The sequence below is a fragment of the Pseudomonas sp. B10 genome, from assembly GCF_900156235.1.
Taxonomy (GTDB): domain Bacteria; phylum Pseudomonadota; class Gammaproteobacteria; order Pseudomonadales; family Pseudomonadaceae; genus Aquipseudomonas; species Aquipseudomonas siliginis.
This window is the reverse complement of the sequence record NZ_LT707063.1, coordinates 573,312-630,982: the sequence shown is the minus strand read 5'-3', so window position 1 is coordinate 630,982 and position 57,671 is coordinate 573,312. Positions and strand designations below refer to the sequence as shown.

General features: G+C 60.5%; 47 protein-coding genes (2 of these 47 cut by a window edge). 26 read left to right on the top strand and 21 right to left on the bottom strand.

Annotation, left to right across the window (positions count from 1 at the left end; translation table 11 throughout):
• From BXA01_RS02755 to BXA01_RS02745, 3 genes are all read right to left on the bottom strand, one after another.
• A protein-coding gene (locus tag BXA01_RS02755; protein WP_076563134.1) for an HlyD family secretion protein crosses the window boundary here: on the bottom strand, positions 1 to 385 show its start. 575 nt of this gene lie to the left of the window's left edge; the window shows 385 of its 960 coding nt (coding positions 1-385); it begins with the start codon at positions 383 to 385; its stop codon lies off the left edge, out of view.
• Between the two features lie 2 nt (positions 386 to 387).
• The gene (locus tag BXA01_RS02750; RefSeq protein ID WP_016774599.1) at positions 388 to 744 is read right to left on the bottom strand and encodes a DUF3302 domain-containing protein; all 357 of its coding nucleotides are present in this window, start codon (positions 742 to 744) and stop codon (positions 388 to 390) included.
• Positions 745 to 846: 102 nt separating this feature from the next.
• The gene (locus tag BXA01_RS02745; RefSeq protein WP_076563132.1) at positions 847 to 2,472 is read right to left on the bottom strand and encodes an NADP-dependent glyceraldehyde-3-phosphate dehydrogenase; all 1,626 of its coding nucleotides are present in this window, start codon (positions 2,470 to 2,472) and stop codon (positions 847 to 849) included.
• A 605-nt stretch (positions 2,473 to 3,077) separates the two neighbouring features.
• On the opposite strand from BXA01_RS02745, the gene BXA01_RS02740 reads away from it, so the two are divergent.
• From BXA01_RS02740 to BXA01_RS02690, 11 genes are all read left to right on the top strand, one after another.
• Positions 3,078 to 3,509 (top strand): hypothetical protein, encoded by a 432-nt coding sequence (locus BXA01_RS02740; RefSeq protein WP_076563130.1) that lies wholly within the window; start codon positions 3,078 to 3,080, stop codon positions 3,507 to 3,509.
• 255 nt (positions 3,510 to 3,764) lie between these two features.
• Entirely contained in the window at positions 3,765 to 4,376 is a 612-nt protein-coding gene (locus BXA01_RS27535; protein ID WP_076563128.1) for a transposase, read from the top strand.
• A 54-nt stretch (positions 4,377 to 4,430) separates the two neighbouring features.
• Positions 4,431 to 6,029 (top strand): ShlB/FhaC/HecB family hemolysin secretion/activation protein, encoded by a 1,599-nt coding sequence (locus BXA01_RS02730; RefSeq protein ID WP_076563126.1) that lies wholly within the window; start codon positions 4,431 to 4,433, stop codon positions 6,027 to 6,029.
• A gap of 12 nt (positions 6,030 to 6,041) precedes the next feature.
• Positions 6,042 to 7,841 carry a DUF2341 domain-containing protein gene (locus BXA01_RS02725; RefSeq protein WP_076563124.1) on the top strand — a complete coding sequence of 600 codons (1,800 nt, stop codon included), beginning with the start codon at positions 6,042 to 6,044 and terminating at the stop codon, positions 7,839 to 7,841.
• Positions 7,842 to 7,852: 11 nt separating this feature from the next.
• Positions 7,853 to 8,278 carry an ExbD/TolR family protein gene (locus BXA01_RS02720; RefSeq protein ID WP_047228946.1) on the top strand — a complete coding sequence of 142 codons (426 nt, stop codon included), beginning with the start codon at positions 7,853 to 7,855 and terminating at the stop codon, positions 8,276 to 8,278.
• Positions 8,279 to 8,281: 3 nt separating this feature from the next.
• Positions 8,282 to 8,986, top strand: a complete 705-nt coding sequence (locus BXA01_RS02715; RefSeq protein WP_024012851.1) for an energy transducer TonB family protein — start codon at positions 8,282 to 8,284, stop codon at positions 8,984 to 8,986.
• Positions 8,987 to 9,025: 39 nt separating this feature from the next.
• On the top strand, positions 9,026 to 10,723 hold the full coding sequence (locus BXA01_RS02710; protein ID WP_024012852.1) for a putative porin: 1,698 nt from the start codon (positions 9,026 to 9,028) through the stop codon (positions 10,721 to 10,723).
• A gap of 17 nt (positions 10,724 to 10,740) precedes the next feature.
• The gene (locus BXA01_RS02705) at positions 10,741 to 11,370 is read left to right on the top strand and encodes a DNA repair protein (protein ID WP_076563122.1); all 630 of its coding nucleotides are present in this window, start codon (positions 10,741 to 10,743) and stop codon (positions 11,368 to 11,370) included.
• A gap of 17 nt (positions 11,371 to 11,387) precedes the next feature.
• Positions 11,388 to 11,858 (top strand): YbjN domain-containing protein, encoded by a 471-nt coding sequence (locus BXA01_RS02700; RefSeq protein ID WP_076563120.1) that lies wholly within the window; start codon positions 11,388 to 11,390, stop codon positions 11,856 to 11,858.
• The gene (locus BXA01_RS02695) at positions 11,855 to 12,802 is read left to right on the top strand and encodes a peptidylprolyl isomerase (RefSeq protein ID WP_076563119.1); all 948 of its coding nucleotides are present in this window, start codon (positions 11,855 to 11,857) and stop codon (positions 12,800 to 12,802) included. Before BXA01_RS02700 ends, BXA01_RS02695 begins: the two co-directional genes overlap by 4 nt.
• A gap of 166 nt (positions 12,803 to 12,968) precedes the next feature.
• Positions 12,969 to 13,949 (top strand): LysR family transcriptional regulator, encoded by a 981-nt coding sequence (locus BXA01_RS02690; protein WP_076563117.1) that lies wholly within the window; start codon positions 12,969 to 12,971, stop codon positions 13,947 to 13,949.
• 203 nt (positions 13,950 to 14,152) lie between these two features.
• Here the strand turns inward: BXA01_RS02690 and BXA01_RS02685 are convergent, their stop codons facing one another.
• Together BXA01_RS02685 and BXA01_RS02680 are read right to left on the bottom strand one after the other, a co-directional pair.
• Entirely contained in the window at positions 14,153 to 15,100 is a 948-nt protein-coding gene (locus tag BXA01_RS02685) for a cytochrome D1 domain-containing protein (RefSeq protein WP_076563115.1), read from the bottom strand.
• A 213-nt stretch (positions 15,101 to 15,313) separates the two neighbouring features.
• Complete coding sequence (locus tag BXA01_RS02680; RefSeq protein WP_076563113.1) at positions 15,314 to 15,673, bottom strand: DUF6124 family protein; 360 nt, start codon at positions 15,671 to 15,673, stop codon at positions 15,314 to 15,316.
• Positions 15,674 to 16,298: 625 nt separating this feature from the next.
• On the opposite strand from BXA01_RS02680, the gene BXA01_RS02675 reads away from it, so the two are divergent.
• Positions 16,299 to 16,817 carry a GNAT family N-acetyltransferase gene (locus tag BXA01_RS02675; protein ID WP_076563111.1) on the top strand — a complete coding sequence of 173 codons (519 nt, stop codon included), beginning with the start codon at positions 16,299 to 16,301 and terminating at the stop codon, positions 16,815 to 16,817.
• Between the two features lies 1 nt (position 16,818).
• On the opposite strand, the gene BXA01_RS02670 is transcribed toward BXA01_RS02675, so the two are convergent.
• Entirely contained in the window at positions 16,819 to 17,511 is a 693-nt protein-coding gene (locus BXA01_RS02670) for an aspartate/glutamate racemase family protein (RefSeq protein ID WP_076563109.1), read from the bottom strand.
• 116 nt (positions 17,512 to 17,627) lie between these two features.
• Positions 17,628 to 18,083, bottom strand: a complete 456-nt coding sequence (locus tag BXA01_RS02665) for a DUF2599 domain-containing protein (protein WP_076563107.1) — start codon at positions 18,081 to 18,083, stop codon at positions 17,628 to 17,630.
• Positions 18,084 to 18,497: 414 nt separating this feature from the next.
• Between BXA01_RS02665 and BXA01_RS02660 the strand changes: the two genes are divergently transcribed.
• From BXA01_RS02660 to BXA01_RS02615, 10 genes are all read left to right on the top strand, one after another.
• Positions 18,498 to 18,989: a hypothetical protein gene (locus BXA01_RS02660; protein ID WP_076563105.1), complete on the top strand. Its 492-nt coding sequence runs from the start codon at positions 18,498 to 18,500 to the stop codon at positions 18,987 to 18,989.
• A 232-nt stretch (positions 18,990 to 19,221) separates the two neighbouring features.
• The gene (locus BXA01_RS02655) at positions 19,222 to 20,196 is read left to right on the top strand and encodes a hypothetical protein (RefSeq protein WP_076563103.1); all 975 of its coding nucleotides are present in this window, start codon (positions 19,222 to 19,224) and stop codon (positions 20,194 to 20,196) included.
• Positions 20,197 to 20,325: 129 nt separating this feature from the next.
• Entirely contained in the window at positions 20,326 to 21,003 is a 678-nt protein-coding gene (locus tag BXA01_RS02650; RefSeq protein WP_076563101.1) for a DUF3313 domain-containing protein, read from the top strand.
• A gap of 288 nt (positions 21,004 to 21,291) precedes the next feature.
• Positions 21,292 to 21,792: a thiol peroxidase gene (gene tpx / locus BXA01_RS02645; RefSeq protein ID WP_076563099.1), complete on the top strand. Its 501-nt coding sequence runs from the start codon at positions 21,292 to 21,294 to the stop codon at positions 21,790 to 21,792.
• A gap of 174 nt (positions 21,793 to 21,966) precedes the next feature.
• Positions 21,967 to 23,271, top strand: coding sequence for an MdtA/MuxA family multidrug efflux RND transporter periplasmic adaptor subunit (locus tag BXA01_RS02640; protein WP_041481001.1), 1,305 nt, complete (start codon positions 21,967 to 21,969; stop codon positions 23,269 to 23,271).
• The gene (locus BXA01_RS02635) at positions 23,268 to 26,369 is read left to right on the top strand and encodes an MdtB/MuxB family multidrug efflux RND transporter permease subunit (RefSeq protein WP_076563097.1); all 3,102 of its coding nucleotides are present in this window, start codon (positions 23,268 to 23,270) and stop codon (positions 26,367 to 26,369) included. Before BXA01_RS02640 ends, BXA01_RS02635 begins: the two co-directional genes overlap by 4 nt.
• A 139-nt stretch (positions 26,370 to 26,508) precedes the next feature.
• Complete coding sequence (locus tag BXA01_RS02630; RefSeq protein WP_071172349.1) at positions 26,509 to 29,616, top strand: efflux RND transporter permease subunit; 3,108 nt, start codon at positions 26,509 to 26,511, stop codon at positions 29,614 to 29,616.
• A complete protein-coding gene (locus tag BXA01_RS02625) occupies positions 29,613 to 31,082 on the top strand; it encodes an efflux transporter outer membrane subunit (protein ID WP_076563095.1) in 1,470 nt (489 codons plus the stop codon). Before BXA01_RS02630 ends, BXA01_RS02625 begins: the two co-directional genes overlap by 4 nt.
• Before the next feature lie 301 nt (positions 31,083 to 31,383).
• Positions 31,384 to 33,465 (top strand): putative bifunctional diguanylate cyclase/phosphodiesterase, encoded by a 2,082-nt coding sequence (locus BXA01_RS02620; protein WP_076563093.1) that lies wholly within the window; start codon positions 31,384 to 31,386, stop codon positions 33,463 to 33,465.
• A 138-nt stretch (positions 33,466 to 33,603) separates the two neighbouring features.
• The gene (locus tag BXA01_RS02615; protein WP_041480996.1) at positions 33,604 to 34,350 is read left to right on the top strand and encodes an SDR family oxidoreductase; all 747 of its coding nucleotides are present in this window, start codon (positions 33,604 to 33,606) and stop codon (positions 34,348 to 34,350) included.
• A gap of 150 nt (positions 34,351 to 34,500) precedes the next feature.
• Here BXA01_RS02615 and mapR read toward each other — a convergent pair whose 3' ends face one another.
• From mapR to BXA01_RS02600, 3 genes are all read right to left on the bottom strand, one after another.
• Positions 34,501 to 35,910 (bottom strand): GntR family transcriptional regulator MpaR, encoded by a 1,410-nt coding sequence (gene mapR, locus BXA01_RS02610; RefSeq protein ID WP_076563091.1) that lies wholly within the window; start codon positions 35,908 to 35,910, stop codon positions 34,501 to 34,503.
• A gap of 130 nt (positions 35,911 to 36,040) precedes the next feature.
• The gene (gene ccoG, locus BXA01_RS02605) at positions 36,041 to 37,471 is read right to left on the bottom strand and encodes a cytochrome c oxidase accessory protein CcoG (protein WP_076563089.1); all 1,431 of its coding nucleotides are present in this window, start codon (positions 37,469 to 37,471) and stop codon (positions 36,041 to 36,043) included.
• A gap of 195 nt (positions 37,472 to 37,666) precedes the next feature.
• Positions 37,667 to 37,915 (bottom strand): DUF3203 family protein, encoded by a 249-nt coding sequence (locus tag BXA01_RS02600; protein ID WP_076563087.1) that lies wholly within the window; start codon positions 37,913 to 37,915, stop codon positions 37,667 to 37,669.
• A gap of 123 nt (positions 37,916 to 38,038) precedes the next feature.
• On the opposite strand from BXA01_RS02600, the gene BXA01_RS02595 reads away from it, so the two are divergent.
• A complete protein-coding gene (locus BXA01_RS02595) occupies positions 38,039 to 38,551 on the top strand; it encodes an MgtC/SapB family protein (protein ID WP_041480993.1) in 513 nt (170 codons plus the stop codon).
• 60 nt (positions 38,552 to 38,611) lie between these two features.
• Here BXA01_RS02595 and BXA01_RS27060 read toward each other — a convergent pair whose 3' ends face one another.
• A complete protein-coding gene (locus BXA01_RS27060; protein WP_162999838.1) occupies positions 38,612 to 38,770 on the bottom strand; it encodes a hypothetical protein in 159 nt (52 codons plus the stop codon).
• Positions 38,771 to 38,987: 217 nt separating this feature from the next.
• On the opposite strand from BXA01_RS27060, the gene BXA01_RS02590 reads away from it, so the two are divergent.
• The 3 genes from BXA01_RS02590 (at position 38,988) to glgB (ending at position 46,747) form a co-directional block, all read left to right on the top strand.
• Positions 38,988 to 40,985: an alpha-1,4-glucan--maltose-1-phosphate maltosyltransferase gene (locus BXA01_RS02590; protein WP_076563085.1), complete on the top strand. Its 1,998-nt coding sequence runs from the start codon at positions 38,988 to 38,990 to the stop codon at positions 40,983 to 40,985.
• A 186-nt stretch (positions 40,986 to 41,171) separates the two neighbouring features.
• Positions 41,172 to 44,513, top strand: a complete 3,342-nt coding sequence (gene treS / locus BXA01_RS02585; RefSeq protein ID WP_076563083.1) for a maltose alpha-D-glucosyltransferase — start codon at positions 41,172 to 41,174, stop codon at positions 44,511 to 44,513.
• A 2-nt stretch (positions 44,514 to 44,515) separates the two neighbouring features.
• Positions 44,516 to 46,747 (top strand): 1,4-alpha-glucan branching protein GlgB, encoded by a 2,232-nt coding sequence (gene glgB, locus BXA01_RS02580; RefSeq protein ID WP_076563082.1) that lies wholly within the window; start codon positions 44,516 to 44,518, stop codon positions 46,745 to 46,747.
• 128 nt (positions 46,748 to 46,875) lie between these two features.
• On the opposite strand, the gene BXA01_RS02575 is transcribed toward glgB, so the two are convergent.
• From BXA01_RS02575 to BXA01_RS02530, 10 genes are all read right to left on the bottom strand, one after another.
• Positions 46,876 to 47,928: an autotransporter outer membrane beta-barrel domain-containing protein gene (locus BXA01_RS02575; protein ID WP_076563080.1), complete on the bottom strand. Its 1,053-nt coding sequence runs from the start codon at positions 47,926 to 47,928 to the stop codon at positions 46,876 to 46,878.
• A gap of 379 nt (positions 47,929 to 48,307) precedes the next feature.
• On the bottom strand, positions 48,308 to 49,090 hold the full coding sequence (locus BXA01_RS02570) for an endonuclease/exonuclease/phosphatase family protein (RefSeq protein ID WP_076567622.1): 783 nt from the start codon (positions 49,088 to 49,090) through the stop codon (positions 48,308 to 48,310).
• Positions 49,091 to 49,304: 214 nt separating this feature from the next.
• Entirely contained in the window at positions 49,305 to 50,063 is a 759-nt protein-coding gene (locus BXA01_RS02565; protein WP_076563078.1) for a PIG-L deacetylase family protein, read from the bottom strand.
• Between the two features lie 178 nt (positions 50,064 to 50,241).
• Entirely contained in the window at positions 50,242 to 50,901 is a 660-nt protein-coding gene (locus BXA01_RS02560) for a glycosyltransferase (RefSeq protein WP_076563076.1), read from the bottom strand.
• Positions 50,898 to 51,497, bottom strand: coding sequence for an SAM-dependent methyltransferase (locus BXA01_RS02555; protein WP_076563074.1), 600 nt, complete (start codon positions 51,495 to 51,497; stop codon positions 50,898 to 50,900). Before BXA01_RS02555 ends, BXA01_RS02560 begins: the two co-directional genes overlap by 4 nt.
• The gene (locus tag BXA01_RS02550) at positions 51,494 to 52,252 is read right to left on the bottom strand and encodes a PIG-L deacetylase family protein (RefSeq protein WP_076563072.1); all 759 of its coding nucleotides are present in this window, start codon (positions 52,250 to 52,252) and stop codon (positions 51,494 to 51,496) included. The genes BXA01_RS02555 and BXA01_RS02550 overlap by 4 nt, the downstream gene beginning before the upstream one ends.
• A complete protein-coding gene (locus BXA01_RS02545) occupies positions 52,249 to 53,247 on the bottom strand; it encodes an acyl-CoA dehydrogenase family protein (protein WP_076563070.1) in 999 nt (332 codons plus the stop codon). Before BXA01_RS02545 ends, BXA01_RS02550 begins: the two co-directional genes overlap by 4 nt.
• A gap of 1 nt (position 53,248) precedes the next feature.
• Positions 53,249 to 55,408: a glycogen debranching protein GlgX gene (gene glgX / locus BXA01_RS02540; RefSeq protein WP_076563068.1), complete on the bottom strand. Its 2,160-nt coding sequence runs from the start codon at positions 55,406 to 55,408 to the stop codon at positions 53,249 to 53,251.
• 239 nt (positions 55,409 to 55,647) lie between these two features.
• Positions 55,648 to 55,986: a DUF2934 domain-containing protein gene (locus tag BXA01_RS02535; protein WP_076563066.1), complete on the bottom strand. Its 339-nt coding sequence runs from the start codon at positions 55,984 to 55,986 to the stop codon at positions 55,648 to 55,650.
• A gap of 21 nt (positions 55,987 to 56,007) precedes the next feature.
• Positions 56,008 to 57,671, bottom strand: partial view of a malto-oligosyltrehalose synthase gene (locus BXA01_RS02530; RefSeq protein WP_076563064.1) — the 3' portion only. 1,111 nt of this gene lie beyond the right edge of the window; 1,664 of the gene's 2,775 nt are visible here — the last part of the coding sequence; its start codon lies off the right edge, out of view; it ends in the stop codon at positions 56,008 to 56,010.

Here is a 57,671-nt window from a genome sequence, read left to right as displayed (position 1 = left end):
CGAAGTTGCGGCGGATCAGTTCGGTGATGCGGTAGCGGTCGCCTTTGGCTGCAACCAGTTGCGCTTTGAGCGATTTCAGGCGGTTCTGGAAAGGCGTTGGATCGATGCGAAACAGCACGTCGCCTTTTTCCAGGGGGTCGTTGCCCTTTACCGGCACGTCGATCACCTGGCCACTGATGATCGGAATAACCGGCACCGAGACGAAGTAGGAGCGCGCCACCTCAGAATAGGGATGGTTGTAGTTCATGGTGAAAATCAGCGCGCCGATGATCAGCACGCCACCCAGGACAGCGGTGGGCACCGTCCATTTGTTCAGCGGAATGCGGAAGATCTTGAAGATGGCGACGCAGAGTGCGGCGTACGTGAGGATGAGCAACAGATCCATGCTCAGATCCCCCGGCTGTCAGATTGCGGCGCAACCGGCGACTGCGCTTCGAGCCGCTCGATCCGGGCTTGCAGCTCGACGACCTGCTGCTCCAGTTGATTGACGTGGTTCTGAATGGGTTTGCCATCGCCGAAACCCCAACCGCGATCCTCGCGATAAGCCATCGCCCAGATCCACAGAAACGGCCACAGCGCATGCAGGGTAAACAGGCTGACCCAGCCCGTGGCATGGATCGCGTCCTGATGCGGGTGGTTGCGGTGGACGGCGATCTCGTACGGAATGTCATGCAGCACGATGATCCCGTAAAACAGCACGAGACCGACAAAAACCAACAGACCCAATGCGAAGTAATCGAGCATGGTCAGCCTCCCGGGCATCCAGCAATGCTGGGCTGAGTGTAGTCACTGAATCGCCGGGGGGCTGACGGATCGGCAGGATCATTCAATCCTGCCGATCATCCGTCAAAAGATGTAATCGGTGGTCAGGAAGCTCGAATCACGCCCGCGAATGATCTCGCTGATCAGGTCCTTGTTGCTCTCCTGGAATTTGGTCGCCACCAGCGTGCGGATCGAAAACACCCGCAAGGCATCGTGAACCGACAGCGTGCCTTCGGCGGAGTTTTTGCGACCGTTGAACGGGTAAGTGTCCGGGCCGCGCTGGCACTGGGCGTTGAGGTTGATCCGCCCGACCTGGTTGGCGAAAGTGTCGACCAGCCGGCCGACCGCCACCGGGTTGGTGCCGAAGATGCTCAACTGCTGGCCGAAATCGGATTCCAGAACGTAGTCGATCACCGTATCGAGGTGGCGGTACGGCACGATGGGCACGACCGGGCCGAACTGTTCTTCCTGATAGACGCGCATTTGCGGATTCACCGGATAGAGCGCTGCCGGGTAGAAGAACGAGGCGTGGGACTCGCCACCATTCGGGTTGACCACCTGTGCGCCTTTGCTTTGCGCATCCGCGACCAGACCGTGCAGATAATCGACCTTGCCCGACTCCGGCAGCGGCGTCAGCGCCACGCCGCTGTCCCACGGCATGCCCGGTTTCAGCGTGGCCAGTCTGGCGTTGAATTTCTCGATGAAGCTGTCGACCACGTCTTCATGCACAAAAAGAATTTTCAGTGCGGTGCAGCGCTGACCATTGAACGACAGCGAACCGGTGACCGCTTCGCTGACGGCGTTGTCGAGATCGACTTCGGGCAAAACGATGCCCGGGTTCTTGGCGTCCAGACCGAGGGCAGCGCGCAAGCGGTGTGGTTTCGGGTGCAGCTTCTTCAGGTCACTGGCAGCCTTGTTGGTGCCGATGAAGGCGAAAATGTCGATCTTGCCGCTGGCCATCAATGCACTGACAGTCTCGCGGCCGCTGCCGTAGATGACGTTGATCACGCCGCTCGGGAAGCTGTCGCGGAAGGCTTCGAGCAACGGCCGAATCAGCAGCACACCGAGCTTGGCCGGTTTGAACACCACGGTGTTGCCCATGATCAGTGCCGGAATCAGCGTGGTGAAGGTTTCGTTCAGCGGGTAGTTGTAAGGCCCCATGCACAAGGCGACGCCGAGCGGCACGCGGCGAATCTGGCCGAGGGTGTCCTGCTCCAGCTCGAAGCGGCTGGAGCGGCGGTCGAGTTCCTTCAATGCGTTGATGGTGTCAACGATGTAATCGCAGGTGCGATCGAACTCTTTTTCCGAGTCCTTGAGGTTCTTGCCGATCTCCCACATCAGCAGCTTGACCACCGCCTCGCGCTGCTCGCGCATACGACCAAGGAATGCTTCGACGTGCTGGATGCGTTCGGCCACGCGCATGGTCGGCCACAGGCCTTGGCCGCGATCGTAAGCGCGAACGGCAGCGTCGAGGGCGGTGAGGGCGGTGGCGGCATCCAGCAGCGGCGTGCTGCCGAGGATCACCTGTTCTTCGCCGTTTTCGCTTTTCAGATAGACCGGGCTGCGCACCTGCGCGAGCGGGCCGTCCCAGCGGCGCAACTGGCCATCGACCAGATATTCACGCTGCTCGACCTGAGCGTCGAGGCGATATTTTTCCGGGATGTCGCTGACCGAAGGGAACAGGTTGCCAAGGATGTTTGCTGTGGTCATGTCACTACCCTGTGTTGAAGTCGGCGTGCCGATTGAAAGTCTTGTGAAGGTTATACGCCTGAACGGGCCGGGATTTAACCCTGTGAATGTGACGCGAATGTCACGCAAGGACGCACAACAGAGGCAGCATTCACACCGAAAAAACCTTGTATGAGCAGCCATCTTCAGCTCATGGAAGGTCACGTTCCTCGGCTACCGCCGCTCTGGCCTGCAATGCCACCAACTGCTGGCACCACTGCCTTCATGTGTTCTCACAATTGGATTGCCGATTTCGAATCGCCGGCCGGTTTTTCAGAGCAATAATTTCTACGGCCGTAGTTCGAATCAGGAGATGGTTAATGGTTCGAACAGCCGGTTGGTATATCAAACCCCTGCAAAAGTTTCATGGAATAGCGCATCCGTCTACTGTCAGGTTTTACAGTAGACACAAATAAATTTTGAGCTAATTTCGGGTGCGACAGTGCCGCGGTTAAAAGCTGTGTTTGAAAACCACAGTTCATGGGCGGTTTGATCTGTACAGTCCGGTTTTCCATGGCTCTGTTTGAACTCAATGAAATAATCAGCGCAATCTTTCCATTTATATCTTTTTCATGGAGAAACTCAGAATGAGTACTCAGGAGCAAATTGTCGGCAAAGCCGTGGTGGAGATTGAAGGGCAAGGAATATCTGCCGCCAGCAATGTACATGCGTCTTTTGAAGGAACTAATGTTTCATTATTCATCGAGCTGGAGGGGCCGCCGCGACTGGTCAGGACATTCCGTTTTGTATTTCCTGACAGAAGCGCTCATCTGGATTATCAGAAATTCGAGGCGTTATACACTGATGATGATCGATGGAATCATTATAGGTATGACTACAAGGCTGTCTCGGGCGGCGCAGATACTATGATAGACAATGAAGGGATGAAAGTGCGTGGGGCATTCAATCTTAAAATGAAATTAACAGAAGAAGATCCCGGAGCGGGGCATCCAGAAATCGTAGTGCATGGGTGGTTTGACCTGCCCAATCCTGACCAGGCCAAGGCCAACCACGAATGACAAGGTAAACGCCGTGGGAGCCTTCCCGATAGCGGTGCGTCAGCCGGATTTTCCTTGCTGAAAAGCCGCTATCGTCAGACGGGCCCCCACATTTTTCATGTACCTGAAACTTCCCGCCAACCCCTCTCCCGTAATGAAGCTTTTATGACAAAAGTTCGGTAGCACATAGCCAGTCCGGTCATGCCTGTGTAACGCGCTTGAGGGGCCTTTCGAGGCGCACTTTGCGAGTCGGGGCGGGACGCCGGGAGTGAGGCAATGGGGACTATGGAACGCTATTCGAAAGTGGGCATGCAGGAGCTCGATCAACGCCTGTCGAAGATCGTCGAAGCCGCGCGCAAGAAGCCGGTTTCGGTGTATCGCTACGGCGCGCCGTGGGTCTGGATCGTCTCGCAGGATGACTGGCAGGGCGCTTTGAAAGAAGTCTCCAGCTACATTCCGCCGGGCCATTCGCTGGTGCTGCTGCGCCCGCAGATCGACGATCTGCTCGACGCCCACCAGGACCTGCTGCGCGACCTCAATGCCGCGCCCGGCATGCTCATTCCCGCGCAGACGGTGATGCACATCCTGCTCCTGCAATTGCTGTATTCGGTGCCCAGCGAGCAGCAGCTCTATGAACAGCTCAATTACAACCTGCTGTTCCGCTGGTTCGTCGGTCTTGGCCTGAACCAGAAGGTCTGGAGTTTCACCGCCCTCAGCCGTGACATCGCCACGCTGCTCAACGAGCCGCGCGCGGTGCTGCTGATTCAGAAAATCATCGGCGAAGTGTTCTGCGGTGCCTTGCTGCAAATGCCCGAGTTCTCGCTGAACTTTGCGCTGTTGCACACCTGGCTGGGCAAGCACGCCTGCGCCGCAACGATCAGCAATTGACGCAGCACACCGGGCGCTAACGCCCACAGGTCATCGCGAATTTCAGGGGGTAATGTGGAACGGATTTTCACGTCACGGCTGGCGCTGTGGGGCTGGCTGCTGGTGACGGCGGGCGCGCAGCCAGCGCTGGCCGAGGAGGGCACAGAAGCGCCCGCCGCGCAGCGACTGGTCGACGTCAACGAATACTTCGTGCGCGGCAATACCGTGCTCGATGCCCGGGCGATCGAAGAAGCGGTCTACCCGTTTCTCGGCCCGCAGAAAGCCTTGAGCGATATCGAAGGCGCCCGCGATGCGTTGCAGAAGGTCTATCAGGAACGCGGCTATCAATCGGTGTTTGTCGAGCTGCCTGAGCAGGCCGTGGCCGATGGCATCGTCTATCTGCAAGTCAGCGAAACCAAGGTCGGCCGGGTGCGCGTGGTCGGCGCCAGACACTATTCGCCGCTGGATATCCGCGACAACGTCCCGGCGCTGAAAGAAGGCGAGGTGCCGGACTTTGCCAAAGTCCAGGGCGAACTCGCGCAGCTCAACAAGACCCCCGGTCGCCAGGTCATGCCTTTGGTGCGCGAGGGTCAGCGCCCCGGCACCATGGATGTCGACTTGCAGGTCGAAGACCAGAACCCGTGGACGGCCAGCGTCGGCCTCAATAACGACTACAGCGCCGACACCGAAAAGCTGCGCAGCGTCACCAGTCTCGGTTACAACAACCTCTGGCAGCTCGGCCACAGCGTCAACCTGACGTTCTTCACCGCGCCGCAGGAAACCGACAACGCCAAGGTCTGGTCCGGGTCCTACACCGCGCCGCTGAGCGAGCGCTGGAGCGTGCAGTTCTCCGGTTACCAGTCCGACAGCAACGTCGCCACCATCGGCGGCAGCAACGTGCTCGGTAAGGGTCACAGCTACGGCGTCGCGGCGATCTACACGTTGCCCTCAAGCGGCAATTGGTCGAACTCGTTGTCGGCCGGCATCGACTTCAAGGACTTCGACGAGCGCCTGAGCCTGTCCGGCGAAAGCGACAAGGTGCCGCTGAAATACGCGCCGTTCACCTTCGCCTACAACGGCTTTCGCTACAGCGAAAAGAGCCAGCTCGGCCTCGGCCTGAGTCTGGTTGCCGCCACCCGCAGCGTGTTCGGCTACGGCAGCGACGACGAAGACTTCGACTACAAACGTTATCGCGCCAAACCGAGTTTCGCCGTGCTCAAGGGCGATACCAACTACACCTGGACCTTCGACAGCGACTGGCAGAGCGCAAGCAAAGCCGCATTCCAACTCGCCTCGGGGCCGCTGGTTTCCAACGAACAATTCTCCGCCGGCGGTGCCACTTCGGTGCGCGGCTATCTCGCTGCCGAGCGCACCGCCGATGACGGCTATTTGCTCAGCCAGGAATTGCGCACACCGTCGCTGGCGAAATTCGCCGGCACGTGGATGCAGGACTGGCGCTTCTATGCCTTCGCCGAAGGCGCGCAGTTGTATCTGCGCGACGAACTGCCGGATCAGGACGCCAATTACGCCCTGGCCAGCGTCGGTCTCGGCACCCGCGCCAGCCTCAGTAAATGGCTGTCCGGCAGCCTCGACTGGGGCTACCCGCTACTCGAAGGGCCGAACACCTCAAAGCAGGAATCGCGCCTGCACTTCAACCTCCAAGCCACTTTCTAACGGAGCACGTCCATGCAACGCCTCTTCCTTTCGTTGTTGATCTGCCTGGGCTTCGTGCTCCCGGCCACGGCTCAGGCCTGGTGGCAGGACGACTGGCATTACCGCAAACAGATCGCCGTCGACACCACACCGCAAGGCGCGGCGATCAATCAGGCCCTCGGCCGCACCGCGCTACTGGTGCGCCTGCACACTGGCAACTTCACCTTCGACGGCGTGAAAGAGGACGGCTCCGATCTGCGCTTCGTCGCCGCCGATGACAAAACCGTGCTCAACCACCAGATCGAGAGTTTCGATGCGCTCATGGGCATGGCGCTGATCTGGGTCGATGTGCCGAATGTCGAGGGCGGTCAGCGTCAGGACATCTGGATGTATTACGGCAACCAGAAAGCCCCGGCCACCGGCAACGGCCAGTTGACCTTCGATCCGAATTACACCGCGCTGTATCACTTCGACGGCGCCACCGGCACCCCGGCGAAAGACACCACGGCCTACGGCAACACCGCGCAAAGCGCGACCGGCACAGCGATTGATGGCGTCGTCGGCCGTGCCTTGCAGTTCAGCGGCCAGCCGTTGTTGCTGCCGGCCAGTCCGTCGCTGCAACACAACGCCGGCAGTGCGTTCACCTTCAGTGCCTGGCTGCGTCTGGATCAGGCGAGTGGCGAGCAACTGATCCTGGCTCGGCGCGAAGGCATGCAAAGTCTGCTGATCGGTGTCAGCCAAGGCCTGCCGTTCGTGGAAATCGACGGCCAGCGCGCTGCCGCCACGCAAGCTCTGGCTCCTTCGCAATGGCAGCACGTTGCGCTGACTGCCGAGGGCTCGAAAGTCACGCTGTACGTTAACGGTCGCGAGAGTGCTGCGTTGGCCCAGGCGATGCCGGCGTTCAACTCGGTCATGGCCATCGGCGCTGATCTGCAGGAAGGCGCGTTCCAGCCATTCGCTGGCGCTATTGATGAACTGCGCCTGTCGAAGGTCGCCCGTCCGGCCGCGCTGTTGCTGGCGGATGCCACCTCGCAAGGCGCCGAGTCGAAACTGGTCGCTTACGGCGTCGATGAAGAGCAGTCCGGCTTTGGCTTCGGCAGCCTCGGCTTCCTCCTTAACGCGGTGCCGATCGACGCCTGGGTGATCATAGCCGTGCTGGTGCTGATGATGTTCCAGTCGTGGATCATCATGCTGCGCAAGAACCGCAGTCTCAGCCGCGTCACCGCTGCTAACGAAGATTTTCGCGTGCAATTTGCCAAGGTCGGCACGCGTCTGGAGATGTTCGCCGACGACGCGCAACTGGCTCAGCGTCTGCAGCATTCGTCGCTGTGGCGCCTGTATCTGGTGGCGGTCAAAGAGATCCGCACCCGCCGCGAGCAGGGCGCCGATACCTCGTCGGTTTCCGCCGCGACCATCGAAGCCATTCGCTGCTCGATGGACGGTGTGCGCACCCGCGAGAACCAGCAACTGAGTTCGAAACTCTCGACCCTGTCCAACGCCATCGCCGGCGGTCCGTATATCGGCCTGCTCGGTACGGTGCTGGGGATCATGGTGGTGTTCCTCGGCACGGCGATGGCCGGCGACGTGAATATTAATGCCATCGCGCCGGGCATGGCCGCAGCACTGCTCGCCACAGCGATGGGCCTGTTCGTCGCGATCCCGGCGCTGTTTGGCTACAACCGCCTGATCACCCGCAACAAGGAAGTCAGCGCCGACATGCGCGTGTTCGTCGACGAGTTCATCACTCGTCTGGCGGAGATGCATGGCGAGAGCCAGTTCAGTGAGGCGTCGCACCAGCGCGGCCATCACGCCAACCACTCCGTACCGGCCTGAGGAGCACTGCCATGGCGTCCGTAAATGCCTCCCACGACGATGATGACGATGCCGCCGTCGACAGCATCAACATCACCCCACTGGTCGATGTGCTGATGGTGGTGCTGGTGATGTTCATCCTCACCGCCACCGCGCAGGTCTCCGGGATCCAGATCAACCTGCCCAAGGCCAGCGCGTCGGTGTCGCTCTCGGAAGCGAAGACCAAGGCGATCTCGGTCAACGACGGCGGCCAGGTGTTCCTCGATGCCTATCCGGTGACCTTGGGCGAGTTGGAAGAGCGCCTGCGCATCGAGAAAGCGCAGAGCCCGGATTTTCCGGTGATCGTGCGTGGCGATGCGACGGTGCAGTACCAAAAAGTCATCGAAGTGCTGGACCTGCTGCGCCGGCTCGAACTGTCCCAGGTCGGTCTCGTCACCGGCAAACCGAGTCAGGGCTGAGTCATGACCGCACAACTCCCGATCGAACCGCCGCCCGTGAAAAAGTCGCCGTTGCGCTATGTGAAGTGGGGCGCCGGATTGCTGGTCGCCGCGCTCGCCGCGTGGTTCCTCTGGCAGTGGGCCAACGACATGGCCGGCGTGCGCCGCGAAGCGCCGAAAGTGCCGACGATCATTCCATTGCCGCCACCGCCACCACCGCCGCCGGAGAAACCGCCAGAGCCGGAAACGCCGGTGGAAGAAAAAGTCGTCGAGCCCGAGCCAACCCCGGAGCCGGAGGAGGTCAAGCCTGAAGAAGAAGCACCGCCATCGCCGGCGGACGACCTGGCAAACCCGATGCAAATGGACGGCGACGCGCAGGCCGGCAGCGACGCTTTCAACATCGGCGCGGGCAAGGGCGGCGGCATGGCCGGTGCTGGCGGCGGGCGTTTGGGTACGGGCACGTACAGCCAGTTTCTCGCGTTCACTTTCCAGCGTTTGCTGCGCGAGAACCCCGAGCTGCGCAACCTCGCATTTTCGCTGCAGGCCGATGTGTGGCTGAGCAGCGTCGGCGAGATCACCCGTGTCGAGCTGATCAAGTCCAGTGGCAACCCGCAAATCGATACCCAGGTGCTGGCCGCTTTACGCGGTGCGCCAGCCCTCAGCGAACGGCCTCCGGCCTCCATCACTTTGCCCGTGCGCCTGTCCCTGCAAGGGCGGCGTCCGGGTTAATTCACTTATTCAAGCTTCGGCAAAAGGAGTTGTGTGCAGATGATTTCCAACGTGAATCGATTGTCCCTGGCGGTCGGCATGGTCATTGCGACCCTGGTCGGGCAGGCCGTGGCAGCGCCTGCGCCCTCGGAGAACGCCACGATCAATCTGATCCGCTTGCTGGTCGAGCAGGGCATTCTCAAGCAGGACAAGGCCGACGCGCTGATCGCCCAGGCGCAGAACGAAGCGGCGCAGGCCAAACAGGCCGCAGCGTCCACCGCGGTCGCGGCCGGGCCGGTCGCCGCGCCGGGGGATGTGCGCGTGCAGTACGTACCGGCAGCGGTGCGCGACCAGATCCGCGATCAGGTCAAAGCCGAGGTCATGGCCACCGCCAAACAGGAAAACTGGGCAGCGCCGAATACCTTCCCGGACTGGGCCTCGCGCATCAGCTTCGACGGCGACATTCGTCTGCGTGACGAATCGCGTTACTACTCGGGCAACAACAGCAACGAAATCGTCGACTTCGCCAAGCTCAATAACAATGGCCCGTACGACGTAAACCCCAACAGCAGCACCAGCCTGCCGCCGTTGCTCAATACCCGCGAAGACCGCGAAAACCTCTTTCGCCTGCGCGCACGCCTGGGCATGAAAGCGGTTATCTCGGAGGAATGGACCGCCGGCATTCGCATCGGCACCGGTTCGGACAACAACCCGGTATCGACCACGCAGAACCTCGGCGGCGGCTTTGCCAAGAAGGACATCTGGCTCGATCAGGGCTACCTGACCTGGAAGCCAATGGACGAATTGACCCTGACCGGCGGGCGCTTCGCCAACCCGTTCATGTCCACCGACATGCTCTATTCCAACGACCTGAATTTCGACGGTGTGGCGGCGATTTTCGACCACAAGCTCAACCGCGATTGGGGCGTGTTCGGCACCGTCGGCGCGTTCCCGGTGGATTACACCAACGACACCTCCAGCAGTAACGGTTTCGACAAGGAAGAGAGCGACAACAAATGGCTGTACGGCGCGCAGCTCGGCGCGAAGTGGGCGATCAATAGCAACAACCGCCTCAAAGGCGCGCTGGCCTATTACCGCTTCGACGACATTCAGGGCCAGCGCTCCAGCCCTTGCGAGCCGTGGGCCGGCGCGCCGGGCTGCGACAGCGACGGCACCCGCGCGGCGTTCATGCAGAAGGGCAACAGCGTGTTCCTGTTACGCGACATCACGCCGAACCCGCTCAACCCGAGCGCTACGCCGCAGCCGCAATTCGTCGGTCTCGCGTCCGAGTTCAACCTGCTCGATCTCAACGTCGTGTGGGACGCCGACCTGCCGCAGGACTTCAAACTGCGCAGCCAGGGCAACTACATCCACAACCTCAGCTACGACGAAGGCGACATGCGCAAGCGTTCCGCCGGGCAGATCGTCAACAACCTCGACAGCAACGGCGAGATCGAAAGCGGCGCCAATGCATGGATGGTGCAGTTCACCCTCGGCAACGCGCTGGACCTCAAGCGCAAGGGCGACTGGAACCTGTTCGCCGGCTACAAGTACATCCAGCCGGACGCCTTGCCGGACGGCTTCAACGACTCGTCGTTCCACCTCGGCGGCACCAACGCCAAGGGCTATTTCATGGGCGGCAACTACGGCCTGGCGAAGAACGTTTCCGCCACGGGGCGCTGGATGAGCACCGAAGCGGTGTACGGCGCGCCGTTCGACATCGACGTCTTGCAGCTTGAGATCAACACGCGCTTCTAAGGCGCCGGGAGAGCTTTATGAACACGCGTTTTCTCGCGCTGGGCCTGGGTTTGTTGATTGCCACCGGGGCGAACGGCGAAGGCATGGAAGAACGTTTGCGCACGCAACTGCGCAGCACCACCCAACAATTGCAGGCCCTGCAAAGCCAACAGGCCCAGGCCAGCGCTGCGCAACTGGCGGCGCAGAACGAAGCCAAGGCAGCGCAAGCGCAGATCAAGCAGCTGACCGCCGAACTGGCCAAAGCCAAAGGCCTCGCCGAGCAACTGGCCGGGCAACAACAGAGCCTGCACAGCCAGGCTCAGGCGCAAGTCGCGGCCAGTGCCGAGCAGACTGGCAAGTTCAAAAAAGCCTATGACGAATTGCTGGTCCTCGCTCGCGGCAAAGAAGCCGAACGCTCAAAGCTGCAAGCGCAACTGGCGGAACGTGACACACAAGTGCAGCAATGTTCAGCCAAGAATCAGCAAATGTACGGCGTCGCCAAACAGATCCTCACAGCCTACGAAAACATCGACGTCGCCGAAGTGATGAAGATCCGCCAGCCCTTCGCCGGCAGCGCCCGGGTCAAGTTCGATGAGCTGGCGCAAGGCTTCGGCGACGAGCTGTACAAAACCCAATTCGACGCGCCGCAAGCCGTGATCGCTCACTGATAACAAGGAAGAAAGCCATGACTCAATTGATCACCCACGTTTCCCCGCAATCACTGACCGACGTCCTGCAGGCCGCCGGTTACCGCGTCAACCAGAGCGAACAGAACGGCATCGTCCAGTTGCTCAGCGCCAGTCAGGGCATCGGCTACGCCGTGCGTTTCGGCAACCCGGCGATGGAGCAGGGCAGCTTTGTTGATTTCACCTTCAGCTGTGCGCTGCGCGTGCAGGGCGACTTGCCCCAAGGCGTGGCAGAGCAGTGGAACGCTACGCGGCGGTTTGCACGGTTGTCGTTGCAGGGTGAGTTTCTGCTGATGGAAATGGACGTGGTCGTGGCCGCAGGGGTGAGTAACGAGCACCTGCGCGGCAACCTGGAGTTGTGGGATCGCCTGTTGCAGGAGTTCATCGTTTACTTGCGCGATTTCAGCCAGACTGCTGGTGTGCAACCCGCCAAATCCGCTGTCGCCGAAGCAGAGGAAGTCGCACTGTGAAAAAGCCTGCCATGGTGATCGGCGCCGGAGCGGTGGCGTTGTTGGTGGTGGCCGTGGCGCTGGTGCTGCGACCGGGCAGTGATCCGGTCGCCGCTCAGCAGCCCTCGCCGGTAATGGCGGTTGCAGCCGGGCCAGCGGTCGCGCGGTTGGGCAATCAGCAGGTTTCGCCAGAGGAATTGCAGGCGCTGCTGGCCACTGTCCCGGCGCAAACCCGCGAGCAATTGCGCGGTAACCGTGAGGCGCTGGAGCGCTGGATTCGTGCGCGACTGGCCGAGAAAGCCGTGCTGGAACAGGCTGACGCACAGGGTTGGGCGCAGCGGCCGGACGTCGCCCGGCAGACTCGCGCAGCGACTGAGCAAATCGTGTTTCGTGATTATTTGCGCTCGGTGAGTCAGGTGCCGGCGGAGTATCCGAGCGCGGCTGAGTTGCAGCAGGCGTATGACGCGGGGAAGACCAATTGGCAGACGCCGGCGCTGTATCGGGTCAGTCAGATTTTCCTTGCTGTCAGCGATTCCGCTTCGTTGGAAACCGTGCGCAAACAAGCCGCTGAATTGAGCAAGAAGGCGCAGACAGCACCGGGCGATTTTGCGGCGCTCGCTACGCAATATTCGCAGGATCGCGTCACGGCAGAGCGGGGCGGTGATACCGGCCTGCAACCGTTGCAACAGCTGGTGCCGGAAGTGCGTGGCGCCGTGGCGCGGCTCAAGGTGGGCGCCGTGTCTGATCCGGTGCAAAGCGCCGCCGGTTTCCACGTGATCAAGCTCACCGAACAACAACCGGCCCGCACCGCGACGCTGGAGGAACTGCGCGACCAACTGACCCAGGCCCTGCGCGCACAACGCCAGGAACAGATCGCCCAGGCCTATCTGGACGGCATGCTCAACACCGCCACCCTGAGCATCGACGGCGCTGAACTGAACAAAATCCTCGAGGAAAAATACTGACGTCAGCCGAACACCAATCACCCCTGTGGGAGCGAGCCTGCTCGCGAATGCGGTGGGTCAGTCAGCGAAGATGTTGAATGTGCCAACGTTTTCGCGAGCAGGCTCGCTCCCACAATGAGATCCGGTGTATTCAGAGCAACCACATTAGATCGACAGGGAGTCATCAATGTCATTCACCGAACCCGCAGGACGCCCGGGCACCGTTGATTATCAATCGCCGCAATCCCGCTCCGAGCCCTGGCTAAACCAGGCCGCGACCATCGACAGCAAAGTCGCCCAATACTTCCTGGTCAGTGCCCGCTGCGGCTGCTTCATGCAAGCCGCGCGCAGCCTCAACGTGCGCTCGACGCTGCTGCGCAAACAGCTCGCGCAACTCGAACAGCAACTGCAACACAGCCTGTTCAGTTTCCAGGGCAGCGCCCTCAGCCTGACCCGCGAAGGCCAACAGTTGCAGGCCCGACTCAGCACCCTGGCCCACCAACGCAAACTCCCGGTCATCGAACAACCGCTGATCCGCCTCGCCATCGCCGAATCCATCCTCCACGACATCCTCGGCCGCGACCTCATCGCACTGCTGCGGCGCAATGCCAGTTTGCGCCTGGAAATCATCGCGCTTAACAGTGAACTGGCCCTGCGTGCGGTCAGTGCTGACATCGTCCTCTGGCTCGCTCCTGGCGAGCGCCCAAACCCCGGCCCGACCTTCGCCACCAGCGAACCGCAACACCTCGCGCGGATCGAGTATCTGCCGCACATTGCCAAGCGCTATTCACGGGTGACAGCGCGACCGGAAACGCCGGAAGATCTGGCGGACTTCATGCTGGTGCAGTGGCAGTGTGATCGGCAGGTTGAGAGCTTTCGGCCTTGGAATGAGTTGGTGGAGGAGAGGTTGACTGGGGTGGTACAGATGCAATCTTATGAGTTGATGCTGGAGATGATCCGGTGCGGCGCCTGCATTGGCTTGCTGCCGGCGTATATGAGCCGCTTCGACCGTGGCCTCATCGCACTGCCCGGATTATTCGCCGAACCGATGCAGCTCCATGCCTGGCTCGCCGTCAACACCGACTCGCAAAACTCCCACGAAATCAAAGCCCTCACCGACCTCATCCAGCAAACCTTCAACGAACGCCACGAATGGTTCCAGCCCTGATGCGGTCCTCCTGTCGTAGCGAGCCTGTTCGCGAAGGCGATGTAGATCCGGGCGCGTTTTCTTCGACTTAAACGACCGCAGATGCCAGAGCGCAAACCTGCGGCCAACGCCTGCGAACCCCTTGCCCAAACGCACGCATAGCGTGCGGTTCGGGAAGGGATCCGAAGCTTCTTGGTGGCGTTGTTTGCTGCAGATGAATGTGATTAAGCTACCTCGATCACCCACACTGCGTTGTCCTGGAACTTGCAAACATAAGCGTGTTTACCATCCTTACTAAAGGCCATTTCGGTAGGGAAGCGGCCTACATCGATGTTCCTGCGTACTTGAAGCGTTGCCGTATCAATTACCGCGATCATGCCATCTCTGCAGGAGGCGTACAGAAGGCTACCGTCCTGACTGAAAACGAGGTTTTGTGGACCGTGTGGGACTTCGATTTTCGCCAACACTTGCTTTAAATCCTGGTCAAACACCCAGACCTTAGTGCTTTGGTCCTGACTGACATAAACGCGGGTACCGTCCGGGCTGACAGCGACGTAAAAGCCTCTAAGATCAAACGCGACTCCAGTCGAGGTTTGATTTGTTTTAGTGTCAATCAACCGAACCGCCAGCCTGTCGGGACAAGTGAAATACGCGCGGGTACCGTCCGGACTGAAAGCAATATGATACGGATGGCCGTCGACCGAGAAGGTGGTCAGGACTTCATTCGTCGACGTATCAATGACAGAGATGCTTTTATCACTGGCATTACAAACATATGCACGGGTACCGTCCGGATTGACGGCGATCCCGGACGCGGCAAGTCCGACTTGAACTCTCTTCACGACGGTACTGCTCGCCGTGTCAATCACCAAAACCGTGTCTCCAGTACTGCCCATGTAAGCGCGCTTACCATCCGGCCTAAAGGCGATATGCCTGGCTATGTACGGGATTTTGGCGCTGACCTTATTTGTTGCGGTGTCAATCACCCATACTGATTCTTCTTCAAAATGGGCGACATAAGCCCGGGTACCGTCCGGGCTGATGGTGATGTACCTCGGTTCGTATCCGACCTTGATTTCGGCGATTGGCGTGGGCTCAACCGAGTTAGCTGATACAGGACTGCTACCGGTAATATCGAGTTCTTGAACGAGGGTATCTTTGGGACTGGACATGGCGTTGACTCCGTTTTGTGAAGTGACGGAATGAGTTAACGCGCGTTGGCGAAATTGCGCACCTGTCAAAGTTGACAGGTGCGCAGTGGTATCCGACGAGTGGTTGTCGCCGCGAACCGGCCCGCAGCCACGCTTGGAATGCGGTCAAACTGTGGGAGCGAGCCTGCTCGCGAAGGGGCCAGAATGGACACCCAACAGCTCAGCTTTCCTGCATTACTGCGGCAACTCCAGATTATCCAGCACCCGATTCACTGCCAATTCCCCGAGCATGATCAACTGCGCGATCCCCATCAGCGTTCGGCGCTGCGATGGTTTCACCAGCCCGGCGAATTCCTGGGCGATGGTTTTGGCCGAGGCGAGGGTTTCGCAGGCGTTGGCCAGCAGGTCTTCGTTTTTGGTGTCGGCGGTGACGGCGTACATGGCGCGGGGGCTGAAGGGCGGCGGGGCGGAGCCGGGTGGGCAGAAGTAGTGGTCGAGGGCGCGGTCGGCGGCTTGGTGGAGTTTTTTTGAATCGAGGGATTCGTAGGGGGAGGTGGGGTCGGATTCGGGTGGGTTGGGTGTTGGTTTGATCATGGTGAAGCTCCTAGAGTCGATGGAGCCGCCACCTTTCGCTGCGATACGAAATGGTTGGTGGCAGCTATACGCGGGTCGCAGACCGGGACTCTAGAACCGGCAGACCCGAAGGTCTCCCACGTACAGCCGCCATAAAAACAGCGGGTGTTGTGCGTCCAGAGATCGACGGGCTGCGAGACCCGATCGCTGATTCGTCAGCGACCGCACCACAATAGAATCCGCCCCCTAGGCGCACAAGCCGGCTGTTTCTGGCGTAGCTGTAGGTAATGGCGCAAGGATTTGTAGCCTGGAAGGCGTGTCAGCAGGTGTCTTTTAAACAGCGGCGTTTAAAAAGCAAAAAATTGGCGACAGCACGGTAGACGTTTGTGCCGGGAAGCAGGTGTTGGCTGCAAGGCCGCTTTCGCGAGCAGGCTCGCTCCCACAAGAATCTTCAGTGCTCACAGGTGTTGTGCCCGGGCTGGATCAAAATGTGGGAGCGAGCCTGCTCGCGAATGCAATCTGCCAGTCGACGCTTCAATCTGAGCCAACGCTTTCGCGAGCAGGCTCGCTCCCAAAATTACACCTCGCCAGATTCCAGATCAGCGGTTTAGAGTGACCAGCCACACGCTGATCACGGACCGATCCCATGTCAGAGCCAACCCCCACGATCCATCTCGAACGCTCCAACGAATTCCACCTCGAAGGCATCACTGCGCTTTACAACGACCCCGCCGTTGCGCGGCAAGTGCTGCAGATGCCGTTTCAGTCCACCGAGGTCTGGCGCCAGCGATTGCAGGCCGACAGCGAGCGCGCGCTGAAACTGGTTGCCCTGCACCAAGGCGTGGTGATCGGAAATCTCGGTCTGGAAGCCTATTCAAGGATGCGCCGCGCCCACGCCGGCAGTTTCGGCATGGCGGTCGCGGTAGCCTGGCAGGGCAAAGGCGTGGGATCGATGTTGTTGGCAGCGGCGCTGGACGTTGCCGACAACTGGATGAATCTGCACCGCGTCGAACTCACGGTCTACGCCGACAACGAGGCAGCCATCGGCCTCTACCGCAAGTTCGGTTTCGAGGCCGAAGGGCTGTTGCGTGATTACGCGGTGCGCGACGGGCAGTGGGTCGACACCTTGAGCATGGCCCGTCTGCGCGGTTCGTCGAAACCCTGAGTCAGTCGCCCAGTGCAAACGCCACTGCTGACTGTGCATGCAACTCGGTGGTGTCGAGCAGGGGCAGGGCGCTGTGTTCGGGTTTGATCAGCAGACCGATTTCGGTGCAGCCGAGGATGATCGCCTGGGCGCCACGGGCGGTCAGGGATTCGATGACGCCTTGGTAGATTTTTCGCGATTGTTCGCTGATCACGCCCACGCAGAGTTCGTCGTAGATGATCCGATGCACCTCTTTGCGCTCGGCATCATCCGGCACCAGTACGGTCAGGCCTTGGGCGATCAGACGCTGCTTGAGAAAGTCCTGCTCCATGGTAAACGCGGTGCCGAGCAACCCGACGGTGCGCGCGTCGATTTCCAATGCTGCCTGGCCGGCGGGTTCGGCGATGTGCAGGAATGGAATGGTGATGGCGCCTTGGATCTGCTCGGCGACCTTGTGCATGGTGTTGGTACACAGCACCACGCATTCTGCGCCACCGGCTTCAAGCCTGCGCGCGGCACCCACCAGAATCGCCGCTGCATCGTCCCAGCGCCCGGCGTGCTGGGCCTGTTCGACCGGGCCGAAGTCGACGCTGAACATCAATAACGGCGCCGAGCGCAACGGGCCGAGGCGATCGCGAACCTGTTGATTGATCAGGCGATAGTATTCGGCGCTGGACTCCCAGCTCATGCCGCCGATTAGGCCGATGGTGCGCATTTGTACTCCTCGGGCAGTGCCGGACTCGATGGTGCCTGGCCTGCCCGAAGTTTCCGGTGGTTTGCCGCCTCACGCCAGTCCCGGATCAACTGTATCGGCAAACTTTCATTCAGGTGTCATGGTGCTTTTTCGGGCAGCGGCTGGATGTGATTACATCTGGCTTCCAGTGTTCTGGCATAACCGACATCCGGGCGCCAAGGCTCCAGGTTCCATTCCGGCTTATCCCGCGCGATCGCCATATGGCAAATCAGCTGGTGACGCATGCCATGAGTGTTCTGCCAATAGCGACTATTGGAATAGTCGCGCGTCAGTTCATTCCAGATGAAAGGTGTGCCAGGTGACTGCGTTCTTCTGGCACAGGGCGTTGGAGTGATGGCGAGCACCCATTGATAGTCCCGGTAAAACCAATAGGCATTCTGGATGTAGCGATTACAGCGCTCGACAATCACGATCACGCTTTCGCCATCCACTGCGGAGGGTGCGGTTTCGGCAGCGGCAACCTCAGTCATGCATAACCAGGAGCCAGTCAGGGCCAATGCGAGCAAGCCATGTTTTGCGTGATATCCGTTCATTGAGTCACCACCTGATCAACCCCGACATAACCGGCCGATCTGGAGTCGGCCCTCAGATAAGAAAATAAAACCCCATCATTTTTTGACGGACCTCGGGCTGTGGCTCCAGACGTGATGAATCTCGCTTGGCTTTTTGTCGGTGACTCGATAATTGAACATGGATGAATGAAAATTTTCACTGTGCTGTTCCCTGCGTTCAGAGCCTTGTCTTCGCGGCGGCAACCACCCCGCAAGGGAATTAAACAATGGTCTTGTAATGCGGCGCACTGTCAGATCTGACAGGTAAATTCACTTTATTCAACCGTCTGTCGCCTACTGACTTAGCTAACCGCGCCTGACAGGAGAAGTTAAACGTACGTGGGCGCTTCGATCTGCCACTATCCGTTCTTGCAGGCTGAATCGAGGAACTTGCTCATGAACGACGTACAGCAACTGGGCGAAATGCTTCGCCACTATGCCGAAAGCGAAGCGCACAAGAAGCAACTGTTCACCACGCAATCGGCTGCTTGGGCGGCTCGGATTGGCGCGCTGTTCGACGAGATCGAGCAATGGCTTGAGCCGGTCAAGGCGCCGAATCTGCTGGAGGTCAGCCGCGAGGCGTATGTCGCGTTCGGGCCGAGCGTGCCGGTGGAAACCTCGACGTTCAAGACGGAAAAACTGAGCATTGTGATTGCCGGCAAACCGGTGGAGTTTGTGCCTGATGTGATGGGCAGCGGCGGGCAGATTTCCCTGGCAGTGATGGGGCTGACGGCGGCGCGGTATGGGAGCATTTCGCTGGTTGGCCTGGCGGATGGTGCGTGGCAGTGGCGCAAGACCAATGGCTTGAAGGATCCGGATACGTTTGCCTTCGACGCCGATTTCCTTGCCCAGCAATTGCAAAGCCTGATTCCTCGCGATCGCACCTAGATTGGGACGCAGAGCGTCCCGGGCTGCATTCCCACGCAGAGCGTGGGAACGATCAAACACCGCTATCGCGAGCAGGCTCACTCCTACAGGGATTGAGGCGTAGACCGGGGAAACCCTTAGGTTCGGTGCCAATCCGGCATTTTCCCTTGGGTCACTGATGGCCTTTTGGTAGAGTCGCCGTCGCCAGCGGGTTTTCGGCTGGACGATGGAACCGAAGAAGGGAGTCTGATCAGTGAGTCCGGGCAAAAAAATCCTCGGTCTCACGGCGTCGCTTTTGCTGCTGACGCTGTGGGCCAGTTACTTTTATGTATTCAAGGAAAACCGCGACGGCCAGCTCGGCGGCGTCGGCGAAAGCACCGCATGGTGCGGCACGCCACCAAACAGTGAGGCGGCGTTGCTGGGCAAGGATCAACTGACCTTGCGCGTCACCAACAACCTGCGCGGCGAATTCATGGTTGGCGGCTCGCTGGTGGTTTCCGAGCGCACCTTCAACCGCTACGACCTGGGCCGCAACGAACTGCGCCTGCGTCTGGAACCGCTGCAGTGGTCGTTCGGCGTCACGCCGATCTTCCTCGAGCAGGTCAAGGTGCAGCCGCTGAGCCGCAACCTCTCGTCGACCAATAAAAGCGCCTTCGCCGAACTTGAGCCTCGCGCAATCGGCGTGCACGCTCAGACTGCCGCGTTCCCGTTCGATACCTATCGCTACGGCTACAAACCGGTGCTGTATTACCTCAAGGGCAGCGAGCGCATCGACTTGCGCTTCAAGAACATCACCACGCTGATGGAGATGTCCAACACCTTCACGCCGATCCAGAAGTACAACCGCGCCGACTACATCAACGAGAAAAACTCGATGATCCGCGATGAGGACTACAAGCCGTACGCCGCGCATGAATGTGCGTTCAGCGTCGAGCGCAAAGGCTCGTTCAAGGTGGTGGTGCTGTTGCTTCTGCTGGTGCTGTGCCTGCCGCTGATGCTGGTGTTTTACCGCGATGAACCGGGGATCGACTTTCTCGCGACACTGGTGGGGATTGCGGTGGTGCGCACATTGCTGATCGGGCCAGTGGAAGATTTCCAGCTGTACAACATCGACTTCTTGTTTGGTGCGGCGATTTTGTTGGTGGGGACGGTGTCGCTGATCAAGGCGATGCGAGCTAATAGCCGGCGGGAGATGGCTTTGCGCAGTGGCGAGACATCGTCCTGGTAATACCGGTTGGCGAGGCACACGCGCTGTCGGATGTGAACTTTGCAATTGGCCATCGCATTTGCCGGGGTTTTGGCTATACCTGTATCTCCCCTATGCAAAATGTCTTGGCCTCCTCAAAGGAATTACAGCATGAAGCTAGCCGTCGTGATGGGCACGCTGTGCATTGCCACCCTTGGCGTGGTGGGTTGTTCCAGCAAAACCGTCGAGCCTGACCAGTATTCCGGTTTCCTCAAGGATTACAGCCAGCTGAAGGAGGCCAAGTCACCCTCTGGTGCCGAGGTGATGCGCTGGATGGACCCGAAACTCGACATCAACAAATTCACCAGCGTTTACGTAGAGCCAAGCCAGCTCTACCCGAAGCCGCAAGCCACCGAGAAAATCCCCCAGCAGACTCTCAATGGCATCACCAGTTATTACGATCAGGCGCTCAAGCGCGAACTCGGCAAATCGCTGCCTTTGGCCGCAGGTCCCGGGCCGGGCGTAATTGTGGTGCGTCCGGCGATTACCGCAGTCAGCAGCAAGACCGAAGGCCTGCAAGTCTATGAAGTGATCCCGATCGCACTGGTCGCCGCAGCAGTAAGCACGGCCACTGGCATCCGCGACCAGGAAACCACGCTGGCCACCGAAGCGGTATTCATGGACGGCGCGACCAATCATGTCATCGCGCAGGTAGTGCGCAAAGGTACCGGCAAACCGCTGGAAAACTCTTCCCAGGTGATGAAAGCCGACGACATGAAAGCGGTGATCGATGGCTGGGCAAGCGATCTGCATCAGTCGTATCTGAAACTCAAATCTGAAGCCAAATGATGCAGTAAGGCCGGTTGCCTTTTCGCGAGCAGGCTCGCTCCCACACTGGACTCGTATTCAGTATGGGAGTGAGCCTGCTCGCATTTCGGTGTATCAGTTTCGAATGTGCTGCCTGACACAACGCTTTTGCTAGCAGGCTCACCCCTTCAGGGAAGCTGCGGTGGGTTGTATACAATGTCACCGCTCAGCACCCAACAATTTCAAACAGGGCATAGGTCGTCAGCCGATTTCGTGGTTAACTTCCGCCTCTTGCATGCTTTCCAATCAAAAAACAGAAGGACTCAAGTCATGGCTCAAGTCACCCTCAAAGGCAATCCGGTTCAAGTCAACGGCCAGTTGCCACAAGCCGGTTCCAAGGCGCCAGCCTTTTCCCTGGTAGCCGGCAATTTGTCCGACGTCACCCTGCAAGACTTCGCCGGCAAACGCAAAGTCCTGAACATTTTCCCAAGCGTCGACACCCCGACCTGCGCCACCTCCGTGCGCAAGTTCAACGCCCAGGCCAACGACATCAGCAACACCGTGGTGCTGTGCATCTCCGCTGACCTGCCATTCGCCCAGGCGCGCTTCTGCGGTGCTGAAGGCCTGGAAAACGTACAGAACCTGTCGACCCTGCGCGGCAGCGAGTTCATCGAAAACTATGGCGTGGCCATCGCTGACGGCCCGCTGAAAGGCCTGACCGCTCGCGCCGTTGTGGTGCTGGACGAAAACGACACCGTCCTGCACAGCGAACTGGTCAAGGAAATCGCTGAGGAGCCTAACTACGAAGCGGCACTGTCCGTTCTCAAGTAAGGCTTTTACAATTGTTAACGGCCTGGCCCTGTCCAGGCCGTTTTCATTTGTGTATCAGGGTTTTGCCTCACACCTTGAAACGTAAGTGGAAGGTAAATTGCCGGTAAAGCTGCTTTGCTTAAATCCACTCAGTGCTTATCGTTCAGCCTCCCGTAATAGAAGCCCACGCGCCCAATGGTCAATAACTCCATGCAATCGTCCCCCCGCAAATCCCGTCGCTGGCTGATCAGCCTGCTGGTCCTGTTGGTCATCGCTGTCCTGTGCTGGAAATTCTGGCCCGCCGGCTCTGCTGACAAGGCGGGCGGCGACAAAGCGGCCGCCGGGCATACCGGGCGCTCGGGGATGATGCGGCCGGGCTTCGGCGGCGGTACCGGGCCGATTCCGGTGCGTGTGGCGCCGGCGGTGAAGGGCGACTTCCCGCTGTATTACAAGGCACTGGGCACGGTCACCGCGCTCAATACCATCAACGTGCGCAGCCGGGTGGGCGGCGAACTGGTGAAGATTCATTTCGAAGAAGGGCAGATGGTCAAGGCGGGCGACCTGTTGGCCGAGATCGATCCGCGTCCTTACCAGAATGCTTTGCTCCAGGCCGAAGGCACGCTGCTGCAGAATCAGGCGCAACTGAAAAACGCCCAGGTCGACGTCGAGCGTTACCGCGGTCTGTATAAAGAAGACAGCATCGCCAAACAGACCCTCGACACCGCCGAAGCGCTGGTTGGCCAGTACCTGGGCACGGTCAAGACCAATCAGGCCGCGGTCAACGATGCCAAGCTCAATCTCGAATTCACCAAGATCCGCGCGCCGATTGCCGGCCGCGTCGGTCTGCGTCAGGTCGACGTCGGCAACCTCGTCGCCGCCAACGACACCACGTTCCTCGCGGTGATCACCCAGACGCAACCGATCAGCGTGGCCTTCACCTTGCCGGAAAACAGCCTCGACACCGTGCTGGCCCGTTACCGCAGCGGCGCCAAATTGCCTGCCGAAGCGTGGGATCGAGGCGACACCAAGCTGCAAGCTACCGGTGTGCTGCAAAGCTTGGACAACCAGATCGACGTGGCCACCGGCACCCTCAAGTTCAAGGCCCGCTACGACAATCGCGACCAGTCGCTGTTCCCCAATCAGTTCGTCAACGTTCACTTGCTGGCCGACACGCTTAAAGGTGTAGTGCTGGCACCGTCGGCAGCAATCCAGTTCGGCACTAACGGCACCTTCGTCTATGCGCTCGACGGCGACAAGAAAGTCACCATTCGCCAACTGAAAATCGGTGCCAGTGACGGTGACAACACCGTGGTTACCGAAGGCCTCGCCGCGGGTGATCGCGTTGTGCTCGAAGGCACCGATCGCCTGAAGGAGGGCAGCGAAGTCGAAGTGGTCAATGACAGCAGCGAAGTGCCGACCTCGCCGACCGAACACCTGCAAGGCAAATCCGCCGCCAATCCTGATGCGACCACAGCCGATAAGGCCAAGAAGGGCGCATGAACATTTCGCGGCTGTTCATCCTCCGTCCGGTAGCCACCACCCTGAGCATGCTGGCCATTGTTCTGGCCGGCCTGATCGCTTATCGCCTGCTGCCGGTTTCAGCCTTGCCGCAGGTCGATTACCCGACCATCCGCGTCATGACCCTGTACCCCGGCGCCAGTCCGGACGTGATGACCAGCGCCGTCACCGCGCCGCTTGAACGCCAGTTCGGGCAGATGCCGGGTCTGACGCAAATGGCTTCGACCAGCTCCGGCGGCGCTTCGGTGCTGACCCTGCGTTTCAGCCTCGACATCAACATGGACGTCGCCGAGCAGCAGGTGCAAGCCGCGATCAACGCCGCGACCAACCTGCTGCCGACCGACCTGCCGGCACCGCCGGTGTACAACAAGGTCAACCCGGCGGACACCCCGGTGCTGACCCTGGCCATCACTTCGAAAACCATGCTGCTGCCCAAGCTCAATGACTTGGTCGATACGCGCATGGCGCAGAAGATCGCCCAGATCAGCGGCGTCGGCATGGTCAGCATTGCCGGCGGTCAGCGTCAGGCGGTGCGGATCAAGGTCAACCCCGAAGCGCTGGCGGCCAACAGCCTCAACCTGTCGGATGTGCGTACGCTGATCGGCGCCTCCAACGTCAACCAGCCGAAAGGCAACTTCGATGGCCCGACCCGGGTGTCGATGCTCGATGCCAACGACCAACTGACCTCGCCCGAGGACTACGCCAATCTGATCCTGACCTACAAGAACGGCGCGCCGTTGCGGCTCAAGGACGTCGCGGAAATCGTCGATGGCGCCGAGAACGAGCGTCTGGCCGCGTGGGCCAACCAGAATCAGGCGGTGCTGCTCAACATCCAGCGACAGCCGGGCGCCAACGTCATCGAAGTGGTCGATCGCATCAAGGCCTTGCTGCCAAGCATCACCGACAACCTGCCGGCCGGCCTCGACGTCACGGTGCTGACAGACCGCACCCAGACCATCCGCGCCTCGGTCACCGACGTGCAACACGAACTGCTGATCGCCATCGCGCTGGTGGTCATGGTCACGTTCCTGTTTCTGCGCCGCGCCAGTGCGACGATCATTCCCTCGGTCGCCGTGCCGCTGTCGCTGATCGGCACCTTTGGCGTGATGTACCTCGCCGGTTTCTCGGTGAACAACCTGACGTTGATGGCGCTGACCATTGCGACCGGTTTCGTGGTCGACGACGCCATCGTCATGCTCGAGAATATTTCGCGCTTCATCGAGGAGGGCGACAGTCCGATGCAGGCCGCGCTCAAGGGCGCGAAACAGATCGGCTTCACCCTGATTTCCCTGACCCTGTCGCTGATCGCCGTCCTGATTCCGCTGCTGTTCATGGCCGACGTGGTCGGGCGCCTGTTCCGTGAATTCGCCATCACCCTGGCGGTGGCGATCCTGATTTCCCTGGTGGTGTCGCTGACCCTGACGCCGATGATGTGTGCGCGACTGCTCAAGCGTGAACCGCAAGAACACGAGCAAGGCCGTTTCTACCGCGCCAGCGGTGCGTTCATCGACTGGATGATCAAGGAATACGGGCGGATGCTGCGCTGGGTGCTCAAGCATCAGCCGCTGATCTTGCTGGTCGCCATCGGCACGCTGGCGTTGACGGTGTTCCTGTACGTGATCGTGCCGAAGGGTTTCTTTCCGGTGCAGGACACCGGGGTGATTCAGGGCATTTCCGAAGCGCCGCAGTCGATCTCTTTCGCGGCGATGGGCGAGCGGCAGCAGCAACTGGCGAAGATCATTCTTGAAGATCCGGCGGTGCAGAGCCTGTCGTCCTACATTGGCGTCGACGGCGACAACGCCACGCTCAACAGCGGCCGCTTGCTGATCAACCTCAAGCCCCATGGCGAGCGCGATCTGACGGCCAGCGAAGTGATCGCTCGCCTGCAACCGCAACTGGACAAACTGGTCGGCATTCGTTTGTTCATGCAGCCGGTGCAGGACCTGACCATCGAGGATCGGGTCAGCCGCACCCAGTACCAGTTCAGCATGTCCTCGCCGGACTCGGAATTGCTCAGCCAGTGGAGTGGCCGTCTGGTCGAAGCCCTGGCGCAGCGTCCGGAGTTGACCGACGTTGCCAGTGATTTGCAGGACAAAGGCTTGCAGGTCTATCTGGTGATTGACCGTGACGCCGCATCGCGCCTGGGCGTGTCGGTGGCGAATATCACCGATGCGCTATACGACGCCTTCGGCCAGCGGCAGATTTCGACCATTTATACTCAGGCCAGCCAGTACCGCGTGGTGCTGCAAGCCCAAGCCGGGGAGAAGATCGGCCCGCAGGCGCTGGATCAGATTCACGTCAAGACCACCGACGGCGCGCAGGTACGCCTGTCGAGTCTGGCGCATGTCGAAGAACGTCAGGCGCAATTGGCGATCACCCATATCGGCCAGTTCCCGGCGGTGATGATGTCGTTCAACCTCGCGCCGGGCGTGGCGTTGGGGCATGCCGTAGACATCATCGAGCAAGTGCAGCAGGACATCGGCATGCCGGTCGGCGTGCAGACTCAGTTCCAGGGCGCGGCGCAGGCGTTCCAGGCTTCGCTGTCGAGCACCTTGCTGCTGATTCTGGCGGCGGTGGTGACCATGTACATCGTCCTCGGCGTGCTCTACGAGAGCTACATCCACCCGATCACCATTCTTTCGACCTTGCCGTCCGCCGCAGTCGGTGCCTTGCTGGCGTTGCTGCTCAGTGGCAACGATCTTGGGATGATCGCGATCATTGGCATCATTCTGTTGATCGGTATCGTCAAGAAGAACGCGATCATGATGATCGACTTCGCCCTCGACGCCGAACGCACCCAGGGCATGGCCCCGGCAGAGGCGATCTATCAAGCGGCGCTGCTGCGCTTCCGGCCGATTCTGATGACCACGCTGGCGGCGTTGTTCGGCGCAGTGCCGCTGATGCTGGCCACGGGGTCTGGCGCGGAACTGCGTCAGCCGTTGGGTCTGGTGATGGTCGGTGGCTTGTTGGTGAGCCAGGTGTTGACGCTGTTCACCACGCCAGTGATTTACCTGTACTTCGACCGCCTCGGAAGGCGCTTTGGCAAGGCCAAGGCTGAAGGTGAAGAGGTCGCGGTATGACCCCGCAATCAGCATATATCCCTTGTGGGAGCGAGCTTGCTCGCGAAAGCGGTGGGTCAGTCACTTTCAATGTTGAATGTAATACCGCATTCGCGAGCAAGCTCGCTCCCACAGGGTTCGGCGGTAGGGGCTGGAGCGCATGAATCTTTCAGGTCCCTTCATCAAACGCCCCGTGGCAACCATGCTGCTCTCGCTGGCCATCATGTTGCTCGGCGGTGTCAGCTTCGGTCTGTTGCCCGTATCGCCATTGCCGCAGATGGATTTCCCGGTGATCGTGGTTCAGGCCAGTCTGCCGGGCGCGAGTCCCGAGGTGATGGCTTCGACGGTGGCGACGCCGCTGGAGCGGTCGTTCGGTGCGATTGCCGGCGTCAATACCATGAGCAGCCGTTCCAGTCAGGGTTCGACGCGGGTGATTCTGCAATTTGACCTCGACCGCGATATCAACGGCGCGGCGCGGGAAGTGCAGGCGGCGATCAACGCCTCGCGCAATCTGCTGCCAAGCGGGATGCGCAGCATGCCGACCTATAAAAAGGTCAACCCGTCGCAAGCGCCGATCATGGTGCTGTCGCTGACTTCGGATGTGCTGGAAAAAGGCCAGCTCTACGACTTGGCCTCGACCATCCTCTCGCAAAGCCTGTCGCAAGTGCAGGGCGTTGGTGAAGTACAGATCGGTGGCAGTTCGCTGCCGGCGGTGCGCATCGAGCTCGAACCGCAGGCGCTGAACCAGTACGGCGTGGCCCTCGACGATGTGCGCAAGACCATCGCCGACGCTAACGTGCGCCGGCCCAAGGGCTCGGTCGAGGACGGCGAGCGCCTGTGGCAGATCCAGGCCAACGACCAGTTGGAGAAAGCCAAGGATTACGAGTCGCTGATCATTCACTACGCCGATGGCGCCGCGTTGCGTCTCAAGGACGTGGCGAAAGTCAGCGATGGCGTCGAAGACCGCTACAACAGCGGTTTCTTCAACGACGATGCGGCGGTGCTACTGGTGATCAACCGTCAGGCCGGCGCCAACATCATCGAAACGGTCAACGAGATCAAGGCGCAGTTGCCCGCGCTGCAAGCGGTGCTGCCGGCCAGCGTCAAACTCAATCTGGCCATGGATCGCTCGCCAGTGATCAAGGCCACGCTGCACGAAGCCGAAATGACCTTGCTGATCGCCGTCGCCCTGGTGGTGTTGGTGGTTTACCTGTTTCTCGGTAACTTCCGCGCCTCGCTGATCCCGACCCTGGCGGTGCCGGTGTCGCTGGTCGGTACTTTCGCGGTGATGTATCTGTACGGGTTCTCGCTGAACAACCTGTCGCTGATGGCGCTGATTCTCGCCACGGGTCTGGTGGTGGACGACGCGATTGTAGTGTTGGAAAACATCTCCCGGCACATCGACGAGGGAGTCAAGCCGATGCAGGCCGCGTACCTCGGGGCCAAGGAGGTCGGCTTTACCCTGCTGTCGATGAACGTCTCGCTGGTGGCGGTGTTCCTGTCGATCCTGTTCATGGGTGGGCTGGTCGAGAGCTTGTTTCGCGAATTTTCCATCACCCTGGCGGCGGCGATCGTGGTGTCGCTGGTGGTCTCCCTGACGCTGACGCCAATGCTCTGCGCACGCTGGCTCAAGCCGCACACGCCGGGGCAGGAAAACCGCTTGCAACGCTGGAGCCACAAGACCAACGACTGGATGGTCGGCAAATACGCCACCAGCCTCGACTGGGTGTTGCGTCATCGGCGTCTGACCTTGTTCAGTCTGCTGCTCACAGTGGGCGTCAACATTGCGCTGTATGTGGTGGTGCCGAAAACCTTCCTGCCGCAGCAGGACACCGGCCAGTTGATCGGTTTCGTGCGTGGCGACGACGGTCTGTCGTTCAACGTCATGCAGCCGAAAATGGAAACCTTCCGCCGCGCCGTGCTCAAGGATGAAGCGGTGGAAAGCGTGGCCGGGTTCATCGGCGGCAACAACGGCACCAACAACGCCTTCATGATCGTGCGCCTCAAACCGATCAAGGAACGCCAGCTGTCGGCGCAGAAGGTCATAGAACGCCTGCGCAAGGAAATGCCCAAGGTGCCCGGGGCGCAGTTGATGCTCATGGCCGACCAGGACCTGCAATTTGGCGGCGGCCGCGAGCAGACCAGTTCGCAATACACCTACATCCTGCAAAGCGGCGACCTCGCGGAATTGCGCAAGTGGTTCCCGAAAGTGGTCACCGCGTTGCGTGCCTTGCCCGAGCTGACCGCCATCGATGCCCGCGAAGGTGCCGGGGCGCAGCAGGTGACACTGATTGTCGACCGGGATCAGGCCAAGCGGCTGGGGGTCGACATGAACATGGTCACCGCCGTGCTCAATAACGCTTACAGCCAGCGGCAGATTTCGACGATCTACGACAGCCTCAACCAGTACCAGGTGGTGATGGAGGTCAATCCGAAATACGCCCAGGATCCGGTGACGCTCAAGCAGGTCGAGGTGATTACCGCTGACGGTGCGCGGGTGCCGCTGTCGACGTTCGCCCATTACGAAAACAGCCTGGAAAACGACCGGGTCAGTCATGAAGGCCAGTTCGCGTCCGAAAGCATTTCCTTTGACATGGCAGAAGGCGTGACCGTGGAGCAGGGCAGTGCCGCCATCGAACGAGCGATCGCCAAGGTCGGTTTGCCGGAGGATGTGATTGCGAAAATGGCCGGCACTGCGGACGCCTTCGCGGCCACGCAGAAGAGCCAGCCATTTATGATCCTCGGTGCATTGCTGGCGGTGTATCTGGTGCTCGGTGTGCTGTATGAAAGCTACATCCACCCGCTGACCATTCTCTCGACCTTGCCCTCGGCCGGGGTTGGCGCGTTGCTGTCGATCTATGCGTTGGGCGGCGAGTTCAGCCTGATTTCCCTGCTGGGGATATTCCTGCTGATCGGCGTGGTGAAAAAGAACGCCATTCTGATGATCGATCTGGCGCTGCAATTGGAGCGTCATCAGGGCCTGTCGCCGCTGGAGTCGATCCGCAGCGCCTGCCTGCAACGCCTGCGTCCGATTCTGATGACCACGCTGGCGGCAATCCTCGGCGCCTTGCCGTTGCTGCTCGGCCGCGCCGAGGGTGCGGAAATGCGCCAGCCGCTGGGCCTGACCATCATTGGCGGCCTGGTGTTCAGCCAGGTCCTGACCCTTTACACCACCCCGGTGGTTTACCTTTATCTCGACAAGCTGCGCCATCGTTTCAATAAATGGCGTGGCGTGCGCACTGACGCCGCTCTGGAAACTCCGCTATGACTGACCGTTCGCTTCTCCAATTGGCCACCGTTCGCGGCTCGCGCCTGTTGAGCCTGTCGCTGTGCGTGGCGCTGCTCAGCGCTTGCGCGATCGGCCCGGACTACCAGCGCCCGCAAACCGCCGAAATCGCTCAGTTCAAGGAAGCCGAAGGCTGGCGTCAGGCCAACCCAAGCGACTCGCTGGCCCGTGGCGCCTGGTGGGAGTTGTACGGCGACCAACAGCTCAACGCCTTGATCGAAAAACTCAACAGCTCCAACCAGACCGTTGCCCAGTCCGAAGCGCAGTTTCGTCAAGCGCAGGCTTTGGTGCGCAGCGCGCGTGGGGCGTTTTACCCCAGCGTCGACTTGAGTCTGGGCAAGAACCGCTCCAGTCAGGGCACCGGCAGCAGCAGTTCGAGCTTGAGCAGTTCCTCAAGCGGTATTCGTGATACCTACACCGCGCAACTGGGCGTCAGTTGGGAAGCCGATGTCTGGGGCAAGCTGCGCCGTGGGCTGGAGGCGGATGAGGCCAACGCCCAGGCGAGTTTTGCCGATCTGGCAGCGATGCGTCTGAGTCAGCAATCGGAACTGGTGCAGAACTACCTGCAACTGCGCGTGATCGATCAGCAGAAGCGTTTGCTTGAGGCCACCGTTGCCGCTTATGAGCGTTCGCTGAAAATGACCCAGAACCAGTACCGCGCCGGGGTTTCCGGGCGCGATGCCGTGGCGCAGGCGCAAACCCAGTTGAAAAGCACCCAGGCCGATCTCGTCGACCTGATCTGGCAGCGCGCACAGTTTGAAAACGCCATTGCCGTGCTCACTGGCGAAGCCCCGGCCAACTTCAGCATCGCCGAAACTCAGAACATCCCGAATTTGCCCCAAGTGCCGTTGAGCCTGCCTTCGCAACTGCTGGAACGCCGTCCTGACATCGCTTCGGCCGAACGCTCGGTGATTGCCGCCAATGCCAACATCGGCGTGGCGAAAGCCGCGTATTACCCGGACCTGACCCTGAGCCTGAGCGGCGGCTACAGCAGCAGTACCTCGAAAAACCTGATCAGTCTGCCGAACCGTTTCTGGTCGGTCGGCCCGCAGCTGTCGTTACCTCTTTTCGATGGTGGCATTCGTTCGGCCGAGGTTGACCGCAGCGAGGCGGCCTATGACGAAACCGTCGCGCGCTACCGGCAGACCGTGCTCGACGGTTTCCGCGAAGTGGAAAACTACCTGGTCCAGCTCAAGGTGTATGAAGACGAAGCAGCAGTGCGCCAGGAAGCGCTGGATGCCGCCCGCGATTCCCTGCGCCTGACGGAAAACCAGTACAAGGCCGGGCTGATTGCCTATATCGACGTGGTCGTGGTGCAAGCCACGGCGCTGAGTAACGAACGCAGTGTGCTGAATATTCTGCAGAGCCGACTGATCGCCAGCGTACAACTGATCGCCGCACTGGGCGGCGGCTGGGACGGCCAACTGGACGTCAGCGACAACCGCTGAACCTGTGGGAGCGAGCCTGCTCGCGAAAGTGGTGGGTCAGTCGAGTGAGATGGTGGCTGTGCCGGCGCCTTCGCGAGCAGGCTCGCTCCCACAGGGATTTGTGTCTGGCGTGAGATCGCTTTCACAAGGTGTGCTTAAAGCCCACCGCAGAGCCTTGTAGGACGATCGAACAAGCGTTTCATCGGCTTGATGGCAATTTGGTTACTTTGTCAGTGCGTTCTTCCGCGCAATCAGTACAATCGCCGCATTTGCCCGACCGAGAATGGAAGCAGTACGGTTTCGGCTTGTCACGAGAACGTCCATGCTCATCGGCAGCTACTCCTTCACTCTGGTTTTCATCTCGTTGTGCGTGGCCATTCTGGCTTCCTACACGGCGCTCGATCTCACCGGGCGCATCGCCACGGCGAAAGGCCGGGCCGTGCATTTCTGGACGGCGGGCGGGGCGTTGGCGATGGGCGTTGGCGTCTGGTCGATGCACTTCATCGGCATGCTCGCCTTCAAATTGCCGATCGACCTGGGCTATGACTTCGCCCTCACTGCGCTGTCGCTGCTGATCGCGGTGCTGTCCTGCGGTTTCGCCTTGTGGCTGGTCAGCCAGCCGAAGCTGCCCCTGGCGCAACTGGCCTTCGGTGCGCTGATCATGGGGGCGGGCATCAGCGCCATGCATTACACCGGTATGGCCGCGCTGCGCATGACCCCGGGCATCGATTACGACCCAACATTGTTCAGCGCCTCCTTGCTGATTGCCGTCGGCGCCTCGGCAGCGGCGTTGTGGATTGCTTTTCGCCTGCGCCAGCATTCGCCCTATGTGCGGCTGATTCGTGCCGGCGCGGCGGTGATCATGGGGGTGGCGATTGTCGGCATGCACTACACCGGGATGGCGGCGGCGCAATTTCCTGACGGCAGTTTCTGCGGCGCGACACTCAATGGCTTGAAGGGCAATGGCCTCGACAGTCTGGTCGTGGTCACCACGCTGGCGGTGCTGTCGATTGCCCTGTTGACCTCGATTCTCGATGCCCGCCTCGAAGCGCGCACCGCTGATCTGGCGCACTCGTTGACCGTAGCCAACCGCGAACTCACCCAACTGGCCTTGCACGATCCGCTGACCAGTCTGCCCAATCGCATGTTGCTCGACGACCGCATCAATCAGGCGATCAGAAAAGTTGAAGAGCAGGGCGGCTGCTTCGCCTTGATGTTCATCGACCTCGACGGCTTCAAACCGGTCAACGACGCATTCGGCCATCACATGGGCGACCAATTGCTGCGTGAAGTCGGCGCGCGTCTGCGTGAGGACTTGCGCAGCCAGGACACCTTGGCGCGGATCGGTGGCGATGAGTTCGTTCTGCTGGTGCGTTTGAGCGAGCCCAATGACGCCTTGAGCCTGGCTGCGCGTCAGGTCAGCCTTATCGGTCGCACGTTCCGCGTCGCTGAACATGATCTGCAGATTTCCGCCAGCGTCGGCATTGCCCTCTACCCGGGCAACGGTGACAACGCCCAGGAACTGCTGATGAACGCCGACGCCGCGATGTACCATGCCAAGGGCGGCGGCAAGAATGGCTACAGCTTCTTCGATGCGTCGATGAACACCAACGCGCGTAAACAATTGCAACTGTTACAGGACCTGCGCGCGGCCATCGAGCACAACCAGTTCTGCCTGCATTACCAGCCCAAATTCGACGCCGCCAATGGCCGTCCGGTCGGTGCCGAAGCGCTGCTGCGTTGGAAGCATCCGCTGCATGGCATGCTGATGCCGGATAAATTCATTGATCTGGCGGAGAAAACCGGGTTGATCATTCCGATGGGCGAATGGGTGCTCAACGAAGCCTGCCGGCAGATGCGCGAATGGTACGTGCTCGGTTACACCGACTGGCGCATTGCCGTGAACCTCTCGGCCTTGCAGTTCTGCCATGCCGGGCTGGTGCAAAGCGTGGCCAAGGCGCTGGCGACCCACCATTTGCCGGCCAACAGCCTGACCCTGGAAATCACTGAAACCACAGCGATGAGCGACGCTGACGCGAGCATGACCGTGCTGCAAGAGCTGTCGGACATGGGCGTCGACCTGTCGATCGACGACTTCGGCACCGGTTATTCCAGCCTGATGTACCTCAAGCGCCTGCCGGCCAATGAATTGAAGATCGACCGCGGTTTCGTCCGTGATCTGGAGCACGACAGCGATGATGCGGCGATCGTCTCGGCGATTGTTGCGCTGGGGCAGGCCCTGGATCTGCGGATTGTCGCCGAGGGTGTAGAGACCGGCGCGCAACAGGATTTCCTGACCAAACTGGGCTGTGATTCGCTGCAGGGCTATCTGCTCGGCCATCCGATGCCGGCGGAGCGCTTCATGCAGGACATCGTGCGTGGGCAACGGCTGGCGGTGGTCTGAGATACCGAGTCATCGTTCTTCGCGAGCAGGCTCGCTCCCACAGGGGATGGCGGTAACACCATAGAACCCATGCAAAAGCCATGAATGGCAGTTATTCTTGGCCCCGACTGTTACGTGTGCACGTGGGGGAAGGCCAGCATGGATAAAGTCATTGTCATCACCGGTGGCGGCCGCGGAATCGGCGCGGCTACGGCATTGCTGGCCGCCGAACAGGGCTACCGGATCTGCATCAACTATCAGTCGGATGAACAGGCCGCACACAGCGTGCTCGAGCAGGTTCGCGCCTTGGGCGCCCAGGCCATCGCGGTTCGCGCCGATGTCAGCATCGAAGACGAAGTGATCGCGATGTTTCATCGCGTCGACACCGAACTGGGCCGCGTCACCGCGCTGGTCAACAACGCCGGCACCGTTGGGCAGAAATCGCGGGTCGATGAGATGTCCGAATTCCGCATCCTCAAAATCATGAAAACCAACGTGCTGGCGCCGATCCTCTGCGCCAAACACGCGATCCTGCGCATGTCGCCCAAACACGGCGGGCAGGGCGGCAGCATCGTCAACGTCTCCTCGGTCGCGGCACGCCTCGGTTCGCCGAACGAGTACGTTGATTACGCCGCATCCAAGGGTGCGCTCGACACCTTCACTATCGGTCTGTCGAAAGAGGTCGCAGGCGAGGGCATTCGCGTCAATGCCGTGCGTCCGGGCTACATCTATACCGACTTCCATGCGCTGAGCGGCGACCCGGATCGAGTCAGCAAGCTTGAGTCGGCGATTCCCATGGCCCGGGGCGGGCGGCCGGATGAAGTGGCGGAGGCGATTGTCTGGTTGCTGTCGGACAAGGCGTCGTATGCAACCGGGACGTTTGTTGATTTGGGGGGCGGGCGGTAAGGCCGAAAGATTTTCGCTAAAAGTGCGGCCCTCATCGCTGGCAAGCCAGCTCCCACAGGTTTTGCGGCCTCATCAGATTCTGTATATGTCGAAGATACATGTGGGAGCTGGCTTGCCAGCGATGAGGCCGGTGCAAACAGCACAGAATCATCAGAACGACCGCACAATCCGCCCCAACGTCTCCATCGCGTTTTCCGATTCCTCGGTCCAGGGGCTGCCATAGTTCAAGCGAATACAGTTCCTGAAACGCTGGGTCGGCGAGAAGATCGGCCCCGGCGCGATGCTGATGCCTTGTGCCAGTGCCATCTGGAACAGCTTCAGCGAATCCATCTGCTCCGGCAATTCCAGCCACAGGAAGTAGCCGCCCGCCGGTTGGCTGACGCGGGTCTGCGCCGGAAAGTAGCGGGCAATCGCCGCGAGCATCGCGCTCTGCTGTTCTTCCAGGGCATAACGCAGTTTGCGCAGATGCCGATCGTAGCCGCCGTGTTGCAGATAATCGGCGATCGCCGCTTGCGCCGGCATCGAAGCGCACAGTGAGGTCATCAGCTTGAGCCGTTCGATTTTCTGCGCGAAACGCCCGGCCGCCACCCAGCCGATGCGATAACCGGGCGCGAGGCTTTTGGCGAACGAGCCGCAATGCATGACCAATCCTTCGGTATCAAAAGCCTTGGCCGGTTTTGGCGCCTGTTGCCCGTAATAAAGCTCGGCGTAGACGTCGTCCTCGATCAACGGCACCTGATGCTGACGCAGCAGTTCGACCAGTTCCTGTTTCTTCGCCTCGGGCACGGTCGCGCCCATCGGGTTCTGGAAACTGGTCATGCACCAGCAGGCCTTGATCGGATGGCGTTCCAGAGTTTGCGCGAGCACACCGAGGTCGATGCCATCGCGCGGGTGCACGGGGATCTCCACGGCTTTGAGCTTCAGGCGCTCGAGCACCTGCAGGCTGGCGTAGAACGCCGGGGCCTCGATGGCCACCAGATCACCGGGCTCGGTCACCGCTTGCAGGCACAGGTTCAGCGCTTCGAGCGCGCCGTTGGTGATCAGTAGCTCTTCCATCGGCAGCATCAGCCCGCCGACCATGTAGCGCAGGGCAATCTGTCGGCGCAGTTGCGGGTTGCCCGGCGACATGTCGGTGACGACCATGCGCGGGTCCATCTCCCGCGCGGCGCTGGCCAGGGAGCGCGACAGGCGTTGCAGCGGGAACAGCGTCGGGCTGGGGAAGGCCGAGCCGAAGGGCACGGTGTTGGGGTCTTTGATCGAATCGAGTACCGAGAACACCAGTTCGCTGACGTCGACTTCAGTGGATTCGTTAACCTGGCTGCTGATTACCGGCTCGGAGAATGTGCTCGGCGTATGGGCGTTGACGAAGTAACCGGAGCGCGGCCGGGCGCGGATCAGGCCGCGGCGTTCGAGCAGGTAATAGGCCTGGAACACGGTCGACGGGCTGACCCCGTAAGCCTGGCTGGCATAGCGCACCGACGGTACCCGCTGGCCAGGGCCGAGGACGCCGGAGCGGATCAGTTCAGCGATGTCGTCGGCGAATTTTTCGTAGCGTTTCATGGTGGATCCGAATGGGGTCTATAAGGAATCGCGTCGCCTCCATTCGCGAGCAGGCTCGCTCCCACAACGACCGCGATTTCCTGTGGGAGCGAGCCTGCTCGCGAATGAAAGCACCGCAGTCTAACGGCAATCAGCGATTCATCGGCGCCACAAACCGGCTCTTCGCCACGCTGTAAACCTGCGGCTCGTTACTGTCTTCAATCCTGAAACTCAAAGTCTGCGTACTGCTCGCCGGGCGCTCGGTGGTCATCGCCACCGACACCGGCACATCGACAATCTCCCCGGGTGCCAGGCTCAATGCCGTTTTGCCGTGCAATTCAAACCCGTCGCCATCAACCAGACTCAACCGGTACTCCTGCCGCTGTTGAGTCTTGTTGATCACTTTCAGCGAATAAATATTTTCGATCTGCCCCTGGGCGTTCTCACGAAACAGCCCGCGATCCTTGGTCACGTCCAGCGATACCATCGGCCGCTCGATCAGTGCCAGTGCCAACGCTCCGATCATCACCAACAACACCGCCGTATAGCCAATCAAACGCGGACGCAGCAGATGGGTTTTGCCGCCCTGCAATTCGCGCTCGGAACTGTAGCGGATCAGGCCTCGCGGGTAATGCATTTTGTCCATGATCGAATCGCAGGCGTCGATGCACGCTGCGCAGCCGATGCATTCCATTTGCAAGCCATCGCGGATGTCGATGCCGGTCGGGCAGACCTGCACGCATAACTGGCAGTCGATGCAATCACCCAGGCCGGCTTCGACCGGGCGCACATCACGCTTGCGCGGACCACGGTTTTCGCCACGGGCGGCATCATACGCAATGGTCAGCGTGTCCTTGTCGAACATCACACTCTGGAACCGCGCATACGGGCACATGTGCATGCACACGGCTTCACGCAGCCAACCGGCGTTGATGTAGGTGGCGGCGGCGAAAAACAGCACCCAGAACAAACTGACGCCACCGATCTGCAGGGTCAGCAGTTCTTCGGCCAGCGGCCGGATCGGGGTGAAATAGCCGACGAAGGTCAGGCCGGTGATCACGCTGATTGCCAGCCACAGCGTGTGCTTGGCGGCGCGCCGCGCCAGTTTGTTCAGGCTCCATGGCGCCGCTTGCAGTTTGATCCGTTGGTTGCGCTCGCCTTCGGTGATCTTCTCGCACCACATGAAGATCCACGTCCACGAACTCTGCGGGCAGGTGTAACCGCACCAGACGCGACCGGCGAACACGGTAATTGCGAACAGACCGAAAGCAGCGATGATCAGCAGCGCCGAAAGCAGAATGAAATCCTGCGGCCAGAACGTCGCGCCAAAGATGTGGAATTTGCTTTCCGCCAGATCCCACAGTACGGCCTGCCGACCGCCCCAGTTCAGCCACACGGTGCCGAAAAACAGCACAAACAGAAGTCCGGCACCGCTCATACGCAGGTTGCGGAACAGGCCGGTGAAACTGCGAGTGTGGATCTGCTTGTCGGTGGATCCGGCAGTCGCTTTCAGTGGGCGCGCGGGTACGCTTTTTATCGTCGGCGCTGCTTCTAGGGTTCGGACGGGGATTTGCTCGCTCATAGTCGTTCGCTCATCAGCCTCCATCAGGCCGATGCACTATGAGCGCCGATCTGTTTGCAGAACAGACTCAGGTTTGGCAATAAAAATCGGATCAGATGAGGTTTGACGCAATGCCTGCGACAACTTGAAGCAACCTGCCAGGCACGGCGCAAACGCCTATTGCAGGCGTCTGCGTCGGGTGTTGATCGAGATCAATCAAACCACCGAATCACTTTCATCGGCCTTCAGATGTTTGCGCCCGTCCTTGGCCCCGGCGACGGTCAGGGCATCGGCTTCTGCTTCGGTGATGTAGGTACGTTTGCCTTCGATTTCCACAAACGACATGGCTTTGTCACTGTCGGTCAGGACTTCAAGGGTGTCGCAGATGCGAATTTCCTCACCATGCTCGACGGTGAAAAAACACACTTTCTGTTCGGGGTTGGATTCATCGATTCGAACGGGCATAGCGGCAGTCCTTGTTCCAGTGAGGTCTGCATATTAGGAAGCGCAGCGCGCCGATCGTTCTGCGCAACCGATTAATGGTCGCTGTTGTCCATCGTTTATCTAACCAATAACAAGGGAGGCACGATGGAAGACTGGTGGGATGAAGTGTGGGCAACGGTGCAAGCCGAATTTGCCGACATCGGCGACGCCTCGCAAATGACCCGGATCACCGTACGCCTGCTGATGGCGGCGATTCTCGGCGGGATTCTCGGATTTGAGCGCGAGCATAAAGGCAAGGCAGCGGGCGTGCGCACGCACATGCTGGTGGCGTTGGGCGCTGCGCTATTCGTATTGGTGCCCCAGACCTCGGGCGCAGAATCCGATGCGATGAGTCGCGTATTGCAAGGCGTGATTGCCGGGATCGGCTTTCTCGGCGCCGGCACCATTCTGAAAAATCAGCAGGGCGACGAATCCCATGTCAAAGGTCTGACCACAGCAGCTGGATTGTGGATGACTGCAGCGATCGGCGTGGCGGCGGGGCTGGGCAAGGAGGCGACGGCATTGCTCAGTACCATTCTGGCACTGGCGATCTTCAGTGTGATGCCGTACGTGGTCAGAGTGTTCGAAAAGGATGTCGACAAGAACGACCACCTCTGACTCCCCGCCGGCTGATTATCGTTCCCACGCTTCGTGTGGGAACGATCAGGGGGGCAAGGGTCAGACGATCACCGGCGGCATCGTGCTCGGTGGCTCTTCTTTCGGCGGTGGCGTGGTGCCGGGTGGTTCTTGCTCGGGCACCGGCGGCGGCTCGGTATCGGGCAGGGTGGGTTTGTCGATGTTTGGATCAGGCGTTTCCGCCGGGATCGGGATGTTCATCTGATGACCTCCATATGGCACATGGCGTGGGACGTGCTTAAGTGAGTTGACCCGGGTACGGCAAATTCGATCCGCCGGCTTGTCTTGTTAATTTCATCTGAACTTTTCCCCGCGCCGGTTGCTCGGAACCTAAGTGAGTTCATGACAGGGCCGGCGCTTTGTCGCGAATACTGTTCCGGCACAAGAGCGTCCTTGGGGCGTTAAGGAGAGATGCTCAATGACTGCTGAAAGACCTTCAGAGTTGAGTTACAACCCGCACATGCCATTGTCGCAGGCGTTGCTGCTGCCTCGAATCGTCATCGAAAACACCATGCCGACCCTCGACGGAGGCCAGTTTGCCGTCAAGTCGGTTGCCGGACGCGAAGTGGTGGTGACCAGCAAAGTGTTTGCCGACGGCCATGACAAGCTCGCCGTACGCATCCGCTGGCGCGAAGAAGGCCAAGAGACCTGGCAGACCGAGGTCATGTCCGATCAGGGCAACAATACCTGGCAAGGCCAGTTCCGCCCGCAAGAGCAGGGCCGCTATCTGTATTGCATCGAAGCGTGGATCGACCATTTCGCCAGCTTCCAGTACGAACTGGAAAAGAAGCACAACGCTGCTGTGCCGGTTTCCCTGGAGCTGCAGGAAGGCCGGAGCATGGTGCAACAGGCCGCCGAACGCAGCGAAGGTCAGCTCAGCGAGCAGCTTGCCGCGCTGCACCATGAATTGTCCGGCCTGCTCGAAACCGAGCAGGTCGCGCTGTTTCTGCACTCGCGCAGTGCAGAGCTGATGGCCCAGGCCGATCACCGCGCCTACCTCAGCATCAGCGCCGAATTCCCCATGGACGTCGAGCGCGAACTCGCCGAGTTCGCCAGTTGGTATGAGCTGTTTCCGCGCTCGATCACCGACGATCCCCAGCGTCAAGGCACGTTCAACGACGTGCACTCGCGTCTGCCGATGATTCAGGACATGGGCTTCGACGTGTTGTACTTCACGCCGATCCACCCGATCGGCCGCGCCCACCGCAAGGGCCGCAACAACTCCCTGACTGCCGGCCCGGACGATCCGGGCAGCCCGTACGCGATCGGCAGCGAGGAGGGTGGCCACGAAGCGATTCACTCGCAACTCGGCACCCGTGAAGATTTCCGCCGCCTGGTGGCTGCCGCCGCCGATCATGGCCTGGAAATCGCTCTCGACTTCGCCATCCAGTGTTCCCAGGACCACCCATGGCTCAAAGAGCATCCGGGCTGGTTCAACTGGCGCCCGGACGGCACGATCAAATACGCCGAAAACCCGCCGAAGAAATACCAGGACATCGTCAACGTCGACTTCTACGCGCCGGATGCAATTCCGAGCCTGTGGGTCGAGTTGCGCGACATCGTCGTCGGCTGGGTCAAGGAAGGTGTGAAGATCTTCCGCGTCGACAACCCGCACACCAAACCGCTGCCGTTCTGGCAATGGCTGATCGCCGACGTTCGCACCTTGTATCCGGAGGTGATCTTCCTCGCCGAGGCCTTCACCACGCCGGCGATGATGGCGCGTCTGGGCAAGGTCGGTTACTCGCAGAGCTACACCTATTTCACCTGGCGCAATACCAAGGCCGAGCTGGCGGAATATTTCACCGAGCTGAACCAGTCGCCGTGGCGCGAATGCTACCGGCCGAATTTCTTCGTCAATACCCCGGACATCAACCCGGCGTTTTTGCATGAGTCGGGGCGTCCCGGTTTCCTCATCCGCGCTGCCTTGGCAACGATGGGCTCGGGCCTGTGGGGTATGTATTCCGGCTTCGAGTTATGCGAATCGGCACCGGTGCCGGGCAAAGAGGAATATCTGGATTCGGAGAAATACGAAATCCGTGTCCGCGATTTCACCGCGCCGGGCAACATCATTGCCGAGATCGCCCAGCTCAACCGCATTCGCCGGCAGAATCCGGCGCTGCACACGCATCTGGGCCTGAAAATCTATAACGCGTGGAACGACAACATTCTGTTCTTCGGCAAGCGCAGCGCCGATGGCAGCAATTTCATTCTGGTCGCGGTCAGCCTCGATCCTCACAACGTGCAGGAAGCGAATTTCGAACTGCCGCTGTGGGAAATGGGCCTGCCGGACGACGCCACCACCCATGGTGAAGATCTGATGAATGGCCATCGCTGGGACTGGCACGGCAAGTATCAGTTTATGCGCATCGACCCGGCGTATCAGCCGTTCGGGATTTGGCGGATTACAGCTTCGTAACATTTGCACCGCACTTGTGGCGAGGGGATTTATCCCCGTTGGGGCGCGCAGCGGCCCCTTTTTTCAAGCTGCACCGCTTTAGCAATTTGCGACTGCTGCGCAGCCGAACGGGGATAAATCCCCTCGCCACAGGGGCTCACCACTGCGAGTCCCTCGGTGTATCAGAGAATTTTTCAGGAGTTCCACATGGCGAAGAAACCCAAGGCAGCCGCCTTCATCAAAGACCCGCTCTGGTACAAGGACGCGGTGATTTATCAGGTTCACGTCAAATCGTTTTTCGACTCCAACAATGACGGGATCGGCGACTTTCCCGGGCTTATCGCCAAACTCGATTACATTGCCGACCTCGGCGTCAACACCATCTGGCTGCTGCCGTTCTATCCCTCGCCACGCCGCGACGACGGCTATGACATCGCCGAATACCGTGGCGTGCACAGTGACTACGGGACCATGGCCGACGCCAAGCGCTTCATTGCCGAAGCGCACAAGCGCGGGCTGCGGGTGATCACCGAGCTGGTCATCAACCACACTTCCGACCAGCACCCGTGGTTCCAGCGTGCACGCAAAGCCAAGCCAGGTTCAGCGGCGCGGGATTTCTACGTTTGGTCCGATGACGATCAGAAATACGACGGCACGCGAATCATCTTCCTCGACACCGAAAAGTCCAACTGGACCTGGGATCCTGTCGCCGGTCAGTATTTCTGGCACCGCTTCTACTCGCACCAGCCGGATCTGAACTTCGACAACCCGCAAGTGATGAAAGCCGTGCTTTCGGTGATGCGTTACTGGCTGGACATGGGCATCGACGGCCTGCGCCTCGACGCGATTCCGTACCTGATCGAGCGCGACGGCACCAACAACGAAAACCTGCCCGAGACCCACGATGTCCTCAAGCAGATCCGTGCCGAAATTGACGCCAACTATCCCGACCGCATGCTGCTGGCCGAGGCCAATCAGTGGCCGGAAGACACTCAGCTGTATTTCGGCGATACCGATGCCGCTGGCGTCAATGGTGATGAATGCCATATGGCCTTCCATTTCCCGTTGATGCCGCGCATGTACATGGCCCTGGCGCAGGAAGACCGCTTCCCGATTACCGATATTCTCCGGCAGACCCCGGAAATTCCGGCGAACTGCCAGTGGGCGATTTTCCTGCGTAACCACGATGAGCTGACCCTGGAAATGGTCACCGACCGCGAGCGCGATTACCTGTGGAACTACTACGCAGCTGACCGTCGCGCGCGGATCAACCTCGGTATTCGCCGTCGTCTCGCACCGTTGATGGAACGCGACCGTCGCCGCATCGAACTGCTCAACAGCCTGCTGCTGTCGATGCCCGGCACGCCGACCCTGTATTACGGCGACGAAATCGGCATGGGCGACAATATCTACCTCGGCGACCGCGACGGCGTGCGTACGCCGATGCAGTGGTCGATCGACCGCAACGGCGGTTTCTCCCGCGCCGATCCGGCCAGTCTGGTACTGCCGCCGATCATGGACCCGCAGTATGGCTATCAGTCGGTCAACGTCGAAACCCAGTCCGGCGATCCGCACTCGCTGTTGAACTGGACGCGGCGCCTGCTCGCGGTGCGCAAGCAGTCGAAAGCCTTCGGCCGTGGCACCTTGAAAATGCTCTCGCCGAGCAACCGTCGCGTGCTGGCTTACACCCGCGAATACACCGATGCCGACGGCAAGCACGAAATCATTCTGTGCGTGGCCAACGTCTCGCGCAGTGCGCAAGCGGTCGAACTGGACCTGTCGGCGTATGTCGGCATGGTGCCGGTGGAAATGCTCGGCGGTAACGCGTTCCCGCCGATCGGTCAGTTGAATTTCCTCCTGACCCTGGCGCCGTACGGTTTCTATTGGTTTGCACTGGCGGCAGAAAACCAGATGCCGAGCTGGCACGTCGAGCCGGCGCAGAGCCTGCCGGACTTCACCACGCTGGTACTGAAAAAACGCATGGAAGAGCTGCTCGAAGCGCCATCGCGGACGACGCTGGAGCAAAGCATCCTGCCGAGCTGGCTGCAGAACCGTCGCTGGTTCGCCGGCAAGGACGCGGCGATCGAGAAGGTCAATCTGGCTTATGGCGTGCGCTTCGGCGATGCCCAGCATCCGGTGCTGCTCAGCGAAATCGAAGTCACCAGCGGTGGCCAGACCAATCGTTATCAACTGCCGTTCGGCTTCATTGCCGAAGACCATGTCGGCCCGCCGTTGCCGCAGCAATTGGCGCTATCGCGTGTACGCCGTGTGCGTCAGGTCGGCCTGATTACCGATGCGTTCAGCCTGGAAACCTTCGTCCGCGCCGTTCTGCAAGGCATGCAGAACAACACCGTACTGGAGTCGATCGAAGGCGAAATCCGCTTCGAACAGACAGATCATCTGGAAAAACTCGCCCTCGGCGCCGAGTCGGATGTGCGCTACCTGTCGGCCGAGCAATCGAACAGCTCCGTGGTTGTCGGCAACAGCCTGGTGCTTAAGCTGATACGCAAAGTCGCTTCTGGCGTACACCCGGAACTGGAGATGAGCGCTTACCTGACCGAGGCCGGGTTTGCCAATATCTCGCCACTGCTGGGTTCGGTGATTCGCCGTGACGCGCAGGGGGAAGACAACTTGCTGATGATCGCCCAAGGCTATCTGAGCAATCAGGGCGACGCATGGGAATGGACGCAGAACAACCTCGAACGGGCGCTGCGCGATGAACTGGCCGACGCCATGTCCGAGCAGGAGCAGCATTACAACGCGCTCGGCGAGCTGAAGGACTTCGCCGGCATGCTCGGCCAACGTCTGGGCGAGATGCATCAGGTGCTCGCTGCGCCAACCGACAACGCCGACTTTGCGCCGCAAGTGTCGTCGAGCAAGGACATGGCCACGACAGGCAAGGACGTCACCGCCCAGGTCGAACACGCCCTGAAGCTGCTCAAGCAGCATCAAGGCGAGTTGAACGCGGCGGATCAGAAACTTGTCAAGCGTCTGTTCGACGAGAAGAAAACCATTCTTGCCCATGTGCAGGATCTGGCGAAGAAAGCCACCGGCGGCTTGCGCATTCGGGTGCATGGCGACTTGCATTTGGGCCAGGTGCTGGTGATCAAGGGCGACGCCTACTTGATCGACTTTGAGGGCGAACCGGCGCGGCCATTGAGCGAGCGCCGCGGCAAGCACAGCCCGTACAAGGATGTCAGCGGCGTACTGCGTTCGTTCGATTACGCAGCGGCGATGACCATCAATGTGCACAACGTCGATAACAGCGTCGAAGCCGAAGCGGCGCGCAAACGGGTCGCCGAGCGTTATCTGCGCGAAGCACGCGAGGCATTTGTCCAGGCATACCGCGAGGCAGCAGCTAGTCTTGAGCATGCCTGGCAGGATCCTGAAGGTGCCGACGCCGCGCTGGCGTTGTTCGGCCTGGAAAAAGCCGCTTATGAAGTGGCCTACGAGGCGGAAAACCGCCCAACGTGGCTGCCCGTGCCTTTGCACGGCTTGTATGGATTATTGACAGGGCTTAAACCCTTTTCCGATCTTGGTGGAGAGTAGTCATGAGTTTCTCGAACAAGGAACAGGGTGTGGTGAAGGAAGCATTGTTACCCTCGGCGCGCGACATCGATGCTTTGGTGCGCGCTGAACATCAGGACCCGTTTTCCATTCTCGGCCCGCACGGCGATGGCGCTGGTGGGCAGTTCATCCGCGCTTATCTGCCCGGTGCGCTGAGTGTGGCGGTGCTGGACAAGGACAGCGGTGAAGAGCTTGGCCCGCTGGAGATGACCGAGACGCCGGGGCTGTTTGTCGGCCATTTCGATCAGGCGCGACCGTACCTGTTGCGTACGCGCTGGGCCGGTGGCGAGCAGGTTGCCGAAGATCCGTACAGCTTTGGTCAGCTGCTCGGCGAAATGGATTTGTATCTGTTCGCCGAAGGCAATCACCGTGACCTCAGTGCTTGCCTCGGTGCGCAGCTGAAAACCGTTGATGGCGTGGACGGTGTGCGCTTTGCCGTGTGGGCGCCGAATGCCCGCCGTGTCTCGGTGGTTGGCGATTTCAACGTCTGGGACGGTCGCCGTCACCCGATGCGCCTGCGCCACCCTTCGGGCGTGTGGGAGTTGTTTATCCCGCGCCTGCAAGCGGGGGAGTTGTACAAGTACGAAATCCTCGGCGCCCACGGCATTTTGCCGCTCAAGGCCGACCCGATGGCACTGGCCACCAGCCTGCCGCCGGACACCGCTTCGAAAGTTGCCTCGCCCCTGCAGATCGACTGGCAGGATCACGACTGGATGAATTCCCGTCAGGATCGCCAGCAGCGCTCCAAACCTCTGTCGATCTACGAGTTGCACGCCGGTTCCTGGCAGTGCGAGCTGGATGATCTCGGCGAAGTCGCGCGCCAGTACACCTGGCCGGAACTGGCCGAGCGGCTGATTCCTTATGTGAAAGAGCTGGGTTTCACCCACATCGAACTGATGCCGATCATGGAGCACCCGTTCGGCGGTTCCTGGGGCTATCAGTTGCTTTCGCAATTCGCCCCGAGTGCACGTTATGGCACGCCGGATCAGTTCGCCGAGTTCGTCAACGCCTGTCACCAGGCCGACATCGGCGTGATTCTCGATTGGGTACCGGCGCATTTCCCCACCGATACCCACGGTCTGGCGCAGTTCGACGGCACCGCGCTGTACGAGTACGGCAATCCGCTGGAAGGCTTCCATCAGGATTGGGACACGCTGATCTACAACCTCTGCCGTACTGAAGTGCACGGCTACATGCTGGCCTCGGCGCTGCATTGGCTGAAACACTTCCATATCGACGGCCTGCGTGTCGATGCGGTGGCCTCGATGCTGTATCGCGACTATTCGCGTAAAGCGGGCGAATGGGTACCGAATCGTCACGGTGGTCGCGAGAACCTGGAGGCCATCGACTTCCTGCGTCATTTGAACGACGTGGTTGAACTGGAAGCACCGGGTGCGCTGGTGATCGCCGAAGAGTCCACCGCCTGGCCGGGCGTCAGTCAGAGCACCCAGCAGGGCGGCCTGGGCTTTTCCTACAAGTGGAACATGGGCTGGATGCACGATTCGCTGCACTACATCCAGCAGGATCCGGTGTACCGCGCCCATCACCACAACGAGTTGAGCTTTGGTCTGGTCTACGCCTGGTCCGAGCGCTTCATCCTGCCGATTTCCCACGACGAAGTGGTGCACGGCAAACACTCGCTGATCGACAAGATGCCCGGCGACCGCTGGCAGAAATTTGCCAACTTGCGCGCCTATCTGAGCTTCATGTGGACGCATCCGGGCAAGAAGCTGTTGTTCATGGGCTGCGAGTTTGGCCAGTGGCGCGAGTGGAACCACGATCAGCAACTGGACTGGTACCTGCTGCAGTACTCCGAGCACAAAGGCGTGCAGAAACTGGTTGGCGATCTCAACCGGTTGTATCGCGAAGAGCCGGCGCTGCATGATCAGGACGATGCGCCGCAGGGCTTCCAGTGGTTGATTGGCGACGATGCGATCAACAGCGTTTACGCGTGGTTGCGCTGGAGCAAGGACGGCTCGCCAGTGCTTGTGGTTGCCAACTTCACCCCGGTACCGCGCCAGGCGTATCGGGTCGGCGTGCCGTTTGCCGGGCGCTGGACCGAGCTGTTCAACAGTGACGCCGACATTTACGCCGGCTCCAACTATGGCAATGGCGGCGGGGCATTGACCGATGAAGTACCGAGTCATGGTCAATCCTTGTCGCTGGAACTGAATCTGCCACCGTTGGCGGTGTTGATTCTCAAGCCGCAGGGCTGATCCAGGTACAGTAAAACTGTGGGAGCGGGCTTGCCCGCGATGAGGCCGTCACATTCAGCATCTTTGTTGACTGACACTCCGCCATCGCTGGCAAGCCAGCTCCCACAGGGTTTTCGGTAGTCTGGAGATCACCAGCGCATCCGCACGCCGAGGCTGCCGATAATGCCGTTCAGATCATTGTCATCCACATCGCTGCTGTAATCGGCGCTCATGTACAGGCTTACCGCCGGCGTGACCCGCGCCACCAGTCCCAAGCCTAATTCCACTGTCGATGATTTGCGGCTGCTGCTGATCTTGTCGACCTGATCGAGCGTCACCGTGCTGCCGGTGTAAACGGTGTGCCAAAGGTTGGTGCGCACGTAGGGTTCAACAGGCAACCCGTTCAAGTCATAACTGCCTTTCAACCGCGCACCGACGCGGCCACTCCACGCGGTGAGGTCGGTCGACGAGGCGTTGCCCGAGCCTGCATAAGGCGCGTCGAGGCTGATGCGCTGGTTGATCAGTTGCGCCTGTGGTTCGACCACCCAGTTGTCACTCAAGCCGATCGGATAACCGCCTTCAACGGAAAAGGTCATCGCGTTGCCTTCGGTGGCTTGCCGATTACCTTGCGCGGTCCGACTGAAACCGCTGACCCGGCCTCCGCTGGCCGAGAGGTCGACGTGCCAGCCCTGCGCACCCACCAGACTGTAATAGGCGCCGAGGCTCTGGCCTTGCAGGTTGAGGCTGTCAGTGTTGCGGTCGGCGAGGGCACGTCGGGTCAGCGCACCATCGGCATTCAGCTGGACCTGATTGTCGCCCCCTATGAGACCAAGGGTCTGGGTAGTCCCATTACCGCTTCTCAACGTGATCACGGCCGGACCTTTGAACTCGCCAGCGGCCATCGCATAGCCGGATGACAGTGCGTCGGTCTGTGCTTGCCGAGCGCTTTTGCCGTACAGCTCGTCCCATGCGGAGGGCGCAAGATCTTCGGTGATCAGGCGCGAGCTTTGCTGACTCAATGGCAGCGGTCCGGGTGTTATTACGGTCACCGGCAAGGTCATCACAGGGACATCGGCGCGATACCACGCGGGCTCATCCGCCGCAGATCCCGCGTGCGCCTCCATGGACGAGCACAGCAACAGCGAACCTGACACTGTGCAAAGGGTGATTTTCAGTTCGTGTGGGGTCAGTGAAGTTTTCATGGAGGTCTACCTTGCAAGCGCATGCGTCATCTCGTGTTTGGCGTCTCTCCTACCCCGAACGAGGGGCGACCGAATAGAGCGGGGCGAACCGCGGCTGCTCGATTTCGCGAGTGCCGGAAGGTCAGCCCCAGTAGTGATTCCGGGGGTAGTAAGGTAGAGATAAGAAGAGCGATGCCCGCGCGTCAAGAAAATGCACGATGAATGGCGCGCTTAAATCAGCAACCGCAAGCGTTTGTTTTTCTGCACATAACTAAGTGCTTGTTTGCATGGAAAAACGCTTGCAAAGGGTGCGTATGACGGTTTTTTGCCGCCGACGAAAGGTCCTTCCGAGCGGTAATTGCCAGAAGGACCTGTCATTAGATGGCTGTCAAAAATGCAGCTAGAGGTGCACTTCAACCGCCAAGGGAAGATGATCCGACAAATGCGTCCACGGCTTGTTGCCGAGAATCCTTGGATCGTGGCTGCTGGCATTGCGCAGGTAAATCCGGTCCAGTCGCAACAGCGGAAAACGCGCGGGATAGGTTTTCGCCAGGCGCCCATGATGACGTTCAAAAGCTTCGTGCAAATAGTCGCGACGGGCGAGGGCGGCGTTGCCCTGTAACTGCCAGTCATTGAAATCGCCGGCAATGATCACCGGCGCATCGTCGGGTAGAGATTCAAGCAACTGGCAAAGCAGCTGCAACTGCAATTGCCGATGGCTTTCCAGCAGACTCAAATGCACACAGATCGCGTGCACCTCGGCATGCCCGGGCACGTCCAGGATGCAGTGCAACAGCCCGCGCCGTTCAGGGCCGGTGATCGATACATCGAGATTACGGTATTCGCGGATCGGGTATTTCGACAGCAGCGCGTTGCCATGATGGCCGTCGGGGTAAACGGCGTTGCGGCCGTAGGCAAAATCGCTCCACATACTGTCGGCGAGGAATTCGTATTGCGAGGTCTGCGGCCAGTCGTTGTAGCGACTCGAATGGCGTTCGTGTTCACCCACCACTTCCTGCAGAAACACCAGATCGGCCGAAGTACTGCGCATCGCTTCGCGCAGCTCCGGTAGAACGAACCGCCGATTCAGCGCGGTGAAGCCCTTGTGGGTGTTGACCGTGAGTACCCGCAGGCGATGAATGACTGGCGCGTCGACCACTTGACGCTTGGGATCGCTGGACACGTTCACTCCTCTGAATTGGGCCATGCCTGTTCATGCGACTGGTTTGGGGGGGTGGCAGTTCCTTCCAGAAATGTTTGATCGTACACAGGACTCTGTGGGAGCTGGCTTGCCAGCGATGGGGCCAAATCAGCAGTATCTCTGTTGCCTGATACACCGCTATCGCTGGCAAGCCAGCTCCCACAGGGTTTCACGGTGTCAGAGGGGTCTTTGGCGTTCAGAAGAAGACGATTTCATACGGCAAGCGCATCCGCTCCAGCAGCACCGGGGGCAGCAGCGGGGCGATACCGATGGCCGGTTCGCCTTTGAGCTGGCTGGCGTAAGCGTGGGTGGCGTGGCTCTTGCGCGCTACGGTCCAGGTGTCGAGACGCAGCTTGCGCGCGCGTTCCCAGGGAATCATTTGCTGCTCGCGCTCCGGCCAGTGCCAGGCCCACACCGGCACATCGTGGTAGGTCGCCCCAGCCTTTTGCGCCGCGTCGAAACTGGCGCGGCCAACCACTTCATGATCCGGCGGGCCATCTTTGCGCCAGGTACTGAACACTACGTCGCCCGGTCGCAGATAACGGCTGATGAACTCGGTGAGTTGGCTTTGCTGATCACTCAGTGCGTTGTCGGTAAAGCCACCGCGCACCCACTTCAGGCTGTGCATGGGCAGGCCTAGGCGGCGCAGGGCTTCGACGCTTTCCTGCGGGCGGAACACACTCAGGCGTTGTTCCGACCATTGCCGCGAGCCGGGGTGGCTGGCGCTACCGTCGGTAATCGAGAGTAATTGCAGAGGATGGCCAAGGCTGGAGAGCAATTGCAGCAGACCGCCGCAGGTGACCACTTCATCGCCCGGATGCGGAGCGATGACCACGGCGCGGGCGCCGGCGGGAACCAGGCTGTGGGTGTTGATGACGGGAATATTGTCGAGTTGCGGCGCGCTGTTCCAGATCTGTGCTGGCAGGCCGTGTTCGTTGATCAATGACGATTTCATGAGTGCGACGTCCTTGTGGTGTCTCGCCCTCAGTCGTGAGCAGCCAACGCTGATCGCGGCCCGTGAAGGCAAATGAATAGCAACGGTGCAGTGCTCCAACCCTTGGATTACTGCGAGGCAGAGTATTGCTCAAGACAGCCGATTCGTCGCGTCACAGATCAATCTGATCCGTAATTTTTTATTCCAGCTGTGCCAGATTGCGCAGAAAGTCACCGAACCCTCCCTTGGCCCGACTGTCGAGACGGGCGCTGGTGTGCACTTGCGGACGGTGACTCCAGGCGATATTGGCGCCGCTGCGCTCCAGTGCACGCACCAGTTGCACGTCCTCGTCACAGGTTAGCGGCTTGAAACCGCCGGCCAGGCGATAAGCCTCGGCGCTGACACCGAGGTTGGCGCCGTGAATGTGTCGATGGCCATCGCGGGCCTGATAATGGCGGTGATAGCGAATCTGCGCCGCTTCATCGATCGATTCGTGCCAGTGCTCGACGGTGACCGTGCCGCACACTGCGTCCGCCTCCAGTCCCAGTTGCGCCGCCAGCCAGTCATCGGCGACGCGGCTGTCGGCGTCAGTGCAGGCGATCCAGCGGGCACCGCGCTCGAGCAGCAGTCGCGCACCGGCGGCTCGGGCTTCGCCGACGTTGCGTGCGTCGATCTGCAGGCTCAGCACCGGATAAGCGCTGACAATCTGCGCCGAGGCGTCGCTGCAACTGTCGAGCACCACCAGGATTTCCACCGGCTCGCCGCCCAGTTGTGCATGCTGGCCGGCGCGCAGGGCGGCGCGCAGGCATTCATCGAGCAGCGCCTCTTCGTTGTGTGCAGGAATCACGATACCGATCAACGCAAGCCCTCCAGTGCCGCCACCGAGCGTGGCTCGCGGCTCCACAGTTCGAGAATGAAATCCGCTTCCTGATGTAACACCAGACGCGGCAAAGCCAATTGATCGTGAATCTGATCGTGGACCTGACGTGCATTCAGCGGGCAGCCCTCGATCGGCGGGCGCCAGTGGCAGGCCAGCAATTGGCCGTCGGCGGTCAGTGACTCACTGATCCGGCGGATCATTTCTGTCAGATCTTTTTCGTCGAGGTAGTAGCCGATTTCGCTGAATACGATCAGGTCGAATTTTTCCTCCGGCCAGTCAGCCGGAAGGCGTCCCAGGCGGACTTCGGCATGCTCGAATACGCTCAAGCGAGTGCGCGCCAGCTTCACCGCCGCGCTCGCCGTGTCGCAGCACAACAGGCGGTCGCAGCGCGGAGCCAGTTCTGCACTCAGTTCGCCGTTGGCGCAACCCGGCTCGAACACCGACCTATAGCGCGGACGCGGCAGGGCGGCGAGGGTGATTGCGCGCTTGCGCTGCTCGTACCAGCGCTGGCGGAACGCCCACGGGTCGTCATTGCCCGCGAACAGGCCGTCGAAATAGCGATCATCGACGCTCACAGGAACACCACTTCAAAAGGTTGCAACAAACGATCGAGCACATAGGGCGCAAGTACTGGCCCGAGTCCGACGTCGCGGTCGCCTTCCAACTGGCTGGCGAACGCGTGGGCCGCGTGGCGTTTGCGCGCGATGTGCGTCGGTGACAACAGAATCTTGCGCGCCCGCTCCCATGGCACCGAGGCGTCTTCCGGGGTTGCCCAGTGCCAGGTCCAGACCGGAAGTTCATGGCAGGTCGCACCAACGCGTCGCGCCGCCTCGACACTGGCGCGGCCGACGGCCTCGTGATCGCTGTGGCCATCCTGGCGCCAGGTAGTGAAAACCACGTCACTGGCATGCAGATAACCGGCGATGAATTCGCTCAACCCGGTTTCCTGAGCCGCCACTTGGGTGTCGGTAAACCCGCCGCGCAGCCATTTCAGGCTGTGCATCGGCAAGCCGAGGCGGCGCAGCGCTTCGGCGGATTCCTGCGGTCGCACTACGCTCAAACGTTCGACCGTCCAGCGTTGCGAGCCGGGGTGACTGGCGCTGCCATCGGTGACCGAGATCAATTGCAACGGCCGTCCAGCTGCCGCCAGCAATTGCATGATGCCGCCGCAACCGAGCACTTCGTCATCCGGATGCGGCGCGATGATCACCGCCCGCGAACCCAGCGGTACCAGGTCAAGAACGTCGATGGCGGGCAGTTCGGCCAGACGCTGCGAACCCTGCCATTGCTGCAGTGAAGTGCCCTGGCCGACGATCGGGTTGTCCCTCATAACGCCCAGACCTCGGAGGATTGACCGGCAATCCGCTGGCCCAGCGCAGCAAGGTCGCGTTCGGCGTGACTCTGGCGCAGAAACACCGGCAAGTCGGCACTCAGTCGCGCAAAATGCCGATCCTGACAAAACGGCCCGGCACCCAGCGCCCGCCCGACCTCACGCATGACCTGTTCGGCAGACTGCTCGACCACCGCGCGGGCGCGACGGGCCAGCAGTTCAGCGTCAGCCTCAGGCTGCGCATCGATTTGCAGCGCGCTGAAGCGCAACACATCGGCTGCCGCTTGCAGTGCTGTGTCAGTCGCACCGAGATGGGCGAGGGCGTGCGGTTCATCGCGTTGCGCGCAATGCTGACGCAGCCCTTCGGCAATCCGTCGTGAAGCGCCATACCAGCAAGCGGCGATACCGATCCCGCCCTGCCAGAACCCCGGCCGGTGCAGATAATCACCGGGGTTGCCGATGGCCTGCGCTTCGGCGTTGTCAAAGAGCACTTCGACGCTGCCGGTGGCCGCCATGCCCACCGCTTGCCAGCCTTGATCGGTGATGGTCACGCCAGGCTGATCGAGTGCGACTGCAACCAATTGCTGCTGACCGTCCGCGTCCCACGCAGTGAGCAAGGCGTGGCTGAGCACCGCAGCGCCAGAGCACCAGGCCTTGCGCCCGTTCAGCGTCACCATGTGCCCGGACGGCGTGACTTTCACCCGTGCCTGCGGCGGTTCGGCAGCCCACATTCCCCACGTGCTGCCTGGGGTTGGCGTACCGCCCAATTGCTCGATGATTGCCAGCGCATCCGTGTGGCCTTCATAGAGTTTGCACAGCCCAAGATCGTGTCCGCCCACCTCCGATAGACGCTGAAAGCGCTCCAGCGTGTGACCGCTGCCGGGCAACGGCAAGCGGTCAAGGCCGGCCTCGACCATTGCCCGCAGGCAACGGCCGAGGGCGTTGGTGTCGGCGTAATCTGGCGGACGGCGGGCCAGATAATGTTGAAAGTCCATATCAATCTTCTTCGTCGCGTTGCAGTTCAAACAACAGCAACGAACGCCCGGTCACCGAATACTCGTGACCGAATTCGAAGCGTTCCTGGCCGCGAATCGATGGCTGATTGGTATCAATCATGCACGTCCAGAAGCCACCATCCGGCACTTCCGGCAGGGTGAAGTTGACGATGTCATGGTGGGCGTTGACCACCAGCAGCAGAGTCGCGTCGGCACCTTTGCGACGGATGCCGGTTTCCTGCGCGCGACCGTCGAGCAGCATCCCGAGGCAGCGATTGTGCGCATCGTGCCAGTGCTCGGTGGTCATCTCGGTAGCGTCCGGTGCCAGCCAGGTCACGTCCTTGACGCCGATGTCCTCGTTGTACTCGCCGACCAGGAAGCGTCCGCGACGCAGGATCGGATAAGTCAGGCGCAGTTTGATCAGGCGTTTGACGAACTTGAGCAGGGCCTTGCCGTCCTCGCTCAGGTCCCAGTTGACCCAACCGATCTCGCTGTCCTGGCAATAGGCGTTGTTGTTGCCATCCTGGGTGCGGGCGAACTCGTCACCGGCGACGATCATCGGAGTACCTTGGGCCAGCAGCAGAGTGGCGAAGAAATTACGCATCTGCCGATGGCGCAAAGCGATGATTTCCGGATCGTCGGTCGGGCCTTCGACGCCGTGGTTCCACGACAGGTTGTTGTTGCTGCCGTCCTGATTGTTTTCGTCGTTGGCTTCGTTGTGCTTGTCGTTGTACGACACCAGATCGTTGAGAGTGAAACCGTCGTGGGCGGTGATGAAGTTCACCGACGAATACGGCCGGCGCCCGCGCTGGTTGAACATCTCCCCGGAAGCGGTCATGCGGCTGGCGAAATCGGCAAGCTGAGCGTCGTCACCTTTCCAGAACGCACGCACGGTGTCGCGGAACTTGTCGTTCCACTCGACCCAGCCCGGCGGAAAGTTGCCGACCTGATAACCGCCGGGACCGCAGTCCCAGGGTTCGGCGATCATCTTCACCTGACGCAGCACCGGGTCCTGACGGCAGGCGACGAGGAAGCTGTGGCGCTCGTCGAAACCATCGTGGTAGCGGCCAAGAATGGTTGCCAGGTCGAAGCGGAAACCATCGACGTGCATCTCGCTGGCCCAGTAGCGCAGGGAGTCAGTGACCATTTGCAGCACGCATGGGTGACTCAAGTCCAGGGTGTTACCGGTGCCGGAGTCGTTGATGTAGTAGCGCTTGTCGTCGGGCATCAAGCGGTAGTAGGAGGCGTTGTCGATACCGCGCATCGACAGGGTCGGACCTTGCTCGTTACCTTCGGCGGTGTGGTTGTACACCACGTCGAGAATCACTTCGAGATTGGCATCGTGCAGGTGCGCGACCATTTCCTTGAATTCGGCAATCTTGCCGCTGGCCAGATAACGTGGGTCCGGGGCGAAGAACGCGATGCTGTTATAGCCCCAATAGTTGGTCATGCCCTTTTGCAGCAGATGCTGATCGTTGACGAAAGCATGGATCGGCAGCAGTTCGACAGACGAAACACCAAGTTTGCGAATGTGCTCGAGCACGTCGTCGACCATCAAGCCGCCAAAGGTGCCGCGCAGGTTTTCCGGCACCGACGGGTGACGCATGCTGATGCCGCGCACGTGGGTTTCATAGATGATGGTCTTGTCCCACGGCACGCTGACGCGATGGTCGTTGCCCCAGGTGTGGGCCGGGTCGATGACCTTGCACTTGGGTACGAATGGCGCGCTGTCACGCTCGTCGAAACTCAGGTCGGCGTCGGGGTGGCCGATGGTGTAGCCGAACAGCGCCTCCGACCATTTCAGCTCGCCGACCAACTGCTTGGCGTACGGGTCGATCAGCAGTTTATTGTGGTTGAAGCGGTGACCATTGGCCGGGTCATAAGGACCATAAACGCGGTAGCCGTAGATCAAGCCAGGATGCGCATCCGGCAGGTAGCCGTGGTAGATCTCATCGGTGTATTCCGGCAGCTCGATGCGTTCGAGTTCGACTTCGCCGGCATCGTCGAAAATGCACAGCTCGACCTTGGTGGCGTTGGCGGAAAACAGAGCAAAGTTCACCCCCAGACCATCCCAGGTCGCACCGAGCGGGAAGGGCAGGCCTTCACGGATTCTCGACGGCTCGGCGTGCGCAGCGGGTTCGGCTTTCTTTGGACGGGTCATGATTGCTCCTGCAAAAAAACGGGACAGTTCGGGCAATGAGATTTCCTGGTGGGAGCGAGCCTGCTCGCGAAAGCGTCGGTACATTCGACATCTTCACCAACTGACCTAGCGCTTTCGCGAGCAGGCTCGCTCCCACAGGATTGTGTGTTTTTCCCAAGAAGGGACTTTCTTCGGGGCGCAAGAACCCCTTGTGGCGAGCACGCTCGCCACACAGTCATTCAGTTCAAATATGGATCGGGTCAGTTCGCCGGAGGCTTTTTCGCTGCTCGCGGCTTTTTCTCGACAGCCTTTTCGCCCGGCGGTACTACTTTGGCCGTGGCCGCAGGCTTGGCTTTCGCCGCTGGTTTGGCTTTGGCGGCTGCCGGTGTCTTGCCGTCGGTGCTTTTCGCTGCTGCGCCTGTAGTCTTGCCAGCCACTTTGCTGCCAGCCGCCTTGGCTGGCTTCTTCGGTGCCAGCGCCTCGGCCTCGGCCAACTTGCGCGCCATTTCCCAATGACGTTCTTCGTGGCCTTCAGGTTTCCCTTCCGACTCCCAGATCTGATAGGCGAATTCGCGAATGCGTTTATCGTCGGTGCTCATCGCAATGCTCCTGAACTGAACTCATGCTTGTGTTAAGTGTTGGATAAAGAGATTGACCGGGACATCCCCCAGCGCTTCGCTGACATTCAGCTCCCTGTTTTGTGTGACTACGCTGCTTGCAAAAAGTCCCTTCAGGTTTGCATCCGAAGCGGCAGACGGTAAAACCACCCGCGTATCGCCCCAGCGCAGCGCATCGACCTGCGGGATGGCACTGTTTTCCAGCAACGTCGCGCAACGCACCGGCACTACCACAATCGCCCGTACGCCTTGGTGTTCACGCGCGAATGCCAAGACGTTGTGCGCCTGACTGCCCAGTACTTCCAATGGCTGGTAATCGCCACGACGGAACAGCTCGCTGTGTTCCTTGCGCAGGTTCAACACCTCACTGATCAGCGCCTGTTTGATGCGCCCGTCACGCCAATCCTTGAGCAGTTCGGTACCCGGCACGGATGCCTGCAACGCTTGCTCGCGGGCGGCGTAATCCACCGGCCGGCGGTTGTCCGGGTCTACCAGACTGAAGTCCCAGTACTCGTTGCCCTGGTACAGATCCGGCACACCCGGCACAGTCATGCGCAGCAAGGTTTGCGCCAGCCCGTTGAGCGCGCCGGCAGCGGCGATGCTGTTGACGGTCTTGCTCAGCGCCGCACGCAGCAACTCGCCTTCTTCACCGGTCAGCAGCTTCTCCGTGAAAGCCTGGGCCGCGTTTTCATAGGCTTCATTCGGCGCGCTCCAGCTGCTTTGCAGCTTGGCTTCGCGCAGGGCTTTCTGTTGCCACTGCCAGATGCGCTTGGCGTAATCGGCGAAACCGGCCTGGTCATCGTCCTGCAGGTCCAGCGGCCAACTGCCGAGCAATGCCTGATAGAGGATCAGTTCATCGCCGGCAGACGGCGCGTCATCTTCGATGCGCACGGGGCGGGCTAGGGCGCGCCACAGTTCGACCTGGTCGGCGTACCAATGGCTGCGCTCGCTCAGCACAGCCAGCCGGGCACGGGTGTCTTCACCGCGCTTGTGGTCATGGGTGGCGGTCGCCAGCAGGTTGTCAGGAAACTCGGCCATGCGCTGATGATTGACTTCGTGGAACTCACTGACCGGCGCGCTGAACTGCTCGGTGTTGTAACCGACATCATTGCGCGACAGCAGCACGGCCGAGCGATACAGCGCGGTGTCTTCCACGGCTTTGGCGGCTGCCGGCGAAGTCAGTTGCTGGAAACGCACGCAGGCATGCTTGAGGATCTTGCGCGAGCGCCCACGCGGCTTGCGGCGCCATGGCGTGCCGCCAAGCCAACTGGCGACCGAGTCGAGCACTGGCCAGTCGGCTTCGCTGAGGGTTTGCCGCGCACCGTCCATGGCGTGCTGGAAAATCGCTTCGTCCTGCTCGGAACGGCCCATGGCGCTGATGTAAGTGCGATAAACCGGGAAGTGCACGATCAACGCATGCAGCACGCGGCGAATCGCGCCCAGGGTCAGGTCGCGGGTCATCAGGTCATCACGCGCTACTTGATGCAGCGCCTGCGCGACACTTTCGAAGTCGCTGGCCAGCGAGCCGTTGAGGATTTGCTGACGGGCCAGTTGCGCTTCTTCCATGAACGCAGCCGGGCGCTCGGTGCGGCGCTGCCAGAGTTCGCCGAGGACATGTTCGCCGTCCGGGTCGTGTTGCAGCAGCGACAGCTGATTCATGAACTCGT

Bases quoted from the DNA above. Each gene is read 5' to 3' on its own strand.
- BXA01_RS02750 (WP_016774599.1), bottom strand. From the start codon at position 744: ATGCTCGATTACTTCGCATTGGGTCTGTTGGTTTTTGTCGGTCTCGTG.
- BXA01_RS02745 (WP_076563132.1), bottom strand. From the start codon at position 2,472: ATGACCACAGCAAACATCCTTGGCAACCTGTTCCCTTCGGTCAGCGAC.
- BXA01_RS02740 (WP_076563130.1), top strand. From the start codon at position 3,078: ATGAGTACTCAGGAGCAAATTGTCGGCAAAGCCGTGGTGGAGATTGAA.
- BXA01_RS27535 (WP_076563128.1), top strand. From the start codon at position 3,765: ATGGGGACTATGGAACGCTATTCGAAAGTGGGCATGCAGGAGCTCGAT.
- BXA01_RS02725 (WP_076563124.1), top strand. From the start codon at position 6,042: ATGCAACGCCTCTTCCTTTCGTTGTTGATCTGCCTGGGCTTCGTGCTC.
- BXA01_RS02720 (WP_047228946.1), top strand. From the start codon at position 7,853: ATGGCGTCCGTAAATGCCTCCCACGACGATGATGACGATGCCGCCGTC.
- BXA01_RS02715 (WP_024012851.1), top strand. From the start codon at position 8,282: ATGACCGCACAACTCCCGATCGAACCGCCGCCCGTGAAAAAGTCGCCG.
- BXA01_RS02710 (WP_024012852.1), top strand. From the start codon at position 9,026: ATGATTTCCAACGTGAATCGATTGTCCCTGGCGGTCGGCATGGTCATT.
- BXA01_RS02705 (WP_076563122.1), top strand. From the start codon at position 10,741: ATGAACACGCGTTTTCTCGCGCTGGGCCTGGGTTTGTTGATTGCCACC.
- BXA01_RS02700 (WP_076563120.1), top strand. From the start codon at position 11,388: ATGACTCAATTGATCACCCACGTTTCCCCGCAATCACTGACCGACGTC.
- BXA01_RS02690 (WP_076563117.1), top strand. From the start codon at position 12,969: ATGTCATTCACCGAACCCGCAGGACGCCCGGGCACCGTTGATTATCAA.
- BXA01_RS02685 (WP_076563115.1), bottom strand. From the start codon at position 15,100: ATGTCCAGTCCCAAAGATACCCTCGTTCAAGAACTCGATATTACCGGT.
- BXA01_RS02680 (WP_076563113.1), bottom strand. From the start codon at position 15,673: ATGATCAAACCAACACCCAACCCACCCGAATCCGACCCCACCTCCCCC.
- BXA01_RS02675 (WP_076563111.1), top strand. From the start codon at position 16,299: ATGTCAGAGCCAACCCCCACGATCCATCTCGAACGCTCCAACGAATTC.
- BXA01_RS02670 (WP_076563109.1), bottom strand. From the start codon at position 17,511: ATGCGCACCATCGGCCTAATCGGCGGCATGAGCTGGGAGTCCAGCGCC.
- BXA01_RS02665 (WP_076563107.1), bottom strand. From the start codon at position 18,083: ATGAACGGATATCACGCAAAACATGGCTTGCTCGCATTGGCCCTGACT.
- BXA01_RS02660 (WP_076563105.1), top strand. From the start codon at position 18,498: ATGAACGACGTACAGCAACTGGGCGAAATGCTTCGCCACTATGCCGAA.
- BXA01_RS02650 (WP_076563101.1), top strand. From the start codon at position 20,326: ATGAAGCTAGCCGTCGTGATGGGCACGCTGTGCATTGCCACCCTTGGC.
- tpx (WP_076563099.1), top strand. From the start codon at position 21,292: ATGGCTCAAGTCACCCTCAAAGGCAATCCGGTTCAAGTCAACGGCCAG.
- BXA01_RS02640 (WP_041481001.1), top strand. From the start codon at position 21,967: ATGGTCAATAACTCCATGCAATCGTCCCCCCGCAAATCCCGTCGCTGG.
- BXA01_RS02635 (WP_076563097.1), top strand. From the start codon at position 23,268: ATGAACATTTCGCGGCTGTTCATCCTCCGTCCGGTAGCCACCACCCTG.
- BXA01_RS02630 (WP_071172349.1), top strand. From the start codon at position 26,509: ATGAATCTTTCAGGTCCCTTCATCAAACGCCCCGTGGCAACCATGCTG.
- BXA01_RS02625 (WP_076563095.1), top strand. From the start codon at position 29,613: ATGACTGACCGTTCGCTTCTCCAATTGGCCACCGTTCGCGGCTCGCGC.
- BXA01_RS02620 (WP_076563093.1), top strand. From the start codon at position 31,384: ATGCTCATCGGCAGCTACTCCTTCACTCTGGTTTTCATCTCGTTGTGC.
- BXA01_RS02615 (WP_041480996.1), top strand. From the start codon at position 33,604: ATGGATAAAGTCATTGTCATCACCGGTGGCGGCCGCGGAATCGGCGCG.
- mapR (WP_076563091.1), bottom strand. From the start codon at position 35,910: ATGAAACGCTACGAAAAATTCGCCGACGACATCGCTGAACTGATCCGC.
- ccoG (WP_076563089.1), bottom strand. From the start codon at position 37,471: ATGAGCGAGCAAATCCCCGTCCGAACCCTAGAAGCAGCGCCGACGATA.
- BXA01_RS02600 (WP_076563087.1), bottom strand. From the start codon at position 37,915: ATGCCCGTTCGAATCGATGAATCCAACCCCGAACAGAAAGTGTGTTTT.
- BXA01_RS02595 (WP_041480993.1), top strand. From the start codon at position 38,039: ATGGAAGACTGGTGGGATGAAGTGTGGGCAACGGTGCAAGCCGAATTT.
- BXA01_RS27060 (WP_162999838.1), bottom strand. From the start codon at position 38,770: ATGAACATCCCGATCCCGGCGGAAACGCCTGATCCAAACATCGACAAA.
- BXA01_RS02590 (WP_076563085.1), top strand. From the start codon at position 38,988: ATGACTGCTGAAAGACCTTCAGAGTTGAGTTACAACCCGCACATGCCA.
- treS (WP_076563083.1), top strand. From the start codon at position 41,172: ATGGCGAAGAAACCCAAGGCAGCCGCCTTCATCAAAGACCCGCTCTGG.
- glgB (WP_076563082.1), top strand. From the start codon at position 44,516: ATGAGTTTCTCGAACAAGGAACAGGGTGTGGTGAAGGAAGCATTGTTA.
- BXA01_RS02575 (WP_076563080.1), bottom strand. From the start codon at position 47,928: ATGAAAACTTCACTGACCCCACACGAACTGAAAATCACCCTTTGCACA.
- BXA01_RS02565 (WP_076563078.1), bottom strand. From the start codon at position 50,063: ATGAAATCGTCATTGATCAACGAACACGGCCTGCCAGCACAGATCTGG.
- BXA01_RS02550 (WP_076563072.1), bottom strand. From the start codon at position 52,252: ATGAGGGACAACCCGATCGTCGGCCAGGGCACTTCACTGCAGCAATGG.
- BXA01_RS02545 (WP_076563070.1), bottom strand. From the start codon at position 53,247: ATGGACTTTCAACATTATCTGGCCCGCCGTCCGCCAGATTACGCCGAC.
- glgX (WP_076563068.1), bottom strand. From the start codon at position 55,408: ATGACCCGTCCAAAGAAAGCCGAACCCGCTGCGCACGCCGAGCCGTCG.
- BXA01_RS02535 (WP_076563066.1), bottom strand. From the start codon at position 55,986: ATGAGCACCGACGATAAACGCATTCGCGAATTCGCCTATCAGATCTGG.